We start from the raw sequence: 46,474 nt of genomic DNA on the forward strand, positions 1-46,474 counted from the left end.
AGGGATAGTGATACTCCTCAGACCGCCATCGGCGCCGTCATCGGCGCATGGTGCTGGTAGCCTTCCAGTGAGAAATCCCCCGGTTCCACCAGCTCCAGCCACTCCGGCTGATAAACACCGGTCTTGGCAAACTCCGGCACACGGTCCGAAATCACCAGCTTCGGCATCGGGAACGGCTCGCGGGTCAGCTGCTCGTTGAGCATGTCCAGGTGGTTTTCATACACATGGGCATCACCGATGAAATAGGTGAACCAGCGCGGCGTATAACCGGTCAGGCGCCCGATCAGGCTCAGCAGTGCCGCGCCTTCGGTCAGGTTGAACGGCGTGCCCAACCCCAGATCATTCGAACGGATGTAGAGGGTCAGGGAAATCTCCTTGGTCTCCACATTCGGATGAAACTGATACAGCAAATGACACGGCGGCAAGGCCATTTCATCCAGCTGCGCACAGTTCCAGCCATGGAACAGAATCCGCCGGCTACCCGGATCCTTGATGATGGTGTCGACGCACTGGCGCACCTGGTCGATGGCCTTGTACAGCACCACATAGGCCTGGCCGTTTTCCTCGCCCTCGGCAATCCGCCGATAGCCCTGGCCCAGAGTCTGCTCGATGGCCGCCACATTGCTCTTGGCAATCTGCTTGTACGCCGGCCATTTACGCCATTGCACCCCATAGATCTCGCCCAGGTCGTCTTCGCCCTGGCGGAACGGGTTGGCCAGCCACTGGGCGTTTTCGTTGGCGTTCTGGTCCCAGACCTTGCAGCCCAGCGCACGGAATTCGGCGGCGTTGTTCACCCCACGAAGAAAACCGCACATCTCGCCAACGGCGGACTTGAAGGCCATCTTGCGGGTGGTGATCGCCGGGAAACCTTCCTGGAGGTCATAACGCAGCATGGCCCCGGGAAAACTGATGGTGTTCACACCGGTACGGTTGGCCTGCTTGGTGCCGTTCTTGATGACATGGGCGACCAGTTCGAGATATTGCTTCATGAGTTACCTGCATCCTTGAATACGGGGCCCGCGAGCCCCGATTCGAATTTAAAGCGCGGCGTCTTTCGCGGCCGGTGTAGTCGGGGCGCGGTGATAGGCGAACCACAGCAAGCCCAGGCCGCCGATGATCATCGGCAGGCTGAGGATCTGCCCCATGGTCACCCAGCCGAACGCCAGGTAGCCGAGCTGCGCATCTGGCACCCGGACGAACTCGACGACAAAACGGAAGATCCCGTAGAACAACGCGAACATGCCCGAAACCGCCATGGTCGGCCGCGGCTTGCGCGAGAACAACCAGAGGATCACGAACAGGGCCACGCCTTCCAGGGCGAACTGATACAGCTGCGACGGGTGACGCGGCAACTGGGCCGGGTCGCTGAACGGCGGAAAGATCATCGCCCACGGCAAGTCCGTCGGTTTGCCCCACAGCTCGGCGTTGATGAAATTGCCGATCCGCCCAGCACCCAGGCCGATCGGAACCATCGGCGCGACAAAGTCCATCAGTTGGAAGAACGACTTGCCGTTGCGCCGGCCAAACCACCAGGCCGCCACCATCACCCCGATAAAGCCGCCATGGAACGCCATGCCGCCCTTCCAGACCTCGAAGATCAGCGTCGGGTTGGCCAGGTAGGCGCTCAGATCGTAGAACAGCACATAACCCAGGCGCCCGCCGACAATCACGCCCATGGCCAGCCAGAAGATCAGGTCGGAGAGCTTTTCCTTGGTCCAGGTCGGATCGAAACGGTTCAGGCGCCGGGAGGCCAGCAGCCACGCACCGCCAATGCCGACCAGGTACATCAGGCCGTACCAGTGGATTTTCAGCGGGCCGATGGCCAGGGCCACCGGGTCAATCTGCGGGTAAGGCAGCATTGCAACTCCTCGATAGAGTAAAAATTCAGGGCCCGGCGAACAGCAATCGCCCGGGCCGGCGGGTCATGTTGCAACCGCGCCATTAAGCCAATATTGCGCCGGCATGACTGAACCGAGCCTGTGGCTCAGATCAGGAACTTCAGGCCGACAATGAACAACAGGCCGGCAAACAGCCGCTTGAGCAACAGCGGCGACAGTTGGTGCGCCAGTTGCACACCGAACCGAGCAAAAAACATACTGGTCAGGGCAATCCCGAGCAAGGCCGGCAAATAGATAAAGCCCAGGCTGTGGGCCGGCAACAATGGATCGTGCCAACCCAGGATCATGAAACTCAAGGTACTGGCCAGGGCAATCGGCAAGCCACAGGCCGAGGACGTCGCCACCGCCTGCTGCATCGGCACGCTGCGCCAGGTCAGGAACGGCACGGTCAGGGAGCCGCCGCCGATCCCGAAAATCGCCGAGGCCCAGCCGATCACCGCCCCCGCCAGGCCGAGGCCGAACTTGCCGGGCACGCTGCGGCTGGCCTTGGGCTTGAGGTTCAGCGCCATCTGTGCCGCCACCACCAGGGCGAACACGCCGATGATCTTCTGCAGGTGCGGGCCGGCGATAGCCTTGGCGGTCAAGGCGCCGAGGCCCGAGCCCAGCAGGATGCCCACGGCCATCCAGGCAAAGACCGGCCAGAGCACCGCGCCGCGCTTGTGATGCCCGCGAATGGTGTTGAACGAGGTGAAAATGATCGTCGCCAGGGACGTGCCCACCGCCAGGTGCGTGAGGATCAGCGGATCGAACCCTTGCAGGGTGAAACTGAACACCAGCACCGGGACGATAATGATCCCGCCGCCCACGCCGAACAGCCCGGCCAGCACGCCGGCGCAGGCCCCCAAGACCAGATAGAGCAGAAATTCCATGCGCGACCCCGCAAAACAAGTCCGGCATGGTAACGGAAGGCGGCACACGGCTCTACTGGATGGCGATGGATACCCTGCGTAGAGTGGGCAAAAACATCGAGGACCACCTGATGTGCCTGATTGTCTTTGCCTGGCGCCCGGGCCACGCCCAGCCGCTGATCGTCGCGGCCAACCGTGACGAATTTTATGCCCGACCAAGCCTGCCCCTGGCGCAATGGCCAGAAGCGCCGCAGGTGTATGCGGGGCGTGATCTGGAGGCGGGCGGGACCTGGCTGGGGATCGGGGCCCGGGGGCGCTTTGCGGCCTTGACCAATATCCGCAATCCGCACCAGCCGGTGGCCCGGCGCTCACGGGGGGAGTTGGTGGCGCGCTTTCTCACCGAAGGCCTGCCGATTGATGAGTATTTAGCCGAAATTCGCGCAAGATCGGCAGAATATGCCGGGTTCAACCTGCTCCTGGGAACAGCGGATGCGCTGTGGCATCTCAATTCCCACGAGGGTGAACCGCGCCAACTGGCGGAGGGTGTCTACGGGCTGTCCAATGCCGGGCTCGATACGCCCTGGCCGAAACTGCTCAAGGCCCGCGCGGCGCTGTCCTGGGAACTGGCGGATCCGCGACCGGAGGCGTTGCTGGCGATGCTCGGCGACCCGACGATCGCGCCGCTTGCCGATTTGCCGGACACCGGGGTGGGACAGGCAACCGAGAGCCTGCTGTCCAGCGTGTTTATCGCCAGCCCCAGCTACGGCACCCGGGCCAGCACGGTGCTGATCAGCCACGCCGATGGCACGCGCCATCTCATGGAGCGCAGCTTCGGGCCGTATGGCGGGCATCTGGGAGAGGTGGAGCTAAAGGTCTAGCTCCGCCCTCTCAATGCGTGACAGTCGGCACCACCATCCGTGACAGCCCGAGGTTCTTCAGCGCCAACTGCAAGGTACTGCGAATCACCTGCGGGTTGTCGATGGTCATCACCTGGGCCAGCAGTTCCTGGGCCTTGCTCAGATTGATCTGGCGCAGCATCCATTTCACCTTCGGCAGGTTGGTGGCGTTCATCGACAGGCTGTCAAAGCCCATCGCCATCAACAGCACCGCCGCCATCGGATCACCGGCCATCTCGCCGCAGATACTCACCGGCTTGCCTTCGGCATGGGCGTCACGCACCACGTTCTGTAAGGCTTGCAGCACCGCCGGGTGCAGGTAGTCATAAAGGTCCGCGACCCGTGGGTTGTTGCGGTCCACGGCCAGCAGGTACTGGGTCAGGTCGTTGGAGCCCACCGAGAGGAAGTCCACCTGCCGTGCCAATTCGCGGGTTTGATACACCGCTGCCGGAATCTCGATCATCACCCCCACCGGCGGCATCGGCACGTCGGTGCCTTCGTCGCGCACCTCGCCCCAGGCCCGGTGGATCAGGTGCAGCGCCTCTTCCATCTCGTGGATGCCCGAGATCATCGGCAGCAGGATCCGCAGGTTGTTCAGGCCCTCGCTGGCCTTGAGCATGGCCCGCGCCTGTACCAGGAAGATCTCCGGGTGGTCGAGGGTCACGCGGATACCGCGCCAGCCGAGGAACGGATTGTCTTCTTCAATCGGGAAATACGGCAGCGACTTGTCGCCGCCGATGTCCAGGCTGCGCATGGTCACCGGTTGCGGATGGAACGCCGACAACTGCTCGCGATAGATCGCCAGCTGTTCCTTCTCGCTCGGGAAACGCTGGTTGATCATGAACGGCACTTCGGTGCGGTACAGGCCGACACCTTCGGCCCCGCGCTGCTGCGCCCGGGCCACATCCGCCAGCAGGCCGGTGTTGACCCACAGCGGCATGCGATGGCCGTCCGGGGTCACGCACGGCAGCTCGCGCAAGGCGTCCAGGCCCTCGGACAGCTGGCGTTCTTCTTCCACCACACCGGCGTATTGCTTGCGCAGCACTTCGCTGGGGTTGGTAAACACCTCGCCACGGGCGCCGTCGACGATCATCTCGATGCCGTCGACCTTCGAATACGGCAGGTCCACCAGGCCCATGACGGTTGGAATGCCCATGGCCCGCGCCAGGATCGCCACGTGGGAGTTACCCGAACCCAGTACCGAGACCAGGCCCTTGAGCTTGCCTTCCGGTACTTCGCCGAGCATCGCCGCGGTCAGCTCTTCGCTGACCATGATGGTGTTGTCCGGGTAGACCAGGGCCTGCTGGCGCTCGGATTGCAGATAGGCCAGCAGCCGGCGTCCGAGGTCCTTGACGTCCGACGCACGCTCGCGCAGGTAGGCGTCGTCCATCAGTTCAAAACGGTTGACGTGATCGGTCACCACTTGGCGCAAGGCGCCCTGGGCCCATTGGCCGGTCTTGATCACGTTGGTGATTTCGCTGCCCAGGGAGGCATCGTCGAGCATCATCAGGTAGACGTCGAACAGTGCTCGCTCTTCCGGGCGCAGCTGGGTCGCGAGTTTGGCCGAGAGCGTGCGCATATCGGCGCGCACGCCTTCGATGGCGGTCTTGAACAGCGCCAGTTCGGCATCGATATCGGCGATCGCCTTGTCCGGCACCACGTCCAGGTCCGCCGGCGGCAACATGACCACCGCCGTACCCACCGCAGCACCCGGCGAACCCGGCACACCGATAAACTTGGCTTCCTGGATGCCCTTGCCTTCACGCCCCAGCCCGCGGATCGAACCGGTGGCCTCGGCATGGGCGATAACGCCGGCCAACTGGGCGCTCATGGTCACCAGGAAGGCTTCTTCGCCTTCGTCGAACTGGCGACGCTCTTTCTGCTGGATTACCAACACACCGACAACGCGGCGATGGTGGATGATCGGCGCGCCGAGGAAGGAGGCATAACGCTCCTCGCCGGTTTCGGCAAAGTAGCGATACCGCGGATGATCGGCGGCGTTTTCAAGGTTCAGCGGTTCTTCGCGCGTACCCACGAGGCCAACCAGACCTTCGTTCGGCGCCATGCTGACCTTGCCGATCGAGCGCTTGTTCAAGCCCTCGGTGGCCATCAGGACAAAGCGGTTGGTTTCGGGGTCCAGCAAATAGACCGAGCAGACCTGGCTGCCCATGGCCTCTTTGACGCGCAATACAATAATGCCCAACGCCGCCTTGAGATCCTTGGCGGCGTTAACTTCCTGGACGATCTTGCGCAGCGTATTGAGCATGGCTCGGGGTCGAACTCCGTGTCAGTCGCGCGCCAACAGGCGCGGGGCAAGCTCTTTGAGCGCGCGACGGTAGACCTCGCGCTTGAATGTCACCACCTGGCCCAACGGGTACCAATAGCTGACCCAACGCCAGCCATCGAACTCCGGTTTACCGGTCAAATCCATCCGCACCCGCTGCTCGTTGGAGAGCAGGCGCAGGAGAAACCATTTCTGCTTCTGGCCGATGCACAGCGGTTGGCTGTGGGTACGCACCAGGCGTTGCGGCAAACGATAGCGCAACCAGCCCCGGGTACAGGCCAAAATTTGCACATCTTCGCGTTCCAGGCCGACTTCTTCGTTCAATTCACGGTACAAAGCGTCTTCAGGCGTCTCGTCCGGGTTGATCCCGCCTTGCGGAAACTGCCATGCATCTTGATTGATGCGACGTGCCCAGAGGACCTGCCCAGCATCATTCGTCAGAATTATCCCGACATTAGGACGGAAACCATCGGGGTCGATCACGGCAACCACCTCGCAAACGCATGTCATCGCATTGTTCCACAAAGGTTGTGAAAGCAGCAACGAGCCTGCCTACCTTATGTGCACTCTTGTGAAAAGACCGTATTCTGGAGGCCTTTTTACAGGCTTATCAGCGAGTAACCGCAATGCGTCTGGCTTTATTCGACTTGGACAACACACTTTTGGGCGGCGACAGCGACCACGCCTGGGGCGATTACCTCTGCGAACGGGGGATTCTCGACCCGGTGGCCTATAAAACCCGCAACGACGAGTTCTACCAGGATTACCTGGCGGGCCGCCTGGACAACGCCGAGTATCTGAATTTCTGCCTGGAAATTCTCGGCCGTAGCGAGATGGCACAACTGGACGAGTGGCATCGCGATTATATGCGCGACTGCATCGAACCCATCGTGCTGCCCAAGGGCCTGGCGCTGCTGGCCCAGCACCGCGATGCCGGTGACAAGCTGGTGATCATCACCGCCACCAACCGTTTTGTCACGGCACCGATTGCCGCGCGGCTGGGGGTCGAGACCCTGATCGCCACCGAGTGCGAGATGATCGACGGCCGCTACAGCGGGCGCAGCACCGATATCCCCTGCTTTCGCGAGGGTAAGGTGACGCGCTTGAATCGCTGGTTGGAAGAAACCGGGCATGGCCTGGAGGACAGCTATTTCTATAGCGATTCGATGAATGACCTGCCGTTGCTGGAGCAGGTGGCCAATCCCGTGGCGGTGGATCCGGATCCGAATCTGCGGGCAGAAGCCGAGAAGCGTGGATGGCCGGTGATTACGCTGCGCGATTAACGCCTCACCACAATCCCCTGTCGGAGCCGGCTTGCTGGCGATGAGGCCCTTGAATCCTGCATCGCCCTTACGGCCGCCATCGCCAGCAAGCCGGCTCCTACAAGGTCCGTGCCTGGCTTTGGGGCTGTCAGATCAGGCCGGCTTGGCGACCATCAGATAGAAAATCGCCATAAACGACAAAAACGCCGGCCAGCCCAGCACAAACCACCAGCGCATATAGGTCTCGACCTGCATCGGCATCGCCGTGCCGTCACGCAAGGCCTGCTCGGCCATCCTGTGCACCCGGATCTGCAGCCAGACCACCGGCAGCCAGCAGATCCCCGCCAACACAAACAGGCCCAGGCTCCACATCAACCAGCCTTGCTGGATCGGCCAGCCCGCCAGGTACATCAGCCCCAGCCCACTCAATGGCTGGAACACCGCCGTAGTGGTGGTAAAAGCCCAATCGGCGAACACCAGGTGCTTGAAGGTCGCCGCAATCACCTCGACGTTGCCCGTGCGCCAGGCGCGCAAGGCGTAATACGCGGAACCGGCACCCAGGCCGAAAAGAATGGTGGAAGACAGGATATGCAGGGTTTTCAGCAGCAGGTAAGCACTCATCGACGCGGTTCGGTCCAAAGCAGCCAAAGGGTCGCCACCATCAGTACCAGATTCTTGGCGACGGCGGCATAAGGGTCAAACCAGTAGTGCGGCAGCACGAAGCTGATAATCAGGGTGTAGACCCCCATCAACAGCAATTGCGCCCGGAACGCCCACTTGCGCGTACGCCGGAACAACATCCCCAGGCCCAGCAGCCCGTCGCACAGCGACCCGGCGTAGACCGCGAACGCTGCGGAGTCCCCGCTTACCCCGGCCTCGGCCATGATCCGCAGGCTCCAGTCATAACCCGGCCCCAGGCAAACCACCGCCGTGCCCAGCCAGATCAACAGCATCACCGCCAGCAACAACGGTCGCAGTGCCGATTGGACACTCTGGCCGGCGTTCGGCCAGTCCTGCAGGCGAGTGGAGAGCGGCGCGGCGCGGTAACCACAGACCTCGGCCAGCGCCTCGGGACCGGCGACATTGTCACGCTGGGCCATGCGCAGGCTCTGGCGATTCAAGGCCTGCCAGCCCAGGCGCTCGCCCAGCCAGGCACCGGCCCGCGACAAGATCCCCGGCACCTTCACATACCGCGCAGGCCCCCAGCCCTGGGCCGCACGCAACTGATCGAGCACTTGCGCCAGGGTCAGCACTTGCGGCCCCACCAGCGGCAACACCTGGGAGTGCGCCGGCCAATGCCGCAGCAAGGCCAGCACGGCGGCGGACAAATCGTCGATATGCAGCGGTTGCAAGCGCGCTTGCAGGTCCAGCCAGGGGATCAGCGGCCAGGGCGACAGGCGCGCCAGACAGGCACTGCTGGCCCCGCCGGCCCCCAGCAGCAACGAGGGGCGCAGCACCACGGCCGGCACGCCGAGCGTCATCAGGTAATTATCCGCTGCCGCCTTGCTCGCCAGAAATGGCACATCCGGCTGCTCGCCGGCGCCCAGCGCGGAAATATGCAGCACCCGCACGCCACGGCGCGCCGCCAGGTCGAACAGCGCCCGGGTGCCCAGGTCCTGGGTCAGGCGCAGTGCCTGCTCATCAGTACTCAGCAACCCGGCGGCATTGATCAGCAGATCGATACCATGGGGCAGGATGAAATGCTTGGAGTCCTCGGCCAACCGATCCAGGTCGAGCACCTGCCATTCGACCCCCGGTAGCGAGCGCAGGTGATGATCACGGCTGGTGGCGATCACTTCGTGACCGGCGGCACTCAACGCCGCCAGCAAATGGCGGCCGACGAACCCCGTGGCCCCCACCAGAAGCACCTTCATGGCAAATCCCCGGCCTGACGGCTTAAACCGGTTTCGCGCCCATCAGGCCCGCAATAGCGACAAAACCGACAACCGTGAAAATCGCCAGGGCCAGCGTAAACCCTGGATGCCGCGCCGTGATACCACGGCGCAGGCGATTGAGACGGACCACCAGCCACACCCAACTCAGGGTACACAGGGTGTAGAGCACACTCGAACCCAGCAGCCAGGTCTGACCCAACGGCCAACCGGACAGGTGCACCAACCACCAGCCACTGACCGGCAGCACGGCCAGGCACAGCGCCATCAGCCCCCAAACGAAGAACCAGGGACGCTGCAAAGTGTGATTTTGAATGGCTGTATCGCCGGCACGGCGTCCGCGCCAAAGCCTGATCGTCACCGCCAGCGCGCTGCCCAGCAAAAGCACCGGCGCCGCACCGTGTAGCAGTTTCAAGGCAGTGAGGGTTTCCATTTCATCGTTTCCTTGGTTTTACGATCAACTTTCGAGCAGCAATCAGATGCAGAGTCGAACACATCCCGTGTAGGAGCATGGCTTGCCAGCGAAGGGGCCCATGAGAGCGTCAAAAGCTTCGCTGGCAAGCCAGGCTCCTACAAGGTTACGCGGTGCCTTTCAGAATGGAACCTGCCCATCAGCTTAGCAGCCATCCACCGTGTTTCAGCCGAGGAACAACCGATACGCCGGGTTATCGCTTTCATCCCAATACGGGTAGCCGATTTCCGCCAGGGCCGCCGGCACCAGATGACGCTCTTCCTCCGGCACCTGCAGGCCCGCGACCACCCGGCCATCAGCGGCACCATGGTTACGGTAATGGAACATCGAGATATTCCAGCGCCCGCCCAGCTTGTTGAGGAAGTTGAACAACGCCCCCGGGCGCTCCGGGAATTCGAAGCGCAGCACCATCTCGTCACTGACACGGGCCGCATGGCCACCGACCATATGACGGATATGCAACTTGGCCAGCTCGTTGTCGGTCAGGTCCAGCACCGGGAAGCCCTGGCCGGTCAGGCTGTCGATCAGGGCACTGCGCGGATCGCTGTCGGGGTGGGTTTGCACGCCGACGAAAATATGCGCTTCGTGGCCGGTGTGATAACGGTAATTGAATTCGGTGATCTGACGCTTGCCGATGGCTTCGCAGAACGCCTTGAAACTGCCCGGCCGCTCCGGAATGGTCACGGCGATAATCGCTTCGCGCCCTTCGCCCAACTCGGCACGCTCGGCCACATGGCGCAGGCGGTCAAAGTTGACGTTGGCGCCGGAGTCGATGGCCACCAGGGTCTGCCCGGTGATCTTGCGCGATTCGACGTACTTCTTGATCCCGGCCACGCCCAAAGCGCCGGCAGGCTCGGTGATCGAGCGGGTATCGTCGTAGATATCCTTGATCGCGGCGCAGATCTCGTCGGTACTGACGGTGATCACCTCGTCGACATAGTCCTTGCAGATATCGAAGGTGTGCTGGCCGATCTGCGCCACGGCCACGCCGTCGGCGAACAACCCCACGGTGGACAGGATCACCCGCTCGCCGGCGGCCATGGCCTGCTGCAGACAGTTGGAGTCATCCGGCTCGACGCCGATCACCTTGATCTCCGGCCGCAGGTACTTCACATAGGCCGCGATCCCGGAAATCAAGCCGCCGCCACCGACCGGAACGAAGATCGCATCCAACGGGCCCGGATGCTGGCGCAGAATCTCCATCGCCACGGTGCCCTGCCCGGCAATGGTGTGCGGATCATCGTAGGGGTGGATATAGACGTAGCCTTTTTCCTCGACCAGCCGCAGGGAATGGGCCAGGGCTTCGGCGAAAGAGTCGCCATGCAACACCACTTTGCCGCCCCGGGAGCGGACGCCTTCGATCTTGATTTCCGGCGTGGTCTTGGGCATCACGATGGTGGCCTTGACCCCCAGCACCTTGGCCGCCAGGGCCAGGCCCTGGGCATGGTTGCCCGCCGATGCCGTGACCACGCCACGGGCGCGCTCGGCCTCGCTAAGCTGGGTCAGCTTGTTGTAGGCACCGCGAATCTTGAAGGAAAACACCGGCTGCAAATCTTCGCGCTTGAGCCAGACCTTGTTGCCCAGCCGCTCGGAGAGCTGGCGAGCGGTCTGCAACGGGGTTTCCACGGCAACGTCGTAGACGCGCGAGGTGAGGATCTTCTTGACGTACTGTTCAAGCATCGGAAGGCATCGCTGGCGGGTGTGGACAGGGACCGAGGAGTCTAACCCAGCGCTTGCGGCAACGACCACAGGGTTCCTGAGGTTTTATTGCCCGTGCCTGCGGCCAAACGGACAATGACCTTCCCCGCCCCGACGCTTATAATGCCGGCCTTTCGCACACCCCCTGCCCGCTTTCGGAGCCCGCATGACCCAGGATCAACTCAAACAGGCCGTGGCCCAAGCCGCTGTCGACTTCATCCTTCCCAAGCTCGATGACAAAAGCGTGATCGGCGTGGGCACCGGCTCCACCGCCAACTGCTTTATCGACGCCTTGGCGCAACACAAGGGCGCCTTCGACGGCGCGGTCGCCAGCTCCGAAGCCACCGCCGCGCGCCTCAAGGGCCACGGGATTCCGGTCTATGAGCTGAACACCGTCAGCGATCTGGAGTTCTATATCGACGGCGCCGACGAAAGCGACGAACACCTGAACCTGATCAAGGGCGGCGGCGCGGCCCTGACCCGCGAGAAGATCGTCGCGGCCGTGGCCAAGACTTTTATCTGCATCGCCGACGGCAGCAAGCTGGTCCCGGTGCTCGGCGCTTTCCCGCTGCCGGTCGAAGTGATCCCCATGGCCCGCAGCCATGTGGCGCGCCAGTTGGTGAAACTGGGGGGTGATCCGGTGTATCGCGAGGGCGTGTTGACCGATAACGGCAACATCATTCTGGATGTGCACAACCTGCAGATCACCAACCCGGTGGAGCTGGAAAGCCAGATCAATGCGATTGTCGGCGTGGTCACCAACGGCCTGTTCGCGGCGCGTCCGGCGGACCTGCTGCTGCTGGGCACCAGCGAAGGCGTGAAGACCCTCAAGGCCTGATGCAAGCACCGCCCCCCCCTGTAGGAGCGAGCTTGCTCGCGATGGGCGTTAACGATAACGCGGGGCGCCTGGTGCCCCACGGTGTCTGTGCCATCATCGCGAGCAAGCTCGCTCCTACAGGGAGGGGCGTCGGGATTAACGGACGCTGCTGGTGAAGCTGCTGGCGCCCGACAATTCCAGTACCAGCTCATCTCCGGCATTCAACGGACCGACACCCACTGGCGTACCGGTCAGGATCACGTCACCGGCCTGCAGCGAGAAACACGCCGCCATGTACTGAATCATCGGCACGATCGGGTTGAGCATGTCGCTGCTGATCCCGTCCTGGCGAACCTGACCGTTGATGGTCAGGCGAATGCCGATCTGGGTCAGGTCCGGGAAGGTACTCCCCACCACGAACGGCGACAGCACGCAGGCACCGTCGAACGACTTGGCGACTTCCCAGGGCAGGCCCTTGCTCTTCAGCTCCGCCTGCTTGTCGCGCAAGGTCAGGTCCAATGCCGGCGCAAACCCGGAAATGGCATCCAGAACCTCTTCAACACTCGGCTTGTTGGACAGCGGCTTGCCGATCAACACGGCAATCTCGGCCTCGTAATGCACCGAACCACGGTCCACCGGAATGCTGAAACCACCCTCGATCGGCACCACGCAGCTGCCCGGCTTGATAAACAGCAACGGCTCGGTCGGCACCGGATTGTCCAGTTCCTTGGCGTGCTCGGCGTAATTACGGCCGATGCATACCACCTTGCCGAGAGGAAAGTGAATACGGGTACCGTCGACATACTGGTGCTGATAGCTCATGACTGACTCCTGGTCTTTGTCATCAGTGACTTCTGGTTCAAACCGCGAAGATCTTGCCCGGGTTCATGATCCCGTTCGGATCGAACACCGCCTTGATCGCTTTCATGTATTCAATTTCAACCGGGGAACGGCTGTAGGTCAGGTAATCGCGCTTGGTCATGCCCACGCCGTGTTCGGCGGAGATCGAACCGTTGTACTTCTCGACGGTTTCGAACACCCACTTGTTCACGGTAGCGCACTTGGCAAAGAACTCGTCCTTGCTCAGGTTTTCCGGCTTGAGGATGTTCAGGTGCAGGTTGCCGTCGCCGATGTGACCGAACCAGACGATTTCAAAGTCCGGGTAGTATTCGCCGACGATGGCGTCGATTTCCTTGAGGAACGCCGGCACTTTCGACACAGTGACCGAAATGTCGTTCTTGTACGGCGTCCAGTGGGAAATGGTCTCGGAGATGTACTCGCGCAGCTTCCAGAGGTTCTGCAACTGGGTTTCGCTCTGACTCATCACGCCGTCCAGCACCCAACCCTGCTCGACACAGTGCTCGAAGGTTTCCAGGGCGTGGTTGGCCACTTCTTCAGTGGTCGCCTCGAATTCCAGCAGGGCGTAGAACGGACAGTCGGTTTCGAACGGCGCCGGCACGTCGCCACGGCCGAGGACCTTGGCCAGGGCCTTGTCGGAGAAAAATTCGAAGGCGGTCAGGTCCAGCTTGCCCTGGAACGCGTGCAGCACCGGCATGATCGAGTCGAAATCCGGGGTGCCGAGGACCATGCAGGTCAGGTTCTTCGGCGCGCGGTCCAGGCGCATGGTGGCTTCGACCACAAAACCCAGGGTGCCCTCGGCGCCGATAAACAGCTGGCGCAGGTCGTAGCCGGTGGCGTTCTTGATCAGGTCCTTGTTCAGTTCCAGCACATCGCCCTTGCCGGTCACCACCTTCATGCCGGCCACCCAGTTGCGGGTCATGCCGTAGCGAATCACCTTGATCCCGCCGGCATTGGTGCCGATATTGCCGCCAATCTGGCTGGAACCGGCCGAAGCGAAGTCCACCGGGTAGTACAAGCCCTTTTCTTCGGCCACGTTCTGCAAGTGCTCGGTGACCACGCCCGGCTGGCAAACCGCGGTGCGGTCGGTCAGGTTGATGTCCAGCACCTGGTTCATATAGTCGAAGGACACCACCACTTCACCGTTGGCCGCCACGGCCGCGGCGGACAGCCCGGTACGACCGCCCGATGGCACCAGCGCGACCTTGTGCTGGTTGGCCCAGCGCACGATGGCCTGGACCTGTTCGGTGGTCTTCGGGAAGACGATGGCCGTCGGCGCGGGCGCGAAATGCTTGGTCCAATCCTTCCCGTAAGCATTCAGGGAGTCAGCATCGGTCAGGACCTTACCAGGCTCAACCAGGGTCTTCAGCTCATCAATCAGGGCAGGATGGGTCATCGACAGAACTCTCGAACAATTCATGGTCATCCTGAGGACGCTTCACGTCGCAGAATGAGTGTTTGCGGGTCGCATATGCTAGCATACGCCCCCCGCAGAAGCGTGCTATCAGGCCGATCTGCGGTGCCGGCGATCACGCCGCGCGGTCAGCTCAAGCTGTCCATTTCCCTGCCATTTTTCTCCGGGACACAGGTTTACGCAGATGAGCAAGACTTCTCTCGATAAGAGCAAGATCAAGTTCCTTCTTCTCGAAGGCGTCCACCAATCCGCCGTGGACGTCCTCAAGGCCTCCGGGTACGTCAATATCGAGTACCTGACTGGCTCCTTGCCAGAAGCCCAGTTGAAGGAAAAGATCGCCGATGCCCACTTCATCGGCATTCGCTCGCGCACCCAACTGACCGAAGACATCTTCGAACACGCGAAGAAACTCGTCGCTGTCGGTTGTTTCTGCATCGGCACCAACCAGGTCGACCTCAACGCGGCTCGCGAGCGCGGCATCGCCGTGTTCAACGCCCCGTACTCCAACACCCGCTCCGTTGCCGAGCTGGTGCTGGCCGAAGCGATCCTGTTGCTGCGCGGCATTCCCGAGAAGAACGCTTCCTGCCATCGCGGTGGCTGGATCAAGAGCGCGGCCAACTCCTTCGAAATCCGCGGCAAGAAGCTGGGGATCATCGGTTACGGCTCGATCGGCACGCAGTTGTCGGTTCTGGCCGAAGGCCTGGGCATGCAGGTGTTCTTCTACGACACCCTGACCAAGCTGCCGCTGGGCAACGCCACCCAGGTCTCGAACCTGACCGACCTGCTGGGCATGTCCGACATCGTCACCCTGCACGTTCCGGAAACCGCCGAGACCCAGTGGATGATCGGTGAGAAGGAAATCCGCGCAATCAAGAAAGGCGGGATCCTGATCAACGCCGCGCGCGGCACCGTGGTCGAGCTGGACGCCCTGGCGAACGCGATCAAGGACAAGCACCTGATCGGCGCGGCCATCGATGTCTTCCCGGTGGAGCCACGCTCCAACGACGAAGAGTTCGAAAGCCCGCTGCGTGGCCTGGACAACGTGATCCTGACCCCGCACATCGGTGGCTCGACCGCCGAAGCCCAGGCCAACATCGGTCTGGAAGTGGCGGAAAAGCTGGTCAAGTACAGCGACAACGGTACCTCGGTATCGTCCGTGAACTTCCCTGAAGTGGCCTTGCCGGCTCACCCAGGCAAGCATCGCCTGCTGCACATCCACCAGAACATCCCGGGTGTGATGAGCGAAATCAACAAGGTCTTCGCGGAAAACGGCATTAACATCTCCGGTCAGTTCCTGCAGACCAACGAGAAAGTCGGTTACGTGGTGATCGACGTCGACGCCGAGTACTCGGACCTGGCGCAAGAGAAGCTGCAACACATCAACGGCACCATCCGGTCCCGCGTGTTGTTCTAAGCCTCAAGCGCTGGACGAAAAAAGGGAGGCCTGCGAGGGCCTCCCTTTTTTTCTGACACGGATTTACTTCACGTTGACGGTGATGACTTTCGAGGCGACGGTCGGATTGAACTGCATATGCCCCTTGTCACCCGCCACCAGTTGCAAGGTGTGCTTGCCCGGGGTCAGGGTCAGCTGGGTTTCGGTCTGGGCCTTGCCGTAGTGGATCACGGTGTCGGTCGCCGGAATCGGCAGGGCCGGGTCCGGCAGGGCCTTCTGGTCGACCAGCAGGTGGTGGTGACCGGAGCCTGGCGTTTCGTCACCGGCCGGCTTGAGCACCAGTCCCTTCATGCCGAACTTGACCGTGAAGGTCTTGTCGACCGTGGCGCCGTTTTTCGGCGAAACGATAAAGACCTTGGCGTCCTTGGGCGCCGCAATACGCGGAAGATCATCCGCAACCGCCAGCATCGAAGAACCCAGCAAAACAGTAGCCAACGCAACACGAGACACTAAGGTTTTCATTAACTTCTCCAGTTTTCCGCAATTTCAGTACGGTTATGACAACTTTGTGGCGATTTGTGGTCCAAGGCACTCAATAACATAGCAAAGCGTGCCTGAACGGCGCGGTACATATTTGTATTCCAATTCGGGAGCGACCATGGGTTTTCTGCCTGGCCTATTACTTTTACTGCCTTTCGTCAGCCCTTTCGTCCAGGCTGAACTGATTGATGACGTCAACGACCGGGGCGAGTTGCGCATTGCCCTGGAAGGCGACATGCGACCCTTCGGCTTTACCGAAGACGGGCGCCTGACCGGCTTCGAAGTCGAACTGGGCGAACAACTGGCCCGGGAACTCGACGTGCAGGCCTCGTTTGTCCCCACCGACGTCACCGACCTGCTGCAAGGCGTCGAGAGTGGAAAGTACGATGTCGCCATCAACCACATGCCTATGACTGCAGAACTGAGAAAACGTTACGACTTCAGCGAGCCTTATGGTTATCCCAGCATGAAATGGATCACACACCGGGAAGAACCGCCGACACAGATCCCCTTCGCCATGCGCGACAGCTCGCTACCACTGGTTCCGGAGGACTCCGACGGGCCGACAGTGGCCCTGGCGATTCCGTTTCAGAAGGGTAACCCGGCGTTCCAGGCAAGCCTGGACAATGCGCTGCAGCGCATGAAGGCGGACGGGCGCCTCGCGGCGCTCTCAAAGAAGTGGTTCGGGATAGATGCGACTCAGCCGCCGAAGCCGTGAGCCAGCGGTTTACGGCTTCGGGTGATGCTCCAGGACCTGCAGGGCGATAAGCGCGTCAGGCAGTTCCAACTCACTGAACACCTGCACGCCGGCCTGCTTCAACAAGGCCGCCGTCACCCCTTCGCCGCGAACCTTCACCCCACTGAAGGTCCCGTCATAGGTCAACAGGTTGCCACAGGACGGGCTGTTGGCCTTGAGCACCGCGATACGGATGTCATGCCGCCGCACCAACTCCAGCGCCTGATACGCACCAGAGAGAAAGGCGTCGCTGACATCCTCGCCCTCGGTGGTGATCACCCGGGCCAGTCCTTCCAGTACTTGCGCGCCCTGCCCGCCGGGAATCTCCGCTGCCGCACGGGGCGTCGGCAGGCCACCGGCCACTTCCGGGCACAACGGCACCACCCGACCTTCATCCTGCCACTGGGACAGCTGCGCGTAAGGCCCGCTGGCGCCACCGTCATAACGAACCAGATGCCCCAGCAAGCAGCGACTGACCAGAATCTTCTGCTTCATGGAAACGGATCGCTCCCGCGCCGACGAAACCAGCCGGTCAGTGACAGGCGTTCACGGGTCGCCGGCAAGACTTCATGGGGCACCTCCCCCGAGAGGAACAGCACCAGGCAACCGCCGGTCGGAACCACGTCATGCTCCACGCCGTCGTCAAGGTACATACGCAATTGGCCGCCGTGCTCCGGCAACCAGGCATCGTTCAGGTAGATAACCGCCGACACCGTCCGTCGATCATCATCACGGAAGCGGTCCACGTGTTTTTTGTAGAAGGCTCCGGGCGGGTACAGCGCGAAATGGCTTTCGAAATCCTCGAGCCCCAGGAACAGGCCACGGTTGAGGGCCTCGCGCAGGCTGTCCATCAACCCCATGTATTCATCGCAGGGCCTGGTCTGGCCGGGTTCCAGCCACTGGATATGATCGCCACGAATTCCCTCGCGCACTTCCTGGGCAGGCCCGCGTCCCACGCCAGCCGGGGTCAGCTCGCCCTCGGCGGATCGCTGGCGGCACTCGGCGGCCAGGGCCAGGGTCAGCGCCTGCGGCAGGAAGATATTCTGCTGCGACCAGCCACGCTCGGCCAGGTCGTCGACGATACGTAACAGCAGCGGGTGATCAGAGGGAATGTGCATGCCGCGCATAGTATCCAGAAGCCCGGAAATCCGACAGAGCCCCCCGAACGACTTACAGGAATTCTCGACAAGTACCGCGCTCGCCGGGACAATAGCCGGCTGTAGACAGGAGTCCCTATGCGCCGTTTGCTTTTTTCGCTATTGATGTTCTGCACCTTGCCCGCCTGGGCAGACAACCACGACCAGTTGTACCGGGTCGCCGGTTGGCCGGAACAACGCGCGCATTTCAACGATGCCCTGAGCGCCGCCCAGCAAAAGTACCGCAACAGCCTGCCACCGGCGGTCTATGACGCGCTGGTGAGCAACAGCAACCAGCGTTTCGCGCCCCAGGCCATGGACCAGCGGGCCGAGGCCCAGTTGCGCCAGAACCTCGCCAACCCGAAGCCGGCCCTGACGTTCTTCCAGTCACCGCTGGGACGCAAGATCGTCTCCGCCGAACTGCTCGCCACCCGCCGCGACCAATTGGCCAAGAACGCCAAGGGCCTGCCGCATATCGAAGCCAGCGCCACCCGGCGCCTGCTGATCAACCACCTGGGCCGTGCGCTGCCGGCGCGCGAAGCCGGGGCGGAAGTCAGCCTGGCCATCGCCGGCGTCGCGGCCGACAGCCTGAGTTCGATGATTCCGGGGCTGCTCGGTGCCGGCGCGGCACAAAGCATGCTGAACGGCCAGCGCGAACGCTTGATGGAACAGATCGGCAACGACCTGGATAACACCCTGCTCTACGTCTATCGCGGCCTGTCCGACCCGGAGCTGGAAGAGTTCAGCAACTTTGCCGAGTCGCCGGAAGGCAAGGCCTACTACCAGGCCGCGCTGGCCGCGATCCGCGCCGGGCTGGCGGTGGGACAGAACCTGCCAACCGCGCCGCCTGAAAACTGAAGGCAACACGGCCATGCCTGCAACGCTCGAAATCCGGGCGTAATATAAAAACTTGGGCGCCATCCATGCAGTAGGTTCGCCTCCCCCCAGGAGACCACCCATGTACAGGATCAACCTTGCTACCGCTGCTGATATCGAGGGTATCGCCCAACTGCTCCAGGCCAATTCCCCTTCCCAGGGCGGATCGCTGACCGGAGAGTTTCCTCTCGACAAGGTCAGGCAGATGGCCCTTGGCGGCTCCCCCGTGGTGGTTGCCTTCCGCGATGACCGTGTCGTTGGCGTATTGTTCAGCGCGCCGAAGGATATGCACCCCGCGCCGCCATCGATCCAGGCCATGCTGAGCGCATGGCCGGGTACGCCCGACGCCTACGTGTACGGCCCCGCCTGCATCGCCAGCACGGAAAGAGGCCAAGGCCTGCTGCCGCAGCTCTACGCGCAACTTCAGCGGCATTGCCCCGGTCGTGAAGCGATTCTATTCATACGCCGGGACAACACCGCCTCGCTGCGAGCCCATGAACGCCTGGGCATGCACGAAGTCGCGGGTTTCACGCTGGAAGGTGATGAGTATGCGGTGCTCAGTGACCGACCGGCTGCAGAAGTATCGCGATAGCCTGAAACCCTCCGAGCTGGCTGGCGATGACGGCGGTGAATATGACGTCGCCATCGCCAGCAAGCCGGCTCCTACAGGGGCGGTGCTCCGAGCAATTTCAGCAGGCGCTCTTTCGAACAGTGCCTACGCGGTTTGCGCCTGCCCTTCAAGGGACCAGGCCGCGACCCACTCCCGCACATCGGCATAGGGATAGGCCTCCAGCGCCGAAAACCCCGGCAGCGCCCTGGCCTTCAACTTCGTAAACAACGGCACGCTGATACCGCAGAGGAAGCGCGTCAGGCACTCCGCACTCGGCGAATGCCCGTTGTGCTCCTGGTGCTTGTGGATAAAACCACTGCACAGCCCCGGAAAGTCGCGCTGATCAAGAGCAGGCAACGCCGGCGGCTCCGGCAGGCACGCCACCTGCCCGTGACATACCGAACAATGCCCACAGCGCTCAGGCGCCTGCTCGTCGCCGAAATAGCGGGCCAACCGATAGCCCAGGCATTGCTCGGTGGCAAACAAGGCCAGCATCGCGTGAATCCGCGCAATCTCGCTGACCTCGTGCTGGGCAAAATAGGCGTACAGCTCCAGGCTCAGGGCATGGGGATCGAAGTCGCTGACCAACAGACTGTAGACCTCGGTCATCTGCTTGCTTTCCAGCTCGATCCAGCGCCGTTCCTGGAAGAAGTCCAAGGCCTTCACCACCCGGCCGCGCTCGGCCTGATGCTGTTGATACAAGGCGTCGAAGTTCACCGTGGCCCAGGTCCGCGCGCGGCTGGAGGTCTGGATAATCGCCGAGACAAAGTCGCGCCGCTCGCCCTCGAACTTCGCCAGCAACACCTCGGGCTCCACCAGGAACTTGAAACGGTACTCGGCGAAATACGCATAACGCGGCGCGATCAAGCCACGCAACTCTAGTTGCACCAGCAAGGTCTTGAGCGGCAACTGGCGGATATTGCTCTGGTCCGCCAAGGGCCCGAGCAGGAATTCCCACTGGCCGTCCGGGATCGCCCCCTTCAGCTCATCCAGCACCCGCCGAATCCCCTCCAGTTCCGGCGTATCGCCGTAGACGAAGTTCTCCAGCACATTGAGGCTGTCGCGGTTGGCCAGCACCAGGCAATCGGAAGGCTGGCCGTCGCGCCCGGCCCGGCCGATTTCCTGGCTGTAATTCTCGATGGACTTGGGCAGGTCGAAATGCACCACGTTACGGATATCGGCCTTGTCGATGCCCATGCCGAATGCGATGGTGGCGACGATGCAGTTCAACTGCCCGGCCATGAACTGCTTCTGGATCGCCTCCCGCTGCTCATGGGGCAAGCCGGCATGATAGGCCGTGGCCGGGATTTCGTTGCGGCTCAGGTGCTGGGCGATCTGCTCGGCGGTCTTCTGCAAGGTGACGTAGACGATACTCGGCTGCCCGACCCGCCCGCCCAGCCATTCCACCAGCCGGCGATGCTTGTCCTGGCCGCCGACCGATTCCACCAGCAGGTTCAGGTTCGGCCGATAGAAACCGGTGGTGACCACATCGTCCGGCGCAATGGCGAACTTGGCCTGCATATCGGCAATCACCTTCGGCGTCGCGGTGGCGGTCAGCAGCAAGGCCTGGGGAATGCGGAACTGGCGCTGATAGTCCGGCAGCTTCAGGTAGTCCGGGCGGAAATTGTGGCCCCACTCGGAAATACAGTGCGCCTCGTCCACCACCAGCAGGGAAATCTGCACCTGCTGGAGAAAATTGCGGAAGCGCTCGTTCTTCAGGCGCTCCACGGAAATCATCAGGATCTTCAGCTCGCCGGAGCGGGCCCGGGCCATCACCGCATTGGCTTCATCGCGGCTCTGGGCCGAGTCGATGCTCGCCGCTGCGATACCGTGGCGTTGCAAAAACGCAAGCTGGTCCTGCATCAGCGCCAACAGCGGCGACACCACCAGCGTCAGGTGCGGCAGGAGCAGCGCCGGCAGTTGATAACACAAGGACTTGCCGGAACCGGTGGGAAAGATCGCCGCCGTCGAACGCCCGGCCAATACCGCGCTGATCGCGGCCTCCTGGCCGTCGCGAAACTGTGGATAACCAAAAACCCGCTGGAGGGTGTCGTGCATAAGCTGTCACTCCGTTGACCGCTGTGGATAAACAAACCCTAGGCGGTCGGGCGAGAAAAGGTCCGAGGCAAGCATTACAAACTGCTACGGCGCGCCAGACTAGCGCAAAGCAGGCCGGGGTTGCGGGATAGCGACCAATACCCGGATACAAATCCCCAGGTGCGCCCCTGTGGAAATGCCGGTTACATCGAAGCTCCTTTGGCGACTGACAACCAGTCGCCGATCACTGCGCCGTTGAAACGGACGGTTCAACGGTCCTCGTTTGCACAGGAGCTTATATGGACACCGCACCTCGCCCCTTCTCTCGGTTGGCCCGTCACGGCCTGCTCCTGGCGCCTCTCTTGCTGAGCGGCTGCCTGTCCGGCCTGGACTCCAGCCTGCTCAAGCCGGGCGCGGCTGAGATCGAGCCGCTCTCCAGCCGCTTCGAAACCCCCGAATACAAGGCCCAACGCGCGCTGGCACCGGTCAAGGCGTCGGCACTTTATGCACAGGGCGGCACCGGCAAAGGTATCAGCGTGGCGATCATCGATTCAGGCCTCAATACCGAACTGCCCGAATTCAAGGACCGCCTCGCCACACCTGGCCACGATTACGTGCGCGACGTCCCCGAACTGATCGATCCCCACGGCCATGGCACGCAGATGGCCGGCATTATCGCCGCCAACCGCGACGGCCAGGGCATGCACGGCATCGCCTTCGATGCCAAGCTGATCGCCATGCGCATCGGCGACAACAACGAACCGTTCTTTTTCGACGATCAGATCGCCCGCGCCTGGAAAGACAGCTTCGCGGCCGGGGCCCGGATCCTGAGTAACTCCTGGGCCAATGACATTCCCGCCACCGAAATCACTGAAGCGCGCTACAAACAGGTGATGGGCGATTCCTTGCCGGTTGCTCGCCAGTTGGTGGCCGACGGCGCCGTGTTTGTTTTTCCCACGGGCAATGAGCTACGCCGCGAACCCCTGGCCGAACCCGGCCTGCCCGTGGCCTTGCCGGAGCTGGAAAAGGGCTGGATCGCCGTGGTGGCGCTGAAGAATGACGGCACGCTTATCAACCAGAAGTCCAACTACTGCGGCGTGGCCGAACGCTGGTGCATCGCGGTCCCGGGCGGGGATGGTGGCGTCGACAAAGGTTTGCTGACCACCAGTGCCAAGGGCGGCTACAAGGAAACGGCCGGCACCTCGCCCGCCGTGGCGCTGGTCAGCGGCGCGCTTGCCGCCCTGCAAAGTCGCTTTCCCGAACTCACACCCCAGCAACTGCGTGATGTATTACTCGACAGTGCCAACAACAGCGGGCTTTTTGCCAAGGGCGAGGCTTATGGACGCGGCCTGATGGATCTGGCGGCGGCAACGCGACTGGCAGGCGAGCGTGCGAAGCAGCAGCCGACAAATCTCGCCTACCGATAACACGGTCCTGCGGGATAGAACACCCCGTAACGGCCCCCAGAAACGAACAACGCGCCAGACAGGGCGCGTTGTGGGGTTGGATCAGTGTGCGATTCAGCGATTTTTTACCCGCTCGATCGCCGTGTCGTACACCGGGTTGGCTTTCTGTTCCTTGGCCAACTCGTAGTGACGCTGGGCGTCGGAGAACTGCCCGGCGTCTTCATAGATACGGGCAATGTTGTAGTACGAGCTCGCGCGCACGGTGTTGGCCGAGTTGCCGGCTGCCAGGGCAACGGCCTTGCGGTTGGCCCAAATGGCTTCAGCGGTATTACCGGCCTTCTGATACGCCAGACCGAGGTTGCTGTAGGCCTGACCAAAGCCGTTGTTCAGATCGATGGCCTGACGGAAGAAGGCAATCGCCTGCTCCAGATTACCGGCCTTGTAGGCCGCCTCGCCTTTCACATTCAGAGCCTTCGCATCGATCTGCGCCGTAGAGCTGACCGCCACTTCGGCGACCGCGACCTTGTCGTCAAGCAGCGGGGAGACTTCATTCAACACATTCTTGGCCTCCACGGTCACACCGCTGAAGGTGTTGATGTCCTGGAAGTCACCGTTGCCGGTCATACGGAACACGGTCCACAGGTTGCCGCTGCGATTGACGGGAACGTAATAGGTACGGACCAGGGACTGCCCCATGTAGACAAATACCGTGGCCTGGCTGTTGGACAACTGGCGAGAGCCCGGATTGTTGGCGTTGGTGTAGTCATGCACTGCATACACATAGCTTTCGCCGTAGTGCTTCTTCTGCAGGGTGATGGTTTCCGGGCCATAGCTGTCGGTGTCATCCACGTCCAATTCGGCGTCGGTGCCCTTCTGCTGTTCGAAGTAGATATTGTTGCCGGGGAAAATCATGTGGGAGTCGAGGTCTGCCGGAGTCTTGCCCCAGGTCAGCACCACGCGCAGGCCGTCGAGGCTCTGCATCACTGGACTGACGGCATAGGTCATGTCCTTGCAGGGGCACTTGACCACCAGATTGGAATAACCGGTCTTCTTGATGATCAGCAGATTGCTGGCATCGTCGGCGAAGTTGGCCTCGAGAACGACCTGCCCCTGGGCGTTGGTCTTGCCAACCACGTTCTGCTCACCGTTGCGCTGCAACAGCACTTCGGCGTCGGCGATCTTCTGATCCTTGACCACGGCACTGAGGACTTCGATGGGCAATTGCCCGGCCTGGACCGACCAGGCGGCGGCACACAACGACAATACCGAGGCCACGCGAAGCAGAGACATACTTAACTCCCTTTAAGTGCAAAAATCGAGCACCGGATGGCGCCCTAAAAACTGGTGGGAAACATACCGATTTTTTGTCTGAGGTGCCTGCTTTTCAAAAGGAAAATTTCATTTTTGTGGAGCCATCGTTACTCGCCAACGGCCATTTGACGATTTAATCTGCAACTCCCCTCAAAGCCCACGAGAAAGCGCCGATAACCCGCTGACTCACCAAGGAAGGCAGCGGCGACATGCACCAACCCGAGCAAGAAGATGACGATGGCGTCATCCGTTTCAAGCGCCTGCACCCCGAACATTTTGACGTGGTGCTGGGATCGCACCCGGCCAAACAGAAAGTACCGCGCCCGGCGCAGCCCAAATCCTATGGAATGTGGGTATTGGTGCTGATACTGGTGGGTATGCTCGGCTACATGACGGTCAACCGTAACAGCAGCCACCCGATCCCTGTTGCGCCACTGCCAGCGGATGAGCCAGTGCCGATTGAAACGGCCAAGCCGTCCGAAGCGCCAGTGGAGCCGGTATCGCATCCAGAACCTACCGCCAAACTCGTGCCAGCGCCTGCACCGCAAGTGGTTGTCGTGGTGCAGACCCAGGCGCCCGCGGCAGCAGCAGCAGCAGCAGCAGCAGCACACACCCCGCCCACCCCGAAGGTCCAGGGCCTGGTGTCGGCCAGCTACCTGGCGGGCTACCAAGCCAACTTGAACGCACCTGAAGCCAGACAGACACGCCAATACGAAATCGCCACGGTGAGCATTCGCGAATGGGATGGCCGCGACCGTTATCAGGCGAAATGGCGGATCTTCAACAACGTCATCGACAACGCCAGCGTCTGTGGCAACTTCCTCGCCGGCAGCACCGAGCGCCGTGAATGTCGCAAATCGGCGGAGGTCTTTTTCAAGGAACAGTGCGGCGAATGGGGCAAGCGCTGGGACCGCGACCAGGATGAGAAAAGCAAAGAGATGGAAGTGCGCTATTGCACCGCGATGAAGACATATAGCGCGGCGGAGTGAGTCAGAACCGGACGTCGATAATCGTCAGGTCGTCATCGCTATCCGGCGCCAATAACGCACCACTTTCCAGATGTTTCCGTTGTTTGACAGGACAAAGGTCCGCCCAAAACCCGTCCGTTGCCAAAACCCAACGCGAGCCATCTGACACCTGGAATCGGCTGACCTGAGGAGAATGCTCACGCCTTGCGCTGAAACAGCGCGTCAGGCTGTGGCGGTCGGCATGTATCGCAATCTGTGCATGGGTCAAATCACCTCGCCAGTTGGCTCGGCAATGGGGCAAGGTCAGCCACTCAACCTCACCGGACTCTAGAACCCGACCCAAACAACAATCTCCGGCATGAATCGCAAGGACCTCGTCAGGGGTAAATAGCACGATCAAATAGCTGGTACTTGATGGGGCAAATACCCTGGCGAGTGAGTCATGCCCCTCACTCAGCAACTGTAATAACGCCGCTTCAACCCTGTCTGGATGCAATTGCTTTGCACTTAATTGCCCAAAACCACCCTCCATATGCGCAATCAGGGCCTTGGCCAACTCAGCGCTCTGCGAAGACGAAGTCGAGCCGTCAGCCAGCAGGTAAAGGTGGTGGTGCTCCTGTGAGGCAAATCCGGTGCAATCCCTGTTATCGCTCGTTCGCCCACCTTGAATCGTCAGTACATGGTCGATGGGCATGAACTGACTACCCCTTTGCCATCTGCTTCAGTCGACCAAAAATAATGGCCTCACGCCCACGATCGCCCCGAGCGGCGCTCTGCACCACATAGGAAAAATCCCTGTTGTTGATCAGTTCGGTCATATGCTCACTGAGATACTGCTTGAGCGGCAGAGCGGCATTGCTCACTTCGGCCACTAACTCCTCGCGCCCATCAACCAGGTTGACGATGTCCTCGATATCCTTGCTATTGAGCGTGTCACCACCGCCTCGTCCTTTGTAGGCTTCAAACTTGGTACCGAGAAAGTAGGGTGGCGCGAAGACACGTATTTGCGCACCGCTGGGCAGACGGTGGAGCCGAGCGTGCTGAAAACCCTCATCGAACCAACGGTTGCTGTAGCCCAGAATCGCTTTGTCGGAAGGCATGAAATCGACCTTCAACTCGCCAAGACGCATTCGACAATTAACGTCATCCAGAGGGCTTTCCATGAAGCCTCGACTACGAAGTTGCTCCATCAACCTTGGCCAACCTGCATAACCGGCCAGTTGCACGACCAGATCAACATCATCGGTAAAACGCAGGTCCTCAAGCGTCACCTCATCGGTCACCAACAAGGCCGTGGTGCAGCCGCCGACAAATGCCACCTGCTGGCAGAGTTCCTCACCCAGAGCCTGAGCGACCACATCCAGCATTTCCAACAGGGCTTTCTGTTGCTCACTCATGAAGAATCCATTTTCTCAGTAGCTGGTTCGCCACATCGGCTTCTCGCGGGCTTCCCAAACGTATGGCGTCGACCAATGCCAGATAGTGGTAAAGCAGGTAATCTCGCTTGACCGCCTCGGGGACAGTCTTGTAAATCGGAGCCACCGCCTGGCCCTTCTTTTTTCCCTTGGGATCCGGCCAGACCGGTATCAGATCGCCCCCGCTCATGACCTTTCCTTCCAGGATCGGTGCGGCAAAACCGGTAGGAATACCGCGAACTGTCGCACCGGGCCTTACCGGAAAAACGTACTTGAGCCCATTAGCCACAAGATCCAGCAAAGCACGACTATTGGCCTTTGGCAGGCCGTCTTCGTATCCAAGCGTTACGAGACCGATGTCACGGCAGCGAGTCAGGGCGTTTGAAACTTCACTTTTGCTCAAGCTCAACGACGCAGCCAAGGCTCGGACCGTGTAGCTGTCGTCGCTCTGCTGATCAGCAGGCTCAGCCTGATAGTCCCAACCTTGCCACTCCAAAGCGTCCGAGAGATGGAAGCTCATCGTGTCCCGATGACTGAACAAGTCCTCTGGATTGCCGTACAAAAATTGACCTATCTCACCAGTGCTTTCGGAAATTTCCAGCCGTCGCTCTCGACTCAGATCTTCCTGAGCCTGCTTTTCCAAGCTGATCAATTTGAAGAGAAGCAACACATCTTGACTTTTCATCTCAATAGAACCTCACATGTCCACAGTCCATGGACTGTGGACATGTAGCCTTTGCCAGTTGGATTTTGTCAAGAAAAAAGCACCATCAAACCGCTATAGCAGGCTGAATGGCCAAACCGATAGGTAGCCACCTGACAATCCAAAATGCCACGGCTTGCGGAGCCGTAATGAAGCCCCCTATAGTTCGCCCCGTCGCTGCCAATTCAGCGACCGGGTTTGGTCACCTGTCAGAGTGCGCACTAGCGCCACAGTGGATGTTGCAGGCGCGTTTCGTGCCAGCACGCTTCATGGCGGCTGTGTGCAGGACACCTTCGGGTGTGCCGGTGCGCTCTGCCGGTTGACCAACCTGTGCACAGTCCGCCACCCATCGCTTGGTCACGATGAGAGCGGATCCATGGAACTCATCAGAGCGCATACCTATGAATACTCAAAATCGCTATATCCCTCTCAGCACCAATTTCACCACTATTCCCGTCCTGGTCATCGACACCAACGCCAGCCTCGACGACCTGCAAACCAGCGCCTACCAACGCCTTCAGGCCGCCAGCGACCTGCTGGAAACCATGACGTGCGTGAGCCTTGTCACCACCTGCGACAAAGACTTCACACACGTCACCAATGCCGCGTACCTGCTGGTGCGTGAAGGCTGCGACCTGTTGCAACTGGTCCAGCAGCGAACGATGGCGTTGAGCAGGCAAGTCGCTCAGTAACCCCCTCAAAGACAGGCCATTTCTCTATAGGAAATGGCCTACTTAGCTTGGGTAATTCACAACCCATTTTGAGAGTCTGGCTACGAGAATGAAGGTAAGAGCTGATCCACAGCAGGTATCAGCGCCTTCATTATTTGCATTCGGCTTTCTGACGCAGCCTCTCAATAGCCCGCAGAAAATCCCTTCTGGAGGTAATCAGGTGACAATTCAGACAATGCTCGAACAAGCATATGCCTTGCCTATGCAAAAAACCGATGCTACTCTGCATATGCTAGACATATGCAGGAGCAACATCATGCGCACAGTCTCAATTTTCAAGAACGGAAAAAATCAGGCGATTCGCCTGCCAAACGACATGGCTTACGAAGGTGTAGGAGAACTGGAAATTACCCGCAATGGCGATGTGATCACCCTGCGCCCCGTGCGTCCCAGCTGGCAATCGCTGGCAGAAGTGCCCGCTGCTGACACGGACTTTCTGCAAGAGCGTCCGGACATCATCACCGATGAAGGTAGGTTCAACCTGTGACCACCTATATGCTCGATACCTGCATTTGCTCGTTCATCATGCGTGAACGCCCCGAATCCGTATTGAAGCGGTTGGTAGCAGAAGTTGGCCGAAATAACCGAATCGTAATTTCTGCGATCACTTATTCAGAAATGCGCTACGGACAGATCGGCAAGAAAGCGTCCGCCAGACACAAAACGATGGTTGATGAGTTTGTGAAACGCCTGGATGCTGTCCTGCCGTGGGATCAGAGCGCCGTGGACGCAGCGATCGAAGTAAGACGTCAATTAACTGATAGCGGCTCAATCATTGGCGGCAATGATACTGCCATTGCGGGCCACGCCATAGCCATGGGGTGCAAGCTAGTCACCAATAATCTGCGCGAGTTCAGTCGTGTTACAGGTCTTGAATACGAAGACTGGGTTCACTGAAGTATTACTCGCCAAGTTTGTTGTCTTGGGACGAGCAGATTGATAAAATAGCCACAACGCATCTGGTCAACCATTTGCCCACCTTCCGAGGCCCGCATCGATTCATCGAGCGGGCTTTCGTGCATCTGGGGATAAGAAATGCATACTTTCTTGTAAGTTATTTCTTTTAATATCGAAAGCCCTGTCTGAAAGATGCTCGCCATACTAAGCACGAAAAATAAATATTGTTATAAGGCAACCTCATACTGTTGAGGTCTGCTCCCGTGTATACCTGCCCATTGATTCATCAATTGAAACTCGATGCCCAAAGCCTCGCCAGCATCGAACAGATCAACAAAATCACTCGCATGACCCAGCTCGGTGCAGCCGTGACGTCGAGTGGCGTGATAGCCCGCTTATTCACCCGTAGCGTGCCGCTGGAAACGGCCTTCAACATCACCCAATACGACTGGAAGCTCTTCAGCGAAAGCACACATGCCTGGTCGAAAATACAGCGCAATCGAGTCGTCACCATCGCCAATGACCAGGCACTGCAGCACTTACACGATCGAGCTCAATTCGAGTTCTGGAAAGGAGTCGCCAATGGCTGCATGTACTAAGGTAATCTGGATCGGATGCCTTGGCGCACTGGCCCTTGGAGCCAGCGCCGATCAGTCCATAACCGTCGAGCAGCGCTTCCATGGCTTCGTTATTGCCGACTTCGCCAGGGCCGCCGCCGCCATGGAGGCACAACAACAAGCCTGCCTAAACACGGAAAAGGTCCTGCCTGCCAATCTATTGTCCCCTGCCGGACTGGATGACGAAGAAAAGAAAATTGCCTTGCTGTACTTCAGATCCCTGGCGTCGTGGGAGTGCGAGAAGCATGCCACTCTCGAACTACTCGCTGCCACACAGATGGCCAGGGAAACAGGTCTGCCGGACTTCTCCGCAACCGACGACCCACAAAACCTGGCCGCCACTGTTCAGCTCATGGGCTACGACACAATGCTGCGTTACAAGGCCAGGTATCAGACCCTGCCAGAGTCGAAGCGCAGACAACTGGAAGGTCTGGAGATACTGAGACGCCCCTTTAAACTACTGGAGTCCGCCAGCACCAACGGATTACCAGTACCAAGCTCATGAGCAAAAATCCCGTAGACGCCCACAAGCCCTCAAAAGCGGATGTTCCTGAAACTATCGACGGCGGAATCAGCCGCACAATAAAAAACCGCCCCGAAGGGCGGTTTTCTTGAGGCGAATAACCAGACTCGATTACAGCTTCGGCCCAGCTGCCTTGATCGCGTCGCTCACGTCGAACTTCTTGAAGTTCTCGATGAACAGACCCGCCAGCGCTTTCGCCGCTTCGTCGTAGGCAGCCTTGTCAGCCCAGGTGTTGCGTGGGTTCAACAGGCCAGTCTCGACGCCCGGTACGGCCAATGGCACGTCCAGGTTGATGGTGTCCAGGTGCTCGGTCTCGGCACCAATCAACGCACCGCTCTGGATCGCGGCAATCACGCCACGAGTCGTCGGGATATTGAAGCGCTTGCCAACGCCGTAGCCGCCGCCGGTCCAGCCGGTGTTGACCAGGTAGACCTTCGAACCGAAACCACGGATACGCTTGATCAGCAGTTCAGCGTACACGCCAGCCGGACGCGGGAAGAACGGCGCGCCGAAGCAGGTGGAGAAGGTCGACTTGATGCCGGCGCCCGAACCCATTTCAGTCGAGCCCACCAGTGCGGTGTAGCCGGACAGGAAGTGGTAAGCGGCCTGTTCTTCGCTGAGAATCGACACGGGCGGCAGTACGCCGGTCAGGTCGCAGGTCAGGAAGATCACGGCGTTAGGCTCGCCACCGAGGTTTTTCGGTGCGCGTTTTTCGATCAGTTCGCGCGGGTAGGCCGCACGGCTGTTCTGGGTCAGGCTGTCGTCGGCGTAGTCGGCCTTCTTGTTGGCGTCCAGCACGACGTTTTCCAGCACGGCGCCGTGCTGGATGGCTTTCCAGATCACCGGCTCGTTCTTCTCGGACAGGTCGATGCACTTGGCATAGCAACCGCCTTCGATGTTGAACACCACGCCCACGCCCCAGCCGTGTTCGTCGTCACCGATCAGGTAACGGCTTTCGTCAGCCGACAGGGTGGTCTTGCCAGTGCCCGACAGACCGAAGAACAGGGTCACGTCGCCCTCTTCGCCCATGTTCGCCGCGCAGTGCATCGGCAGTACATCGACGGCCGGCAGCAGGAAGTTCTGCACCGAGAACAGGGCTTTTTTCATTTCACCGGCGTAACGCATGCCGGCGATCAGGACTTTCTTGGCCGCGAAGTTGAGGATCACGGTGCCGTCGGAGTGGGTGCCGTCACGCTCTGGCACGCACTCGAACTCCGGCACGTTGAGGATCTGCCACTCGTCCTTGCCACCGGCGTTGTACTGGCCGGCTTCCGGGTTGATGAACAGGCAACGGCCGAACAGGTTGTGCCAGGCGGTACCGGTGGTCATCTTGACCGGCAGGTAGTGCGCCGGGTCGGAACCGACGTGCACGTGGGAAACAAAACGCTCGCGCTCGCCGATAAAGGCTTCAACGCGGTTCCACAGGGCATCGAACTTGTCGGCCGGGAACTTGCGGTTGATCGGCCCCCAGGCAATGGCGTCCTGGGTAGAAGGCTCTTCGACGATAAAACGGTCGACCGGCGAACGACCGGTACGGTGACCGGTGCGCACGACCAGCGCGCCGGTGTCGGCGAGTTCGCCTTCACCACGAGCCAGGGCTTCTTTTACCAGATCGTCAACACTCAGATCGGTGTACACGGCATTGTTTGCTTGCGTCATGAGATTCCCCGTCGGCCACTGGCCGAGTGCTCCAAACGTTTTGTAGTAGAAAGTCGTGCACTACTACCGCGAAAAAAGTGGGCCGGATTATGCCAGAAAAGCCCAAAAAGAGTAGGGTCCTCCTGTCAGAACGCCCGTTTTCTGTCGTTTGACAGGAGATTTACCTGCGCTGAACCGTTTTAGTGACGAGTATCTGACGGGGTGTCGACGCCGGCACCTGCGAACAATTGCGAAACGTCAGCGGCATCGAACAGATAGCGCTGGTTGCAAAACTGGCAATCGACCTCGATATGGCCGCCGTGTTCGACCACCAGTTGCTGGGCATCTTCCAGCCCCAGGCTGACCAGTGCATTGCCCGAACGCTCCCGCGAACAGCTGCAATGGAAACGCAGCGGTTGAAGGTCGAACAGGCGCACGGCTTCTTCGTGGTAGAGGCGGTGCAGGACGGTTTCGTTGTCCAGGCTCAGCAGCTCGTCAGCGGTCAGGGTGCTGGCCATGGCGGTCAGGTGCTGCCAGCTGGCGTCGCGCTCTTCCTGCTCGCGCAGGCGGTCGGCGGGCAGTTGTTGCAGCAGCATGCCACGGGCACGGCGACCGTCGGCGTGGAGCCAGAAGCGTGTGCCGACCTGCTGGGACATGACGAAGTAGTTGGTGAAACACTCCGACAGGGTTTCGCCGTCCAGGTCGACAATGCCCTGGTAGCGCTGGCCCTGGGTCGGATCGACGGTCAGGGCGAGGACGCCATTGGGCATCAGGTCGGCCAGGGTCGCGTCAGCCGGGATCAGTGCCTCGTCGTAGCGAGCCAGACCACGGATCTCGCGCTCGCTGGAGCATTCGATCATCAGCAGCGGCACCGGGCCTTCGGAACGCGCCTGGAGAATCAGCAGGCCGTCGAACTTCAGGGTACCGACCAGCAACGACGCGGCGGCCATCAGCTCGCCGAGCAGTTGCGCGATAGGCTCCGGGTAGGGGTGCTTGGCCAGTACTTCGGCGTAGCTGCGCTCCAGCGACACCAATTCGCCGCGGGTGTCGCTGTCATCGAAGATGAAGCGCTGGGTGTAGTCGGTGTCCGGTAGGTCTGACATAGGTATCAATTCTGGAAGTAGGAATAGGGGTGTTCTGCCCAGGGAAGTGAGCATTTTATGAACAAACGGGATTTGTACCAAGCAACATGGGGGCGAATGGCGCTCAGTCAAGGACTGAGGCGACGCGCTGCGCCCTATTCGGCGCCGCTGCCACGAAACTTGAACAGATCGCGTCGCTGTTTCTTGCTCGGCTTGCCGTCGGTGGTCAGGCCCAGCGCACCGGCCTTGCGCTGCGCCGCCGCGGCTTCGCGCTTGGCCAGGCTCTGCTCGGTCTCAGCATAGAGCGTCTGCGCTTCGGGAGCGCCGCGACGGACCAGCGACAGCGCCTGCACCACCACGGTCCGTTCGTCGAAACCGGTGCGAATCTGGATCTCGTCGCCCACCCGTGGCTCCTTGCCCGGCTTGCAGCGCTCGCCGCGACAATGCACCTTGCCGCTTTCAATCGCCGCCTTGGCCAGGGCACGGGTCTTATAGAAGCGCGCCGCCCACAACCACTTGTCCAACCGAACCTTGTCGTCCTCTTCCGCTTTCTGCGCCACTGTCCGTCCTCAAACTGAAATATTGTCGAACTGTACTACCGTTGCCGTCGAAGCTGAATGGTCCTGGCCAGTCTAGAATGCCAGGTGATCCAGGGGGTAATTTCACGACCTGAAACAGGTCGCAGAGATAACTATCGCCATTTACCCGATATTCTGCGTGAATACCGCAATTACGGCTGCCGGGCAGCCAGAGCGCCTTTCTCCACCGGTTGAGCATTTTGAAGACATTTGACCATTTGACTGTTGTGGGTCTGCGCGAGTGGGTGGCGCTTCCGGATTTGGGAGTCGCCGGCCTGCGGGCGAAAATCGACACCGGTGCCAGCACCTCCAGCCTGCACGCCACCGAAATCGAGCCCTTCGAGCGCGACGGTGAGAAATGGGTGCGTTTCACCGCCCACCTGGGCAGCGTGGTGCAATTGCGTCACCGCCGCTGCGAAGCGCCGTTGCTGACGATGAAGACCATCAAGAGCTCCAACGGCCATGCCCAGGTGCGTTATGTGATCGCCACCACCCTGGCCCTGGGCGACCGGGTCTGGCAGGTGCAGTTCACCCTCGCCTGCCGCAAAGCCATGCGTTATCGCCTGTTGCTCGGTTCCAAAGCCCTGATCGATGGCCAGTTGGTGGTCAATCCAGAGCACAAATACGTTCAAGACAAGCCGGTTTTCCCGGTCACTACTACCTCTGCCACAGGTGTTGCATGAAGATCGCTGTGCTGTCGCGTAACCCGCGTCTGTATTCCACTCGTCGCCTGGTAGAGGCCGGCGTTGCCCGCGGCCATGAGATGGTGGTGGTCGACACCCTGCGCGCCTATATGAACATCGCCAGCCACAAGCCGCAGATCCACTATCGCGGCAAGCCCCTGGAAGGTTTCGATGCGGTGATCCCGCGGATCGGCGCCTCGGTGACCTTTTATGGCTGCGCGGTGCTGCGCCAGTTCGAAATGATGGGGGTGTTTCCCCTCAACGAGTCGGTGGCCATCGCTCGCTCGCGGGACAAGCTGCGTTCGCTGCAGTTGCTGTCGCGGCGCGGGATCGGCTTGCCGGTGACCGGTTTTGCCCACTCGCCGGACGATATTCCCGACCTGATCGCCATGGTCAACGGCGCACCGCTGGTGATCAAGGTGCTCGAGGGCACCCAGGGTATCGGCGTGGTGCTGTGCGAAACGGCGACGGCGGCGGAGTCGGTGATCGAGGCGTTCATGGGCCTGAAGCAGGACATCATGGTCCAGGAGTACATCAAGGAAGCCGGTGGTGCCGATATCCGCTGCTTCGTGGTGGGCGACAAGGTGATTGCGTCGATGAAGCGCCAGGCCAAGCCCGGAGAGTTCCGCTCCAACCTGCATCGCGGCGGCAGCGCCAGCCTGATCAAGATCACCCCGGAAGAACGCATGACCGCGATTCGCGCGGCCAAGGTGATGGGCCTGAGCGTGGCCGGGGTGGATATCCTGCGCTCCAATCACGGCCCGCTGGTGATGGAGGTGAACTCCTCGCCCGGCCTTGAGGGCATCGAGGTGACCACCGGCAAGGACGTGGCCGGGATCATCATCGAGCACATCGAGAAGAACGGCGGCCCGAACATGACCCGGACCAAGGGTAAAGGCTGATTTCTACACCGCGTCGCGAGGCAGCATCAACCCCAGCGGCAAACGAACCCGCGCTTCCAGGCCGCCACCGGTGCGGTTGCGCAGTTCGACATTGCCGCCATGCATCGAGGCGATCCGCCTGACAATCGCCAGCCCCAGGCCCGTGCCCTTGCCGCCACGGGCCTTGTCGCCCCGGGTGAAGGGATTGAAGATGCCTTCCAGCTCCGCCGGATCAATCCCCGTCCCACGGTCCATGACGCTCAGTACCACGTACGGCGCGCTGCTGTCGCCCGAAACATAGGCCGCCACTTCCACGCCCTCGCCGGCATGATGCAAGGCGTTGCCGATCAGGTTATTCAACAGCCGCTTCATCGACACCCGCCGCAACGGGAACGGCTGGATCGGTTGCAACCGCGTGCGTACCCGCTCTTCGCTCTGGTTATAGGGCGCCACCACTTCGCGCACCAGCTCGCTCAGGTCGACCTCTTCCACCGACTCGTCGCGACCGTCGCGGATAAAGGCGAGGAACTGGTCGAGGATGGCGTCCATGTCCTCGATATCCCGGACCATTTCGTCGCTGAGGTCGTCATGACTGCCCATCAGCTCCAGTGACAGACGCAGCCGCGTCAACGGCGTACGCAAGTCATGGGACACCCCGGCCAGCATCAACTCCCGTTCTCGTCCCGCCTGTTCGACGTCCTCGGCCATCTGGTTGAAGGCCCGGTACACCTCGGTCATTTCGCTGGGGGTATCACTGATCGGCAACCGTACGCTGCGCCCCTGGCCGAGTTGCCGCGCGGCATCCACCAGACGCTTCAACGGCTGGTTGAGCTGGCTGACAAAGATCCAGGCCGACGCGGTGGAGAGCAGTCCGATGGCCAGGAACCACCCAAGCACGCTCCAGATTTTCTGCCCGCGCAACGGATGCGGGTACAGCGGCACTTTCAGCCAGCCGGCACCCAGGCTCGGCGCCCGCACCCAGAGGGCCGGCGGCGAGTGCATGCGCAGCCGCACTTCGGTGTCGGCCCCCAGCTCGGCCTGCATCTGGCGCTGGTAGATCTCGCTGTAGGGCCAGTGCTGCTCACCTTCCGGCACCCCGCCGCTGACCACCCGTATCAAGCCGGCGGCATCGGCGATCTTGTCGCGATCGTCCTCGTCCGCCGCCCAATAGGCACGCAGGGTCAGGGCCACGCCGTGACTGTACTGACGGTCCACCAGCACGTCTTCGTTCATCAGCAGATACACCAGGGTCAGTGCCTTGGAGAACAGCACGACGATCAGCACCAGCCAGAGGGTACGGGCGAAGAAACTTTGGGGGAACCAGAGAGGGGTTTTCATGGGCAGGCGCTGGACACTTTGCAGAGGCGAGCAAGCGGGCTCGCATATTGCGGATTGCGACTCGCCCGGGGGCTTGCGCGCACCCGGGCGAATCGTTCCTACCGATCAACAGGCGCCCGTCAACAGGCACCGGGCATTGTCACTTGGTCGCGGCGCCGTCCGGCACGAACACGTAACCCACGCCCCACACGGTCTGGATATAACGCGGCTTGGACGGATCCGGTTCGATCATGCGGCGCAGACGGGAAATCTGCACGTCGATGGAACGCTCCAGGGCATCCCATTCACGACCCCGGGCCAGGTTCATCAGCTTGTCGCGGGTCAGCGGCTCGCGGGCATGCATGACCAGCGCCTTGAGCACGGCGAACTCGCCGGTGGTGAGCATGTGCACTTCTTCGCCGCGCTTGAGTTCACGAGTGGCCAGGGACAGCTCGTAGTCACCGAAGGTCACGCTCTCGTCTTCGCTGCCCGGTGCGCCCGGCACCGGTGCCGACTGGCGACGCAACACCGCCTTGACCCGGGCCATCAGCTCATCGGGGTTGAAGGGTTTGGCCAGGTAATCGTCGGCGCCCAGTTCCAGGCCCTTGATCCGGCTCAGCTCGTCGCCCTTGGCGGTGAGCATGATGATCGGCACCTGGTTGTTCGCCGCGCGCAGGCGACGGCAGGCGGTCAGGCCGTCTTCGCCGGGCAGCATCAGGTCGAGGACCACCAGGTTGAAAACTTCGCGGGACAGCAGGCGGTCCATCTGTTCGGTGTTCGCCACTGCGCGGGCGCGATAGCCCTTGCTGGTGAAAAAACGTTCCAGCAGGCTGCTCAGCCCGGGATCGTCATCAACGATGAGTATTTTTTCGCCTTCAGCAGGGTTTGCAGTGCTGCTCATTGGATGCTCCTTTGATCTCGGCACGCATTATGGGCCCAGCGGCCCTTATCCGTATCCGGTGCATTGTTAGCAGATTTTTCCTCAACTACCAGTAAACGCTCTAAAGGCACCGCGCGGGTGCACAATCCCCGCAAGCCCGGAACGCTGGTTATAATGCGCCGCCTCTTGTCTCAGGCAACGTCTGATCATTGCTGTGGCGTGCCGCTCTTTATTTTCCAAGGCACACAGCAATGTGCTGATTTCATGGGTCTCAAGGCTGCCTTTTGATCCCAAACCAGATTCGTCCCGATGGCTTGAGAGCCTCGACGCGTCTGCTTTCACACTTTGTCAGGTGGTTTTATGGACAGCATCAACAGCCGCATCGCCGAAGAACTCGGCGTCCGCCCACAACAGGTCGAAGCGGCCGTCGCTCTACTGGATGAGGGCTCCACCGTGCCCTTCATCGCGCGCTACCGCAAGGAAGTGACCGGCAGCCTGGATGACATCCAGCTGCGTCACCTGGAAGAGCGCCTGCGCTACCTGCGAGAACTCGACGAACGGCGCATCAGCATCCTCGCCAGCATCGAGGAGCAAGGCAAGCTGACTCCGGAATTGGCCCGCGATATCAAGCTGGCCGACACCAAGACCCGCCTCGAAGACCTTTACCTGCCGTACAAGCAGAAACGCCGCACCAAGGGCCAGATCGCCCTGGAAGCCGGCCTCGGCGAGTTGGCGGACGGCCTGTTCAACGACCCGACGCTGAATCCGGAAAGCGAAGCCGCACGCTTCGTCGACGGCGAAAAAGGCGTGGCGGACGTGAAGGCGGCCCTGGAAGGCGCCAAGTACATCCTGATGGAACGCTTCGCCGAAGATGCCGGCCTGCTGGACAAGCTGCGCAACTACCTCAAGCAGGAAGCCACCCTGAGTGCCCGGGTCATCGCCGGCAAGGAAGAAGAAGGTGCCAAGTTCCGCGACTACTTCGAACACGACGAGCCGCTGAAAAGCATGCCGTCGCACCGCGCCCTGGCGATTTTCCGTGGACGCAACGAAGGCATCCTCAGCTCCGCGCTGAAGGTCGGCGACGAGCAGCCGGGCAGCATGCACCCGTGCGAAGGCATGATCGGCCAGCAGTTCGGCATCCAGAACCAGAACCGTCCCGCCGATAAATGGCTGGGCGAAGTGGTGCGCTGGACCTGGAAGGTCAAGCTCTACACCCACCTGGAAACCGACCTGCTGGGCGAGCTGCGCGACGGCGCGGAAACCGAGGCGATCAATGTCTTCGCCCATAACCTGCACGACCTGTTGCTGGCCGCCCCGGCCGGCCCGCGCGCCACCCTGGGCCTCGACCCGGGCCTGCGTACCGGCTGCAAGGTCGCGGTGGTGGACTCCACCGGCAAGCTGCTGGACCACGCCACCGTCTACCCCCACGTGCCACACAACAAGTGGGACCAGACCCTCGCCGTGCTCGCCGCCCTGTGCGCCAAGCATTCGGTGGACCTGATCGCCATCGGCAACGGCACCGCCAGCCGTGAAACCGACAAGCTGGCCGCCGAGCTGATCAAGAAATACCCGGCCATGAAGATGACCAAGGTCATGGTGTCCGAAGCCGGCGCCTCGGTGTACTCGGCCTCTGAACTGGCCTCCAAGGAATTCCCCGACCTGGATGTGTCGATCCGTGGCGCCGTGTCCATTGCCCGCCGCCTGCAGGACCCGCTGGCCGAACTGGTGAAGATCGACCCGAAATCCATCGGTGTCGGCCAGTACCAGCACGACGTGTCCCAGCTCAAGCTGGCCCGTGGCCTGGATGCGGTGGTGGAAGACTGCGTGAACGCCGTCGGCGTCGACGTGAACACCGCCTCGGTGGCGTTGCTGGCGCGGATTTCCGGCCTCAACCCGACCCTGGCACAGAATATCGTCAACCACCGCGATGAAAACGGCGCGTTCAAGACCCGCGCCGCGCTGAAGAAAGTTGCCCGCCTGGGCGAGAAGACCTTCGAGCAGGCCGCCGGCTTCCTGCGGGTGATGAACGGCGACAATCCGCTGGACTCCTCCGCCGTGCACCCGGAAGCCTACCCGCTGGTGCAGCGCATCGCCGCAGAAACCGACCGCGACATCCGCTCGCTGATCGGCGACGCCAGCTTCCTCAAGCGCCTGGACCCGAAGAAATTCACCGATGAAACCTTCGGCCTGCCCACCGTCACCGACATTCTCCAGGAATTGGAGAAGCCGGGCCGCGACCCGCGTCCCGAGTTCAAGACCGCCGCCTTCCAGGACGGCGTCGAAGACCTCAAGGACCTGGAGCCGGGGATGATTCTCGAAGGCGTGGTGACCAACGTCACCAACTTCGGTGCCTTTGTCGATATCGGCGTACACCAGGACGGCCTGGTGCATATCTCCGCACTGTCCGAGAAATTCATCAAGGACCCCCGTGAAGCGGTGAAAGCCGGCGATGTGGTGAAGGTCAAGGTCATGGAAGTCGATATCCCGCGCAAACGCGTCGGCCTGTCGATGCGCATGAGCGACACCCCGGGCGAGAAAGTCGACGGGGCCCGTGGCTCGCGTCCGGGCTCGGCACCACGGCCGTCGCAGAACAGCGCGCCGCGCAAGGAAAGCACCCCGGCGGCGCCAAGCAACAATGCCATGGCTTCGCTGTTCGCCAACGCCAAACAGTTGAAGAAACGCTGATGGACATTCCTGAGGGCCTCACCCAGAGCGCTTTCAGCGAGATGCTCGGCTGCCGCCTGCAACGCCTGGAAACCGGTGTTGCCGAGGTGGCCCTGGCGCTGGAGCCGCACCTGCGCAATCGCGGCAACGTGATGCACGGCGGGGCGATTTTCAGCCTGGTGGACATCACCATGGGACTGGCCTGCTCCAGCTCCCATGGTTTTGACCAGCGCAGCGTGACCATCGAGTGCAAGATCAACTACATGCGGGCGGTGGCCGAGGGCGAAGTGTTGTGCGTCGCCACGGTCATCCACCCCGGCCGCCGCACCCTGGTGGTCGAAGCCGAAGTGCGCCAAGGCGACAAACTTGTCGCTAAAGCACAAGGCACCTTCGCTGTTCTCTAGCCGCCCTGGCTCGATTTGGGTTAATTTCGACACTGTGAAAGCAGTGTCGGGGTTTTCCCTTTCACTGCCTCCGACCCAGGGAGGAAGTGTCGGCGTTTTCTGATATTTACCAGGCGACCACGCCAGTTCTCAACTTCACCCTTGTAGACCGTCTTGCCCACCCCCATATTGGGGCGACCGACGCGTGAAGGAATCCAACTTGAGCGAACTTCTCAACCGCCGCCTGGCTCTGCTCGGCGAGCGCGACCACCTCTCTCTGCTCGAACAGTGCCTGCACGGCATCGAGCGTGAATGCCTGCGCGTCACCGGCGTTGCTCGTCTGGCGCAGACACCGCACCCCGAAGAGCTGGGCTCCGCACTGACCAACGAACAAATCACCACCGACTATTCCGAGTCGCTGCTGGAGTTCATCACTCCCGCCCTGGCCGACCCGGCGGACACCCTGGCCAGCCTGGACAAGATCCATCGTTTTGCCTACAGCAAGCTCGGCAACGAGTACCTGTGGAGCCCGTCGATGCCTTGCCCGTTGCCGGCGGAAGAAGATATTCCGATCGCCTATTACGGCACCTCGAATATCGGCAAGCTCAAGTATGTGTACCGCCAGGGCCTGGCCCTGCGCTACGGCAAGACCATGCAGTGCATTGCCGGGATTCACTACAATTTCTCCCTGCCGGAACAGCTCTGGCCCGTGCTCAAGCAGGCAGAGGGTTTCGTCGGCACGGACCGCGACTACCAGTCGCTGGCCTACATCGCGATGATCCGCAACTTCCGCCGATACAGCTGGCTGCTGATGTACCTGTTCGGTGCATCGCCGGCCCTGGACGCCGGTTTCCTGCGCGGGCGTGCCCATTCGCTGGAACAGTTCGACGCCGATACGCTGTACCTGCCCTACGCCACCAGCCTGCGCATGAGCGACCTGGGTTACCAGAGCAACGCCCAGGCCGGCCTGACGCCCTGCTACAACGACCTGGACAGCTACATCGACAGCCTGCGCAAGGCGGTGGCCACTCCCTACGCACCTTACGTAGAGATCGGCACACACAAGGATGGTGAGTGGGTACAGCTCAACACCAACATCCTGCAGATCGAAAACGAGTACTACTCCAATATTCGCCCCAAACGCGTGACCTACACCGGCGAGCGGCCGATCCAGGCGCTGATGGCCCGTGGCGTGCAGTATGTCGAGGCGCGCTGCCTGGACATCAACCCATTCCTGCCGACCGGTATCGATCTGACCGAGGCGCGTTTCCTCGATGCGTTCCTGCTGTATTGCGCGCTGAACGACAGTCCGCTGTTCGAAAACAACGAGTGCGGCAATGCCACCTCGAACTTCCTCAGCGTGGTCAAGGAAGGTCGGCGCCCGGGCCTGCAATTGCAGCGTCGGGGTGAGGCGGTGGGCCTGAAGGAATGGGCCAACGAGTTGCTGGAGAAGATCGCGCCGCTGGCGGCGTTGCTGGACCGCAGCCATGGTGGTGATAGTCACGCCAAGGCGCTGGACGAGCAGCTTGCCAAGGTCAAGGATTCGTCCCTGACACCATCGGCCCAGGTGTTGGCGAGCATGACCGCGCACAAGGAAAGCTTCGCGCAGTTCTCGATGCGCCAGAGCCAGGCCCATGCCGAGTTCTTCCGCAGTCAGCCGTTGAGCAAGGAAGAACAGGCCGGCTTCGAGGAAGCGGCTCGTAAATCCCTGGTGCAACAGGCTGAGCTGGAACAGAACGAGGTGGGGGATTTCGACGTGTTTGTCGGGTCGTACCAGGCGAGTATTCTGGCGATCAGTAATTGATGCGGCGTCTTCATTGACGCCTTCGCGGGCAAGCCCTGCTCCTACAGTTCCGTGTCCTACACAAGGTCAGTGGTCGACGACGTACTGTAGGAGCAGGGCTTGTCGGGACGCCGCACCGCCGCGAAGAGGCCCTTGAGACCGACAAAAAACCTCAAGGACCAGACCCGCTCATGAAGATCAGAGGGCTTTTTCGAAGATCTTCGAATTACGCTGATAGTTGTACAGCGAAGCCCGCGCGCTCGGCAGCCGCTCCACACTGCTCGGCTCAAAGCCACGCTCACGGAACCAGTGTGCCGTACGGGTCGTCAGCACGAACAAGGTCTTCAACCCCTGCGCCCGCGCCCGTGCTTCAATCCGCTCCAACAGCTCATCGCCGCGACCACCATGGCGATACTCCGGGTTCACCGCCAGGCACGCCAACTCCCCCGCCTCTGAATCGGCAATCTGATACAGCGCCGCACAGGCGATGATCATCCCCTCGCGCTCCACCACGCTGAACTGCTCGATCTCACGCTCCAGCACTTCCCGCGAACGCCGCACCAAGATGCCCTGCTCTTCCAGCGGGCTGATCAGGTCGAGCAAACCGCCGACATCTTCAATAGCCGCCTCGCGCACCAGTTCGAACTGCTCCTGGGCCACCAGCGTACCGCCGCCGTCACGGGTAAACAGCTCGGTCAACAGCGCGCCATCCTCGGCATAACTGACGATATGGCTGCGCGCCACACCGCCCCGACAAGCCTGCGCTGCCGCATCCAGCAACTCTCCCTGGTAATCGTTGCCCAGACGCAGCAGATGCGCCGGTACCTGCTGCGGACGCAGCTCACGGACCAGCTTGCCGTTTTCATCGATCAGGCCGTGATCGGCGCCGAACAGCAGGAGTTTTTCCGCCTCCAGGTCGATGGCAGCACGGGTCGCCACGTCTTCGCAGGCCAGGTTGAAGATTTCCCCGGTAGGCGAATAACCCAACGGCGACAGCAGGACAATCGAGCGCTCGTCCAGCAGGCGGTTGATACCCCGGCGGTCGACCCGGCGCACTTCGCCGGTGTGGTGATAGTCGACGCCTTCGAGCACGCCGATCGGCCGCGCCGTGACCAGGTTGCCGCCGGCCACCCGCAGCCGCGAGCCCTGCATCGGCGAGGCGGCCAGATCCATGGACAGACGCGCCTCGATGGCGATCCGCAGTTGGCCGACGGCGTCGATCACGCATTCCAGGGTCGCCGCATCGGTAATCCGCATGCCGTGGTGGTAATGCGGGGTCAGGCCACGGGCCGCCAGGCGGCTTTCGATCTGCGGACGCGAGCCGTGCACCAGCACCAGCCGCACGCCCAGGCTGTGGAGCAGCACCAGGTCGTGGACGATATTGCCGAAGTTGGGGTGCTCGATACCGTCGCCAGGGAGCATGACCACGAAGGTGCAGTCCCGATGGGCATTGATATAGGGAGACGCATGGCGAAGCCAATTCACGTAATCGGGCATAAAACCTGAACCTGTATAAAAAACAGCCAATAGAAAATAGATGCAACGTCAAAATGCACAACGGGCTGTTGGTTATCGTCGGAACAGGCTTGGCGACACGCGCGCTCTCCTTGGTATCCAGGAAAAAATCAATGAGCCGTGCATTTAACGCAAGGTTGCGGCCGGGCTCAAGCAGTAATGTTGAATCAATTCACGCAGTAGATGCACGGTAGGCTGCAAACGTGACATTTCGAGGTATTCCCCCGGCTGATGCGCACAAGCGATGTCGCCAGGGCCCAGGACCAGGGTTTCGCAGCCAAGGCGCTGAAGATAAGGCGCTTCGGTGCCGAATGCCACTGCCTCGGCGCGATGACCGGTGATTTTTTCCGCGACCTGGACCAGTTCCGAATCAGCGGCCTGTTCGAACGGCGGCACTTCGGGAAACAGCGGTGCGTAGTCGATCTTCACCTGGTGCCGTTGCGCCAGGGGTTCGAGCTTGGCGCGAATCGCCGCCCGCAGCACGCTCGGGTCCATGCCCGGCAAGGGCCGCAGGTCGAACTCCAGGGAGCACTGGCCACAGATGCGGTTGGGGTTGTCGCCGCCGTGGATGCAGCCGAAGTTCAAGGTCGGCTGGGGCACGCTGAATTGCGGGTTGTTGTACTCGCGCTGCCATTGCCAGCGCAGGCCCTTGAGCTCGCCGATGGCGTCGTGCATGGCCTCCAGGGCGCTATGGCCCAGGCTCGGGTCGGAGGAGTGGCCGCTGCGGCCGAGAATCTCGATGCGCTCCATCATCACGCCCTTGTGCAGGCGGATCGGCTTCAGGCCCGTGGGTTCGCCGATCACCGCGGCGCGACCGAGGGGCCGGCCGGCTTCGGCCAGGGCCCGGGCGCCGGACATGGAGCTTTCTTCGTCGCAGGTGGCGAGGATCAGCAACGGCTGCTTGAACGGTTGCTCGAGCAGCGGGATCACCGCTTCAATGGCCAGGGCGAAAAAGCCCTTCATGTCGCAACTGCCCAGGCCGACCCAACGGCCATCGACTTCGGTCAGTTTCAGCGGGTCGGTCTGCCACAGCGCGCCGTCGAACGGCACGGTGTCGCTATGCCCGGCCAGCACCAGGCCGCCGGGGCCGCTGCCGAAGCTGGCGAGCAGGTTGAACTTGCCGGGGCTGACCTGCTGGATATCGCAGCTGAAACCCAGGTCGCCGAGCCAGGTCGCCAGCAGGTCGATCACCGGACGGTTGGACTGATCCAGGCTCGGCTGGGTACAGCTGACCGACGGCGCGGCAACCAGCGCAGCGAATTGATCTTTCATCGACGGCAACGGCATGACGCTGACTCCCGAACTCCAAGGCGAAGCTCATCATAGAGCCATCCGGCGACTGGAATAAACCGCCGCGACGCGTGCCGCCCGCTTGTCCTGTACACTGCACGGCCTAGGCAGCCCCCTTCTCCCCCGGCTGCGCTCCCGATCCTGGATTTTCCGGCCATGCAGAAAGAAACCGAAATCAAACTCCGCGTCAGCCGCGAAACCCTCGCCGCCCTGCGCGAGCACCCGCTGCTGAAAAAACGCAACAAAAGTGGCTGGGAACGTCGCGAGCTGACCAATCAGTATTTCGACACCCCCGAGCGCGACCTGGCCAAGGCCAAGGTCGCCCTGCGCCTGCGCCGTGACGGCGAAGAAGTGATCCAGACCCTCAAGACCCGCGGCCAGAGCGTCGCCGGCCTGTCGGAACGCAACGAGTACGACTGGCACCTGGACAAGGCCAAGCTCGATGTGAAAAAACTCGACGGCGAATGCTGGCCCGAAGCGCTGGCCGAGCTGGACAAGAAAACCCTGAAGCCGATCTTCACCACCGATTTCGTCCGCGAACGCGCCGAAATCGCCTGGGGTCGTGGCAAGGCCAAGGTGGTGATCGAAGCCGCCCTGGACCTGGGCTTTGTCATCGCCGGCAAGCAGAAAGAAGAAATCTGCGAGCTGGAACTGGAATTGCGCGAAGGCGACCCGTCGGCACTGCTGGAACTGGCCGCCGAGCTGGCCGAGAAACTGGCGCTGATGCCGTGCGATATCAGCAAGGCCGAACGCGGTTATCGCCTGTTTGACGCCAACAGCTATTCGCTGAGCCTGCCGGCCCCGCAGTTGAGCGCCGAGATGCCGCTGGACGATGCGTTCGCCGCCTTGGGCTGGCATTTGCTCGCTAGCAGCCAGCGACTGGCCGAACAATACCGGTTCAACGGTCACTGGCGTTTGCTGCAGGACTGGGTCGAGCAGTTGATCGAATTGCGCGCCCTGCTCGGCAGCCTCGGCCAGGCCGCGCCACGACAATCCACCAGCGAACTGCGCAGCGCCCTGGATGCGTTGCTGGAAGACTGGCGCCCACTGGTCCACGCCGGCCAGGAAGACGAAGACGTGCGCAAGGCCGCGCCGGAGCAGTTCCTGGAAGAGCTGGAAGATGTGCGCTGGGGCCTGTTCTCGCTGAACACCTCGCGCTGGTTGCTGGCCCGTAGCTGGACCGCCGAGCGCACCACCCGCGGTAATCGCCAGGGCGCGGCCCAGTTGCAGAACTGGTTGCCACGGCTGCTGGCCGAAGAAGCCACCTCGTTGCAACTGGGACGCTACCAGCAGCAACCGGAAGACCTCGCCGAACAACTGCCGCGTATCGAGCGTATCCAGGCATGGCTGCATCTGGCCCGTGGCGTGCTGGAGTTGCCGGAGCTGGATCGCCTGTTCGGTGAAATGAACAAGCTGGCGCAACTGGCCGAGACCGATATCAGCGATGAAGTGCTGGAGGCCCGGGTGCAGCAGGCGCTGGCGGTGTTCCAGAGCCGTGCCTGGAAGACCTTGTTGCGTCTGTAACGCCCCAGCGCGGTCCAC

At 61.3% G+C, this 46,474-nt stretch carries 46 protein-coding genes; 20 read left to right on the forward strand and 26 right to left on the reverse strand.

Annotated features, from left to right (window positions below):
* Nucleotides 1-17 precede the first annotated feature (17 nt).
* The 3 genes from M5B42_RS31245 to M5B42_RS31255 all read right to left on the reverse strand — a co-directional run bounded on the left by M5B42_RS31245 (nucleotide 18) and on the right by M5B42_RS31255 (nucleotide 2,767).
* The gene (locus M5B42_RS31245) at nucleotides 18-989 is read right to left on the reverse strand and encodes a thymidylate synthase (protein ID WP_177100952.1); all 972 of its coding nucleotides are present in this window, start codon (nucleotides 987-989) and stop codon (nucleotides 18-20) included.
* A gap of 48 nt (nucleotides 990-1,037) precedes the next feature.
* A complete protein-coding gene (gene lgt, locus M5B42_RS31250) occupies nucleotides 1,038-1,859 on the reverse strand; it encodes a prolipoprotein diacylglyceryl transferase (RefSeq protein ID WP_103497949.1) in 822 nt (273 codons plus the stop codon).
* Between the two features lie 125 nt (nucleotides 1,860-1,984).
* Nucleotides 1,985-2,767, reverse strand: coding sequence for a sulfite exporter TauE/SafE family protein (locus tag M5B42_RS31255; RefSeq protein WP_248747983.1), 783 nt, complete (start codon nucleotides 2,765-2,767; stop codon nucleotides 1,985-1,987).
* 110 nt (nucleotides 2,768-2,877) lie between these two features.
* Here M5B42_RS31255 and M5B42_RS31260 point away from each other — a divergent pair, with 110 nt between their 5' ends.
* Nucleotides 2,878-3,624 (forward strand): NRDE family protein, encoded by a 747-nt coding sequence (locus M5B42_RS31260; RefSeq protein WP_248747995.1) that lies wholly within the window; start codon nucleotides 2,878-2,880, stop codon nucleotides 3,622-3,624.
* Between the two features lie 10 nt (nucleotides 3,625-3,634).
* On the opposite strand, the gene ptsP is transcribed toward M5B42_RS31260, so the two are convergent.
* Together ptsP and M5B42_RS31270 are read right to left on the reverse strand one after the other, a co-directional pair.
* Nucleotides 3,635-5,908 (reverse strand): phosphoenolpyruvate--protein phosphotransferase, encoded by a 2,274-nt coding sequence (gene ptsP / locus M5B42_RS31265; protein ID WP_100942022.1) that lies wholly within the window; start codon nucleotides 5,906-5,908, stop codon nucleotides 3,635-3,637.
* A 21-nt stretch (nucleotides 5,909-5,929) separates the two neighbouring features.
* Nucleotides 5,930-6,409, reverse strand: a complete 480-nt coding sequence (locus M5B42_RS31270) for an RNA pyrophosphohydrolase (protein ID WP_040071746.1) — start codon at nucleotides 6,407-6,409, stop codon at nucleotides 5,930-5,932.
* A gap of 143 nt (nucleotides 6,410-6,552) precedes the next feature.
* Here M5B42_RS31270 and M5B42_RS31275 point away from each other — a divergent pair, with 143 nt between their 5' ends.
* Nucleotides 6,553-7,209, forward strand: coding sequence for an HAD family hydrolase (locus M5B42_RS31275; RefSeq protein WP_103497951.1), 657 nt, complete (start codon nucleotides 6,553-6,555; stop codon nucleotides 7,207-7,209).
* 132 nt (nucleotides 7,210-7,341) lie between these two features.
* Here the strand turns inward: M5B42_RS31275 and M5B42_RS31280 are convergent, their stop codons facing one another.
* The 4 genes from M5B42_RS31280 to ilvA all read right to left on the reverse strand — a co-directional run bounded on the left by M5B42_RS31280 (nucleotide 7,342) and on the right by ilvA (nucleotide 11,301).
* Nucleotides 7,342-7,809, reverse strand: a complete 468-nt coding sequence (locus M5B42_RS31280; protein ID WP_248747984.1) for a DUF2269 domain-containing protein — start codon at nucleotides 7,807-7,809, stop codon at nucleotides 7,342-7,344.
* Complete coding sequence (locus M5B42_RS31285) at nucleotides 7,806-9,062, reverse strand: SDR family oxidoreductase (RefSeq protein ID WP_248747985.1); 1,257 nt, start codon at nucleotides 9,060-9,062, stop codon at nucleotides 7,806-7,808. The genes M5B42_RS31280 and M5B42_RS31285 overlap by 4 nt, the downstream gene beginning before the upstream one ends.
* Before the next feature lie 22 nt (nucleotides 9,063-9,084).
* Complete coding sequence (locus tag M5B42_RS31290; RefSeq protein WP_103497954.1) at nucleotides 9,085-9,513, reverse strand: DUF2269 family protein; 429 nt, start codon at nucleotides 9,511-9,513, stop codon at nucleotides 9,085-9,087.
* Between the two features lie 204 nt (nucleotides 9,514-9,717).
* Complete coding sequence (ilvA, locus tag M5B42_RS31295) at nucleotides 9,718-11,301, reverse strand: threonine ammonia-lyase, biosynthetic (protein WP_103497955.1); 1,584 nt, start codon at nucleotides 11,299-11,301, stop codon at nucleotides 9,718-9,720.
* 115 nt (nucleotides 11,302-11,416) lie between these two features.
* On the opposite strand from ilvA, the gene rpiA reads away from it, so the two are divergent.
* The gene (gene rpiA, locus M5B42_RS31300; RefSeq protein WP_103497956.1) at nucleotides 11,417-12,088 is read left to right on the forward strand and encodes a ribose-5-phosphate isomerase RpiA; all 672 of its coding nucleotides are present in this window, start codon (nucleotides 11,417-11,419) and stop codon (nucleotides 12,086-12,088) included.
* Between the two features lie 135 nt (nucleotides 12,089-12,223).
* On the opposite strand, the gene M5B42_RS31305 is transcribed toward rpiA, so the two are convergent.
* Both M5B42_RS31305 and M5B42_RS31310 read right to left on the reverse strand, forming a co-directional pair.
* A complete protein-coding gene (locus tag M5B42_RS31305) occupies nucleotides 12,224-12,889 on the reverse strand; it encodes a fumarylacetoacetate hydrolase family protein (protein ID WP_248747986.1) in 666 nt (221 codons plus the stop codon).
* A gap of 37 nt (nucleotides 12,890-12,926) precedes the next feature.
* Nucleotides 12,927-14,321 (reverse strand): FAD-binding oxidoreductase, encoded by a 1,395-nt coding sequence (locus M5B42_RS31310; RefSeq protein ID WP_152736772.1) that lies wholly within the window; start codon nucleotides 14,319-14,321, stop codon nucleotides 12,927-12,929.
* A gap of 202 nt (nucleotides 14,322-14,523) precedes the next feature.
* Between M5B42_RS31310 and serA the strand changes: the two genes are divergently transcribed.
* Entirely contained in the window at nucleotides 14,524-15,753 is a 1,230-nt protein-coding gene (gene serA / locus M5B42_RS31315; protein WP_103497959.1) for a phosphoglycerate dehydrogenase, read from the forward strand.
* 63 nt (nucleotides 15,754-15,816) lie between these two features.
* Here serA and M5B42_RS31320 read toward each other — a convergent pair whose 3' ends face one another.
* Nucleotides 15,817-16,254, reverse strand: a complete 438-nt coding sequence (locus tag M5B42_RS31320; RefSeq protein ID WP_103497960.1) for a DUF4399 domain-containing protein — start codon at nucleotides 16,252-16,254, stop codon at nucleotides 15,817-15,819.
* A gap of 136 nt (nucleotides 16,255-16,390) precedes the next feature.
* Between M5B42_RS31320 and M5B42_RS31325 the strand changes: the two genes are divergently transcribed.
* Nucleotides 16,391-16,990, forward strand: coding sequence for a transporter substrate-binding domain-containing protein (locus M5B42_RS31325; protein ID WP_103497961.1), 600 nt, complete (start codon nucleotides 16,391-16,393; stop codon nucleotides 16,988-16,990).
* A gap of 9 nt (nucleotides 16,991-16,999) precedes the next feature.
* On the opposite strand, the gene M5B42_RS31330 is transcribed toward M5B42_RS31325, so the two are convergent.
* Together M5B42_RS31330 and M5B42_RS31335 are read right to left on the reverse strand one after the other, a co-directional pair.
* Nucleotides 17,000-17,503 carry a DUF523 domain-containing protein gene (locus M5B42_RS31330; protein WP_152736770.1) on the reverse strand — a complete coding sequence of 168 codons (504 nt, stop codon included), beginning with the start codon at nucleotides 17,501-17,503 and terminating at the stop codon, nucleotides 17,000-17,002.
* A complete protein-coding gene (locus tag M5B42_RS31335; protein WP_103497963.1) occupies nucleotides 17,500-18,135 on the reverse strand; it encodes a 2OG-Fe(II) oxygenase in 636 nt (211 codons plus the stop codon). Before M5B42_RS31335 ends, M5B42_RS31330 begins: the two co-directional genes overlap by 4 nt.
* 108 nt (nucleotides 18,136-18,243) lie before the next feature.
* On the opposite strand from M5B42_RS31335, the gene M5B42_RS31340 reads away from it, so the two are divergent.
* Together M5B42_RS31340 and M5B42_RS31345 are read left to right on the forward strand one after the other, a co-directional pair.
* Complete coding sequence (locus tag M5B42_RS31340; protein ID WP_103497964.1) at nucleotides 18,244-19,002, forward strand: DUF2059 domain-containing protein; 759 nt, start codon at nucleotides 18,244-18,246, stop codon at nucleotides 19,000-19,002.
* Between the two features lie 100 nt (nucleotides 19,003-19,102).
* Nucleotides 19,103-19,612 (forward strand): GNAT family N-acetyltransferase, encoded by a 510-nt coding sequence (locus M5B42_RS31345; protein WP_248747987.1) that lies wholly within the window; start codon nucleotides 19,103-19,105, stop codon nucleotides 19,610-19,612.
* 123 nt (nucleotides 19,613-19,735) lie between these two features.
* Here M5B42_RS31345 and M5B42_RS31350 read toward each other — a convergent pair whose 3' ends face one another.
* A complete protein-coding gene (locus tag M5B42_RS31350) occupies nucleotides 19,736-21,688 on the reverse strand; it encodes an ATP-dependent DNA helicase RecQ (protein WP_248747988.1) in 1,953 nt (650 codons plus the stop codon).
* Nucleotides 21,689-21,966: 278 nt separating this feature from the next.
* Here M5B42_RS31350 and M5B42_RS31355 point away from each other — a divergent pair, with 278 nt between their 5' ends.
* A complete protein-coding gene (locus M5B42_RS31355) occupies nucleotides 21,967-23,094 on the forward strand; it encodes a S8 family peptidase (RefSeq protein ID WP_248747989.1) in 1,128 nt (375 codons plus the stop codon).
* Nucleotides 23,095-23,187: 93 nt separating this feature from the next.
* Here M5B42_RS31355 and M5B42_RS31360 read toward each other — a convergent pair whose 3' ends face one another.
* Nucleotides 23,188-24,363, reverse strand: coding sequence for a tetratricopeptide repeat protein (locus M5B42_RS31360; protein WP_152736764.1), 1,176 nt, complete (start codon nucleotides 24,361-24,363; stop codon nucleotides 23,188-23,190).
* 230 nt (nucleotides 24,364-24,593) lie between these two features.
* Here M5B42_RS31360 and M5B42_RS31365 point away from each other — a divergent pair, with 230 nt between their 5' ends.
* A complete protein-coding gene (locus M5B42_RS31365) occupies nucleotides 24,594-25,373 on the forward strand; it encodes a hypothetical protein (RefSeq protein ID WP_248747990.1) in 780 nt (259 codons plus the stop codon).
* A gap of 1 nt (nucleotide 25,374) precedes the next feature.
* Here M5B42_RS31365 and M5B42_RS31370 read toward each other — a convergent pair whose 3' ends face one another.
* Genes M5B42_RS31370 through M5B42_RS31380 form a run of 3 tightly spaced genes read right to left on the reverse strand, consistent with a single transcriptional unit; the run spans nucleotide 25,375 to nucleotide 27,452 of the window.
* Entirely contained in the window at nucleotides 25,375-26,046 is a 672-nt protein-coding gene (locus M5B42_RS31370) for a protein phosphatase 2C domain-containing protein (protein WP_152736762.1), read from the reverse strand.
* Between the two features lie 7 nt (nucleotides 26,047-26,053).
* Nucleotides 26,054-26,749 (reverse strand): hypothetical protein, encoded by a 696-nt coding sequence (locus tag M5B42_RS31375; protein WP_152736761.1) that lies wholly within the window; start codon nucleotides 26,747-26,749, stop codon nucleotides 26,054-26,056.
* Nucleotides 26,742-27,452, reverse strand: a complete 711-nt coding sequence (locus M5B42_RS31380) for a hypothetical protein (RefSeq protein ID WP_152736760.1) — start codon at nucleotides 27,450-27,452, stop codon at nucleotides 26,742-26,744. The genes M5B42_RS31375 and M5B42_RS31380 overlap by 8 nt, the downstream gene beginning before the upstream one ends.
* Nucleotides 27,453-27,871: 419 nt before the next feature.
* Here M5B42_RS31380 and M5B42_RS31385 point away from each other — a divergent pair, with 419 nt between their 5' ends.
* The 5 genes from M5B42_RS31385 (at nucleotide 27,872) to M5B42_RS31405 (ending at nucleotide 30,220) form a co-directional block, all read left to right on the forward strand.
* Nucleotides 27,872-28,162, forward strand: coding sequence for a hypothetical protein (locus tag M5B42_RS31385; protein WP_152736759.1), 291 nt, complete (start codon nucleotides 27,872-27,874; stop codon nucleotides 28,160-28,162).
* Between the two features lie 295 nt (nucleotides 28,163-28,457).
* Entirely contained in the window at nucleotides 28,458-28,688 is a 231-nt protein-coding gene (gene vapB / locus M5B42_RS31390) for a type II toxin-antitoxin system VapB family antitoxin (protein WP_103497971.1), read from the forward strand.
* Nucleotides 28,685-29,098, forward strand: coding sequence for a type II toxin-antitoxin system VapC family toxin (locus tag M5B42_RS31395; RefSeq protein WP_103497972.1), 414 nt, complete (start codon nucleotides 28,685-28,687; stop codon nucleotides 29,096-29,098). Before vapB ends, M5B42_RS31395 begins: the two co-directional genes overlap by 4 nt.
* A 290-nt stretch (nucleotides 29,099-29,388) precedes the next feature.
* Nucleotides 29,389-29,697 carry a hypothetical protein gene (locus M5B42_RS31400; RefSeq protein ID WP_103497973.1) on the forward strand — a complete coding sequence of 103 codons (309 nt, stop codon included), beginning with the start codon at nucleotides 29,389-29,391 and terminating at the stop codon, nucleotides 29,695-29,697.
* Nucleotides 29,681-30,220: a hypothetical protein gene (locus M5B42_RS31405; RefSeq protein ID WP_248747991.1), complete on the forward strand. Its 540-nt coding sequence runs from the start codon at nucleotides 29,681-29,683 to the stop codon at nucleotides 30,218-30,220. Before M5B42_RS31400 ends, M5B42_RS31405 begins: the two co-directional genes overlap by 17 nt.
* Nucleotides 30,221-30,349: 129 nt before the next feature.
* Here the strand turns inward: M5B42_RS31405 and M5B42_RS31410 are convergent, their stop codons facing one another.
* The 3 genes from M5B42_RS31410 to M5B42_RS31420 all read right to left on the reverse strand — a co-directional run bounded on the left by M5B42_RS31410 (nucleotide 30,350) and on the right by M5B42_RS31420 (nucleotide 33,518).
* On the reverse strand, nucleotides 30,350-31,897 hold the full coding sequence (locus tag M5B42_RS31410; protein WP_248747992.1) for a phosphoenolpyruvate carboxykinase: 1,548 nt from the start codon (nucleotides 31,895-31,897) through the stop codon (nucleotides 30,350-30,352).
* A gap of 179 nt (nucleotides 31,898-32,076) precedes the next feature.
* Complete coding sequence (gene hslO / locus M5B42_RS31415; protein WP_103497976.1) at nucleotides 32,077-32,979, reverse strand: Hsp33 family molecular chaperone HslO; 903 nt, start codon at nucleotides 32,977-32,979, stop codon at nucleotides 32,077-32,079.
* Between the two features lie 134 nt (nucleotides 32,980-33,113).
* Nucleotides 33,114-33,518 carry a S4 domain-containing protein gene (locus tag M5B42_RS31420; RefSeq protein WP_103497977.1) on the reverse strand — a complete coding sequence of 135 codons (405 nt, stop codon included), beginning with the start codon at nucleotides 33,516-33,518 and terminating at the stop codon, nucleotides 33,114-33,116.
* A gap of 218 nt (nucleotides 33,519-33,736) precedes the next feature.
* Here M5B42_RS31420 and M5B42_RS31425 point away from each other — a divergent pair, with 218 nt between their 5' ends.
* Nucleotides 33,737-34,219 (forward strand): ATP-dependent zinc protease, encoded by a 483-nt coding sequence (locus M5B42_RS31425; protein WP_103497980.1) that lies wholly within the window; start codon nucleotides 33,737-33,739, stop codon nucleotides 34,217-34,219.
* Nucleotides 34,216-35,121 carry a 30S ribosomal protein S6--L-glutamate ligase gene (gene rimK / locus M5B42_RS31430; RefSeq protein WP_100942049.1) on the forward strand — a complete coding sequence of 302 codons (906 nt, stop codon included), beginning with the start codon at nucleotides 34,216-34,218 and terminating at the stop codon, nucleotides 35,119-35,121. Before M5B42_RS31425 ends, rimK begins: the two co-directional genes overlap by 4 nt.
* Nucleotides 35,122-35,124: 3 nt before the next feature.
* On the opposite strand, the gene M5B42_RS31435 is transcribed toward rimK, so the two are convergent.
* Together M5B42_RS31435 and ompR are read right to left on the reverse strand one after the other, a co-directional pair.
* Nucleotides 35,125-36,438, reverse strand: coding sequence for an ATP-binding protein (locus M5B42_RS31435; protein ID WP_152736753.1), 1,314 nt, complete (start codon nucleotides 36,436-36,438; stop codon nucleotides 35,125-35,127).
* Nucleotides 36,439-36,577: 139 nt separating this feature from the next.
* Nucleotides 36,578-37,318: a two-component system response regulator OmpR gene (gene ompR / locus M5B42_RS31440; protein ID WP_100942051.1), complete on the reverse strand. Its 741-nt coding sequence runs from the start codon at nucleotides 37,316-37,318 to the stop codon at nucleotides 36,578-36,580.
* 339 nt (nucleotides 37,319-37,657) lie between these two features.
* Here ompR and M5B42_RS31445 point away from each other — a divergent pair, with 339 nt between their 5' ends.
* The 3 genes from M5B42_RS31445 (at nucleotide 37,658) to gshA (ending at nucleotide 42,148) form a co-directional block, all read left to right on the forward strand.
* Complete coding sequence (locus tag M5B42_RS31445; protein WP_152736752.1) at nucleotides 37,658-39,982, forward strand: Tex family protein; 2,325 nt, start codon at nucleotides 37,658-37,660, stop codon at nucleotides 39,980-39,982.
* The gene (locus tag M5B42_RS31450; RefSeq protein WP_103499807.1) at nucleotides 39,982-40,365 is read left to right on the forward strand and encodes a PaaI family thioesterase; all 384 of its coding nucleotides are present in this window, start codon (nucleotides 39,982-39,984) and stop codon (nucleotides 40,363-40,365) included. Before M5B42_RS31445 ends, M5B42_RS31450 begins: the two co-directional genes overlap by 1 nt.
* 199 nt (nucleotides 40,366-40,564) lie before the next feature.
* Nucleotides 40,565-42,148, forward strand: coding sequence for a glutamate--cysteine ligase (gshA, locus tag M5B42_RS31455; protein WP_103499806.1), 1,584 nt, complete (start codon nucleotides 40,565-40,567; stop codon nucleotides 42,146-42,148).
* A gap of 177 nt (nucleotides 42,149-42,325) precedes the next feature.
* On the opposite strand, the gene argA is transcribed toward gshA, so the two are convergent.
* Complete coding sequence (gene argA, locus M5B42_RS31460; protein ID WP_248747993.1) at nucleotides 42,326-43,624, reverse strand: amino-acid N-acetyltransferase; 1,299 nt, start codon at nucleotides 43,622-43,624, stop codon at nucleotides 42,326-42,328.
* Between the two features lie 144 nt (nucleotides 43,625-43,768).
* On the reverse strand, nucleotides 43,769-44,929 hold the full coding sequence (gene argE, locus M5B42_RS31465) for an acetylornithine deacetylase (protein ID WP_103495538.1): 1,161 nt from the start codon (nucleotides 44,927-44,929) through the stop codon (nucleotides 43,769-43,771).
* 159 nt (nucleotides 44,930-45,088) lie between these two features.
* On the opposite strand from argE, the gene M5B42_RS31470 reads away from it, so the two are divergent.
* Nucleotides 45,089-46,456: a CYTH domain-containing protein gene (locus M5B42_RS31470; RefSeq protein ID WP_248747994.1), complete on the forward strand. Its 1,368-nt coding sequence runs from the start codon at nucleotides 45,089-45,091 to the stop codon at nucleotides 46,454-46,456.
* Nucleotides 46,457-46,474: the final 18 nt, after the last annotated feature.

The sequence above is a fragment of the Pseudomonas sp. MWU12-2037 genome (assembly GCF_023242345.1).
In the GTDB taxonomy this organism is placed as follows: domain Bacteria; phylum Pseudomonadota; class Gammaproteobacteria; order Pseudomonadales; family Pseudomonadaceae; genus Aquipseudomonas; species Aquipseudomonas gingeri_D.

What these genes read in the sequence shown, in the direction of transcription:
- M5B42_RS31245 (WP_177100952.1), bottom strand. Translation starts at nt 989, where the DNA reads ATGAAGCAATATCTCGAACTGGTCGCCCATGTCATCAAGAACGGCACC.
- lgt (WP_103497949.1), bottom strand. Translation starts at nt 1,859, where the DNA reads ATGCTGCCTTACCCGCAGATTGACCCGGTGGCCCTGGCCATCGGCCCG.
- M5B42_RS31255 (WP_248747983.1), bottom strand. Translation starts at nt 2,767, where the DNA reads ATGGAATTTCTGCTCTATCTGGTCTTGGGGGCCTGCGCCGGCGTGCTG.
- M5B42_RS31260 (WP_248747995.1), top strand. Translation starts at nt 2,878, where the DNA reads ATGTGCCTGATTGTCTTTGCCTGGCGCCCGGGCCACGCCCAGCCGCTG.
- ptsP (WP_100942022.1), bottom strand. Translation starts at nt 5,908, where the DNA reads ATGCTCAATACGCTGCGCAAGATCGTCCAGGAAGTTAACGCCGCCAAG.
- M5B42_RS31275 (WP_103497951.1), top strand. Translation starts at nt 6,553, where the DNA reads ATGCGTCTGGCTTTATTCGACTTGGACAACACACTTTTGGGCGGCGAC.
- M5B42_RS31280 (WP_248747984.1), bottom strand. Translation starts at nt 7,809, where the DNA reads ATGAGTGCTTACCTGCTGCTGAAAACCCTGCATATCCTGTCTTCCACC.
- M5B42_RS31285 (WP_248747985.1), bottom strand. Translation starts at nt 9,062, where the DNA reads ATGAAGGTGCTTCTGGTGGGGGCCACGGGGTTCGTCGGCCGCCATTTG.
- M5B42_RS31290 (WP_103497954.1), bottom strand. Translation starts at nt 9,513, where the DNA reads ATGGAAACCCTCACTGCCTTGAAACTGCTACACGGTGCGGCGCCGGTG.
- rpiA (WP_103497956.1), top strand. Translation starts at nt 11,417, where the DNA reads ATGACCCAGGATCAACTCAAACAGGCCGTGGCCCAAGCCGCTGTCGAC.
- M5B42_RS31305 (WP_248747986.1), bottom strand. Translation starts at nt 12,889, where the DNA reads ATGAGCTATCAGCACCAGTATGTCGACGGTACCCGTATTCACTTTCCT.
- M5B42_RS31310 (WP_152736772.1), bottom strand. Translation starts at nt 14,321, where the DNA reads ATGACCCATCCTGCCCTGATTGATGAGCTGAAGACCCTGGTTGAGCCT.
- serA (WP_103497959.1), top strand. Translation starts at nt 14,524, where the DNA reads ATGAGCAAGACTTCTCTCGATAAGAGCAAGATCAAGTTCCTTCTTCTC.
- M5B42_RS31320 (WP_103497960.1), bottom strand. Translation starts at nt 16,254, where the DNA reads ATGAAAACCTTAGTGTCTCGTGTTGCGTTGGCTACTGTTTTGCTGGGT.
- M5B42_RS31325 (WP_103497961.1), top strand. Translation starts at nt 16,391, where the DNA reads ATGGGTTTTCTGCCTGGCCTATTACTTTTACTGCCTTTCGTCAGCCCT.
- M5B42_RS31330 (WP_152736770.1), bottom strand. Translation starts at nt 17,503, where the DNA reads ATGAAGCAGAAGATTCTGGTCAGTCGCTGCTTGCTGGGGCATCTGGTT.
- M5B42_RS31335 (WP_103497963.1), bottom strand. Translation starts at nt 18,135, where the DNA reads ATGCGCGGCATGCACATTCCCTCTGATCACCCGCTGCTGTTACGTATC.
- M5B42_RS31340 (WP_103497964.1), top strand. Translation starts at nt 18,244, where the DNA reads ATGCGCCGTTTGCTTTTTTCGCTATTGATGTTCTGCACCTTGCCCGCC.
- M5B42_RS31345 (WP_248747987.1), top strand. Translation starts at nt 19,103, where the DNA reads ATGTACAGGATCAACCTTGCTACCGCTGCTGATATCGAGGGTATCGCC.
- M5B42_RS31350 (WP_248747988.1), bottom strand. Translation starts at nt 21,688, where the DNA reads ATGCACGACACCCTCCAGCGGGTTTTTGGTTATCCACAGTTTCGCGAC.
- M5B42_RS31355 (WP_248747989.1), top strand. Translation starts at nt 21,967, where the DNA reads ATGGACACCGCACCTCGCCCCTTCTCTCGGTTGGCCCGTCACGGCCTG.
- M5B42_RS31360 (WP_152736764.1), bottom strand. Translation starts at nt 24,363, where the DNA reads ATGTCTCTGCTTCGCGTGGCCTCGGTATTGTCGTTGTGTGCCGCCGCC.
- M5B42_RS31365 (WP_248747990.1), top strand. Translation starts at nt 24,594, where the DNA reads ATGCACCAACCCGAGCAAGAAGATGACGATGGCGTCATCCGTTTCAAG.
- M5B42_RS31370 (WP_152736762.1), bottom strand. Translation starts at nt 26,046, where the DNA reads ATGCCCATCGACCATGTACTGACGATTCAAGGTGGGCGAACGAGCGAT.
- M5B42_RS31375 (WP_152736761.1), bottom strand. Translation starts at nt 26,749, where the DNA reads ATGAGTGAGCAACAGAAAGCCCTGTTGGAAATGCTGGATGTGGTCGCT.
- M5B42_RS31380 (WP_152736760.1), bottom strand. Translation starts at nt 27,452, where the DNA reads ATGAAAAGTCAAGATGTGTTGCTTCTCTTCAAATTGATCAGCTTGGAA.
- M5B42_RS31385 (WP_152736759.1), top strand. Translation starts at nt 27,872, where the DNA reads ATGAATACTCAAAATCGCTATATCCCTCTCAGCACCAATTTCACCACT.
- vapB (WP_103497971.1), top strand. Translation starts at nt 28,458, where the DNA reads ATGCGCACAGTCTCAATTTTCAAGAACGGAAAAAATCAGGCGATTCGC.
- M5B42_RS31405 (WP_248747991.1), top strand. Translation starts at nt 29,681, where the DNA reads ATGGCTGCATGTACTAAGGTAATCTGGATCGGATGCCTTGGCGCACTG.
- M5B42_RS31410 (WP_248747992.1), bottom strand. Translation starts at nt 31,897, where the DNA reads ATGACGCAAGCAAACAATGCCGTGTACACCGATCTGAGTGTTGACGAT.
- hslO (WP_103497976.1), bottom strand. Translation starts at nt 32,979, where the DNA reads ATGTCAGACCTACCGGACACCGACTACACCCAGCGCTTCATCTTCGAT.
- rimK (WP_100942049.1), top strand. Translation starts at nt 34,216, where the DNA reads ATGAAGATCGCTGTGCTGTCGCGTAACCCGCGTCTGTATTCCACTCGT.
- M5B42_RS31435 (WP_152736753.1), bottom strand. Translation starts at nt 36,438, where the DNA reads ATGAAAACCCCTCTCTGGTTCCCCCAAAGTTTCTTCGCCCGTACCCTC.
- ompR (WP_100942051.1), bottom strand. Translation starts at nt 37,318, where the DNA reads ATGAGCAGCACTGCAAACCCTGCTGAAGGCGAAAAAATACTCATCGTT.
- M5B42_RS31445 (WP_152736752.1), top strand. Translation starts at nt 37,658, where the DNA reads ATGGACAGCATCAACAGCCGCATCGCCGAAGAACTCGGCGTCCGCCCA.
- M5B42_RS31450 (WP_103499807.1), top strand. Translation starts at nt 39,982, where the DNA reads ATGGACATTCCTGAGGGCCTCACCCAGAGCGCTTTCAGCGAGATGCTC.
- argA (WP_248747993.1), bottom strand. Translation starts at nt 43,624, where the DNA reads ATGCCCGATTACGTGAATTGGCTTCGCCATGCGTCTCCCTATATCAAT.
- argE (WP_103495538.1), bottom strand. Translation starts at nt 44,929, where the DNA reads ATGCCGTTGCCGTCGATGAAAGATCAATTCGCTGCGCTGGTTGCCGCG.
- M5B42_RS31470 (WP_248747994.1), top strand. Translation starts at nt 45,089, where the DNA reads ATGCAGAAAGAAACCGAAATCAAACTCCGCGTCAGCCGCGAAACCCTC.